The organism is Bacillus cereus group sp. RP37 (assembly GCF_040459695.1).
In the GTDB taxonomy this organism is placed as follows: domain Bacteria; phylum Bacillota; class Bacilli; order Bacillales; family Bacillaceae_G; genus Bacillus_A.
Genome location: NZ_JARVHP010000001.1, coordinates 5,305,001 through 5,355,000, shown reverse-complemented (window position 1 = coordinate 5,355,000; position 50,000 = coordinate 5,305,001). Strand labels below are relative to the sequence as shown.

The window sequence follows — 50,000 nt, the reverse complement described above, 5'->3', positions numbered from 1 at the left end:
GACGGAAAGACCCCGTGGAGCTTTACTGTAGCCTGATATTGAATTTTGGTACAGTTTGTACAGGATAGGCGGGAGCCATTGAAACCGGAGCGCTAGCTTCGGTGGAGGCGCTGGTGGGATACCGCCCTGACTGTATTGAAATTCTAACCTACGGGTCTTATCGACCCGGGAGACAGTGTCAGGTGGGCAGTTTGACTGGGGCGGTCGCCTCCTAAAGTGTAACGGAGGCGCCCAAAGGTTCCCTCAGAATGGTTGGAAATCATTCGTAGAGTGCAAAGGCATAAGGGAGCTTGACTGCGAGACCTACAAGTCGAGCAGGGACGAAAGTCGGGCTTAGTGATCCGGTGGTTCCGCATGGAAGGGCCATCGCTCAACGGATAAAAGCTACCCCGGGGATAACAGGCTTATCTCCCCCAAGAGTCCACATCGACGGGGAGGTTTGGCACCTCGATGTCGGCTCATCGCATCCTGGGGCTGTAGTCGGTCCCAAGGGTTGGGCTGTTCGCCCATTAAAGCGGTACGCGAGCTGGGTTCAGAACGTCGTGAGACAGTTCGGTCCCTATCCGTCGTGGGCGTAGGAAATTTGAGAGGAGCTGTCCTTAGTACGAGAGGACCGGGATGGACGCACCGCTGGTGTACCAGTTGTTCTGCCAAGGGCATAGCTGGGTAGCTATGTGCGGAAGGGATAAGTGCTGAAAGCATCTAAGCATGAAGCCCCCCTCAAGATGAGATTTCCCATAGCGTAAGCTAGTAAGATCCCTGAAAGATGATCAGGTTGATAGGTTCGAGGTGGAAGCATGGTGACATGTGGAGCTGACGAATACTAATAGATCGAGGACTTAACCATATAATATGAAGCAAATGTTATCTAGTTTTGAAGGAATATGCCTTCATAGTTTGGTGATGATGGCAGAGAGGTCACACCCGTTCCCATACCGAACACGGAAGTTAAGCTCTCTAGCGCCGATGGTAGTTGGGACCTTGTCCCTGTGAGAGTAGGACGTCGCCAAGCAAGCTAAAACACGAATCATTTGATTCGTGTTTTTTTGTGTTTTCAAAAAGTACGTAAAAAGAAGTAATGGTAATACAAACACGTTGCCCAAGGGTTAATCATATTATATAAGAGATTGATGTATATTTTTCTGTAAATTGTTAAGGAATAGAAGTATAAAAGATGTCCATTTAAATAGGGAGGGAAGGTTATGAAATCACAAAATGAAGTTTGTATTGTTTGTGAGACAGAAAGAAAAGAAGGGATATATGTTTATAATAATTTAATATGCTATGAATGTGAAAAGGATATGGTGAATACGGAGACAGATGATCCGAAGTATATATATTATTTAAAACAGCTTCGGAAATTAGAAGTATCATATTTTTAAATAGGCATATGCCTATTATTTTTTTTGTTCTGTATAATAGATAAAGAATGAAATAATAAGGAAGAGATATAGATGAATCAAAATCGCATACCTTTATATGAGGCATTAATAGAGTTTAAAGAAAGGGCACCGTTATCCTTTCATGTTCCAGGGCATAAAAACGGTTTAAACTTCCCTCAGGAGGCAGTAGGGGAGTTTAAAGATATACTATCTATCGATGTAACTGAGTTGTCAGGGTTAGATGATTTACATAGTCCGTTTGAATGTATAGATGAGGCACAACAATTATTAGCTGATGTATATGGAGTGAAAAAAAGTTATTTTTTAATTAATGGTTCAACAGTAGGGAACCTAGCAATGATTTTGTCTTGTTGCGGGGAACATGATATTGTTCTTGTACAAAGAAATTGTCATAAATCAATTATTAATGGTTTAAAATTAGCAGGAGCAAATCCAATTTTTTTAGATCCATGGATTGATGAAGCTTATAACGTACCAGTGGGAATTCATGGTGAAATTATTAAGGAAGCAATTGAAAAATATCCAAATGCTAAAGCACTCATTTTAACGCATCCTAATTATTATGGTATGGGGATGGATCTAGAGGCAAGCGTCGCTTATGCACATGCACATAAAATCCCTGTTTTAGTAGATGAAGCACATGGAGCCCATTTTTGTTTAGGAGGGGCATTTCCAAAGTCAGCGTTAGCATATGGTGCAGATATTGTAGTTCACTCTGCACATAAAACATTACCAGCGATGACGATGGGATCCTATTTACATATAAATAGTAACTTAGTGAAAGCAGAAAAGGTTTCTACTTATTTAAGTATGCTACAATCTAGTAGTCCATCGTATCCAATTATGACTTCTCTTGATATTGCACGCTTTACAATAGCGCGTATAAAAGAAGAGGGACATGATGAAATTGTCGAGTTTTTACGGGAATTTAAAGAAGAATTATCTTCTATTCCACAAATAGCTATTTTACAATATCCATTACAAGACGAGTTAAAGTTTACCATACAGACCCGTTGTCAGCTGTCAGGATACGAATTACAGTCTGTATTTGAAAAGGTCGGGATATATACAGAAATGGCGGATCCATATAATGTCCTATTTATTTTGCCCTTGCAAGTAAATAAGGAGTATATGAAGGCTATAGAGATGATCCGAGGGGCATTGCAATATTATGAGGTGAAAGACAAGAAGAAATCTATTCGTTATACTTATAAAGGAGAGTTTTCTCCTTTACCGTATACATATAAACAACTGGAAGGATATGAAACAAAAGTAGTATCTGTAGAAGAAGCAGTTGGGATGATAGCGGCGGAAATGGTAATTCCGTACCCACCTGGAATTCCATTGATTATGTATGGGGAAAGAATTACTTCAGAACATAAAGAGCAAATTATGTATTTAGAGAAATCAGGTGCTCGTTTTCAAGGTAGCACGAAATATATGAAAGTGTATGATATGGAAAGTAGGTTTTAGAATGAAGGGATTATTTGTAACAATTGAAGGTCCAGAAGGTTCGGGTAAAACAACATTAATTCAAAGTTTATTGCCATACTTTGAACAAAAAGAACAAAAGGTGATGGCGACGAGGGAACCAGGTGGTATTGCAATTTCTGAGGATATTAGAACGATTTTACATAAACAAGAATATACGATGATGGAAGCACGTACAGAGGCGCTTCTGTATGCTGCTGCACGTAGGCAACATTTGGTGGAAAAGGTTATGCCGGCGCTTAACGAGGACTACCTTGTACTATGTGATCGTTTTATAGATAGCTCTTTAGCGTATCAAGGATATGCAAGAGGATTAGGTATGGATAAAGTATTTGAAATAAATCGCTTCGCAACAGAAGACTGTATGCCTAGTTTAACAATTTATTTAGATATTGAACCAGAGGTAGGTTTAGCTCGAATTGAAAAAGATGCAGGACGTGAAGTGAATCGATTAGATATGGAAGATATCTCTTTCCATAAACGCGTGCGTGAAGGATATTTACAAGTTGTAGAACGTTTCTCAGATCGTATTGTATCGGTAAATGCTGATCAACCAATGGAAAAACTTATAAAAGAAGTTGTTCAGATTATAGAAGATAAATTGTTATAATAGAAGGAAAGAATGAAATAAGTGAGGTATGCATTATGACGAAGACGTGGGAGCAGCTTTCTGCTATACAACCCATCGGTGTAAAAATGTTGATGAATAGCATTGCAAAAGAGCGTATATCCCACGCTTACTTGTTAGAGGGAGGGAAAGGGACAGGAAAATTTGCGACAGCAATTCAAATGGCAAAGAGTTTCCTCTGTTCTCAGCGGAATGGGGTAGAACCTTGTCATGTATGTACAAATTGTAAGCGAATTGATTCAGGTAACCACCCTAACTTACATATTGTAAAACCAGACGGATTATCTATTAAGAAGCAGCAAATTCATGATTTACAAGAAGAGTTTTCAAAAACAGGATTAGAAGCAAATAAAAAAGTATATATTATTGAGCACGCAGACCGTATGACAGCAAACGCAGCGAATACACTCTTGAAATTTTTAGAAGAACCAAGTAGTGATACAACAGCTATTTTACTTACTGAACAAAGTCATCAAATTTTAAATACGATCTTATCTCGCTGTCAAGTTGTTACATTTAGACCGTTACCTACGGAATCTTTAATTAAAAGATTACAGGATGAAGGTATTACGGCAGCTTTATCGACACTTGCTGCGCAGCTCACGAATAGTTTTGATGAAGCTTTAGCTTTATGTAGTGATGAATGGTTTGCACAAGCACGAGCTTTAGTGATAAAATTATGTGAAGCGCTCGAAAAAGACAAAGCCTCTATTTTTTTTGTTCAAGAAAAATGGGGAAAGCACTTTAGAGAGAAAGAACAATTACAGCAAGGTTTAGATATGTTACTCCTTATTTATAAGGATTTATTATATGTTCAACTTGGAGAAGAAGATCGTCTTGTTTTTCATGAGCAGAAAGAGATATTTGAATCTTTCTCCTATGCTCAGAAGCGCATTGTATCAGCTCTCTTTAATATATTAGAGGCAAAAAATAGAATCAACGCTAATGTAAATGCGCAGCTTGTGTTCGAACAGTTAGTGTTGCGGTTGCAGGAGGGATGACCGTTTTGTATGATGTAGTAGGTGTTCGCTTTAAGAAGGCCGGAAAGGTGTATTACTTTGACCCGAATCAGTTCGATATCTCTGAAAATGAGTTTGTAATTGTAGAAACAGTAAGAGGTATTGAATACGGAAAAGTAGTTATTACCAAAAAGCAAGTTGATGAAAACGACGTTGTATTACCGCTAAAAAAGGTTATTCGTATTGCTAATGAAAACGATCGTACCATTGTTGAAGAGAACAAACATGCTGCGAAAGAAGCATATCAAGTTTGTCAGCAAAAGGTAGTAGAACATAATCTTGATATGAAACTTGTAGATGTAGAGTATACGTTCGATCGCAATAAGATTATTTTCTATTTTACTGCGGATGGTCGAATTGATTTCCGCGAACTAGTGAAGGACTTAGCAGCAATTTTTAGGACAAGAATTGAACTAAGACAAATTGGTGTTCGTGATGAAGCAAAGATGCTTGGTGGTATTGGTCCATGTGGTCGTATGCTTTGTTGTTCTACTTTTTTAGGAGATTTTGAACCTGTATCCATTAAGATGGCAAAGGATCAAAATTTATCATTAAATCCTGCAAAAATCTCTGGTTTATGTGGTCGCTTAATGTGTTGCTTAAAATATGAGAATGATGAATATGAGGCAGCAAAGGAACAACTTCCTGATTTAGATCAACGTATACAAACCCCGCATGGTACTGGCCGTGTTATCGGATTAAATATTTTAGAAAGATTAATTCAAGTGGAACTAGTAGACAAGGAACGGATAGTAGAATATACGTTAGATGAGTTAGTGAATAAAGGGGTCGTTTCGAGTCAAACCACAGATTAATGAGGTGGGTGCTTGTGGAGAAAAAAGATATTTTTGCATCGGTTTCTAGTATGGAAGAGCAAATTGGACATTTATACAAACAGTTGGGAGAATTAAAACAACATCTTGCAGAGCTGTTGGAAGAAAACCAACATATAAAAATGGAAAATGAAAATTTGCGACACCGCTTTGAAGAAGTGCAGATTAAGGAAAAACAAAAAGCTCAAAAACGTAAAGAAGTGAAGCCGAAGACAGATATTGGTGAAGGCTACGATAATTTAGCAAGACTATATCAAGAAGGTTTTCATATTTGTAATCTGCATTATGGAAGTGTACGTAAAGAGGGAGATTGTTTATTCTGCCTGTCATTTTTAAATAAAAAGTGAAATTACCTTTCCAATAATAATTGGAAAGGTAATTTTTTATACATGAGAGTAGAATGAAATATGTTTTTTTATTAGTAGAAGATGAAATAGGGTAGGTTAAGTGTAAGAAAAGGAGTAACATATGAATTTATATGAAGATGAACGTTTAGATTACTTATTAGCGCAAGATATGAAAATCGTACAAAGCCCATCAGTATTTAATTTTTCTTTAGATGCTGTTTTACTTGCAGACTTTGCCTGGGTACCAATTCAAAAAGGTAATTTACTTGATTTGTGCACAGGTAATGCAGTTGTGCCCCTTCTATTAAGTACAAGAACAAAAGGGAACATTACAGGTGTGGAAATTCAAGAACGTTTATATGATATGGGAATCAGAAGCGTTCAATACAATAAGTTAGAAGAAAGAATTCACTTAATACATGGAGATTTGAAAGATATGCCGGAGAAACTTGGACGTCATCAATATGATGTTGTCACATGTAATCCGCCTTATTTTCAAACACCTGCAACTTCTGAGAAAAATATGAATGAACATTTAGCGATAGCTCGTCATGAAATTATGTGTACATTAGAGGATGTTGTATCTGCAAGTAGTCAGCTAGTAAAGCAAGGCGGGAAAGTAGCATTTGTACATCGCCCGGGTCGTTTACTAGATATTGTTACATTAATGCGTAAATACAAAATTGAACCAAAACGGGTACGATTTGTTTATCCTAAGGCAGGTAAAGAAGCGAATACATTGTTAATTGAAGGAATTAAGGACGGAAACGCAGATTTAAAAATATTGCCACCTCTTTTTGTATATGAAGAAAATAATGAATACACAAAGGAGATTCGTTCAATTTTATATGGAGAAGAATAAGCATTGTTTTTATGTAGTAGAGTGCTCTGATGGAAGTTATTATGCTGGATATACAAATCATATAGAGAAGCGGATTCAGACCCATAATAATGGAAAAGGGGCTAGGTATACGCGTGCTAGACTTCCTGTTGTTTTAAAATACGTAGAATTTCATGAAGATAAACGTACAGCTATGCAAGCAGAGTATTATTTTAAGCAATTAAATAGAAAACAAAAAGAAGAATATATGCAAAAAGGAGAACGCTATGTGGCAACAAAAAAGCTTTCAACAAAATGAAAAGGGAGTTTTATATTTAGTACCAACTCCTATTGGAAATTTAGAAGATATGACATTTCGTGCAATCCGAATTTTAAAAGAAGCTGATTTAATTGCTGCTGAAGATACGAGACAAACGAAAAAACTTTGTAATTATTTTGAAATTGAAACCCATGTTATGAGTTACCATGAGCATAATAAGGAAGTAAGTGGGAAAAAAATATTAGAGAAGTTAGACGAAGGAAAGACTGTAGCACTTGTTAGTGATGCTGGTATGCCGTGTATTTCCGATCCAGGTTACGATATTGTTGTAGAGGCTGTAGCGGAACAGTATCATGTTATCCCGCTTCCTGGGGCAAATGCGGCCCTTACAGCATTAATTGCATCAGGTCTTGAAACAAAACAGTTTTATTTCTATGGATTTTTACAAAGAAATAAAAAAGAAAGAAAAATGGAGTTAGAGAAGCTTCGTTATGTACAAACTACAATGATGTTTTATGAAGCGCCTCACCGTTTAGATGATACTTTAATCTCAATGCAAGAAGTGTTGGGAAATAGAGAAATTGTATTATGTCGAGAGTTAACGAAAAAATTCGAGGAATTTATTCGAGGAACAGTTGAAGAAGCAATTGAGTGGACGAAACAAAATGAAGTTCGTGGTGAGTTTTGTATTTTAGTAGCTGGTTCAACGGAAGAACCTGCCCCAGAAGAACAATGGTGGGAAGCTATTTCAGTATATGATCATATTGAACATTATATAAACGAAAAAGGTATGAATTCAAAAGAGGCGATAAAAACAGTCGCTAAAGATCGAGATTTGTCGAAACGCGATGTATATCAAATCTATCATGTCGATAAAAAATAAGCTTCTCATAATTGAGAAGCTTATTTTGCTGTTTCGATATAATCTTGAAGTTCGTTTAAGATTTGCTCAGCGCCTTCTTTGCTTAAGATAATTTTACCTTCAGCTAAAGATAGGTTACCATCAGATACTTCACCAGTTACTTGGCAAGTCATGTTTGGTTTATATTTTTTTAAGATGATTTTCTCGTCATCAACGTAGATTTCAAGAGCATCCTTTTCTGCAATACCTAAAGTACGGCGTAATTCGATTGGAATTACTACACGACCTAATTCATCAACTTTACGAACGATACCAGTAGATTTCATAATTCTTTTCCTCCTAAAGAAATAGTTTATAAGTTTCGAGTCTATTTTTAGATTCGTCATTTTTCGACAAAATACCCTATGGACATATGATACCAATCATTTACATTTCCGTCAATTCTTTAATTCTATATTTTTTAAAAAGATTTATAGATTTCTTACTTCTTATATATAATAGAATGGGAGTAATTTCTACTATTATTTCACTTTATTTTCAGAAAAATTTACGAATTGTAAGTTAGGGTTGTATATTTTCTTGAAATATGAGTAATAGATGATAAAGATACTAGGCATTAACTCGTTTTTATCTCTCATTAACAAGTGGTAAGATTCCAAATTCAAAATTTGGCTGGAGCAAAGAAGTTAAGTGGGAGTCGGGCTGTTCGTAAAAGCCCGATTGGTGCAGGCTAATAATTAGCAGGGATGAACAACCCCACAGATTAAAGTTTCACTTTATATATAAGTTTTTGATATACTATTTATAAATACATATGAGGTTATTCGGGAGGTCCAAAACAATGACAGAGGAAAAAAAATCCTTTTATATTACTACCCCAATTTATTATCCAAGTGGAAAATTACACATTGGACATGCTTATACAACAGTAGCAGGAGATGCGATGGCACGATATAAGCGTATGCAAGGATATAATGTTCATTATTTAACAGGAACTGATGAGCATGGACAAAAGATCCAAAAGAAAGCAGAAGAATTAAACGTTACACCACAAGCATATGTGGATAACATCGTTGCAGGAATTAAAGAACTTTGGGAGAAGATGGATATCTCTTATGATGATTTTATTCGTACAACTGAAGATCGTCATAAAGATGTTGTTGAAAAAATCTTCAAGCAATTAGTAGATCAAGGCGATATTTATCTTGATGAATATGAAGGTTGGTATTCTGTACAAGATGAGACATTCTATACAGAGCATCAATTAGTAGATCCAATTATGGAAGGTGACAAAGTAGTTGGAGGAAAAAGCCCAGATAGTGGTCATGATGTAGAACTTGTTCGTGAAGAATCGTATTTCTTTAGAATGGGTAAATATGTCGACAGACTATTAAAATTCTATGAAGAGAATCCACATTTCATTCAGCCAGAGTCTCGTAAGAATGAAATGATTAATAACTTCATTAAACCAGGCTTAGAAGATTTAGCAGTTTCTCGTACTTCATTTGACTGGGGAGTTCGTGTTCCAGGTAACCCGAAACACGTTATTTACGTATGGGTTGACGCATTATCTAACTACATTACAGCATTAGGTTATGGAACAGAAAATGAAGAGATGTATAAGAAATTCTGGCCGGCAGACGTGCATTTAGTTGGAAAAGAAATCGTTCGTTTCCATACAATTTATTGGCCAATCATTTTAATGGCATTAGACTTACCTCTTCCGAAAAAGGTCTTTGCTCATGGTTGGATTTTAATGAAGGATGGAAAGATGAGTAAGTCAAAAGGAAACGTAGTAGATCCAGTTACATTAATCGACCGTTATGGATTAGATGCATTACGTTATTACTTACTTCGTGAAGTTCCATTCGGATCTGATGGCGTATTCACACCAGAAGGATTTGTGGAGCGTATTAATTTCGACTTAGCAAATGACTTAGGTAACTTATTAAATCGTACAGTAGCTATGATTGATAAGTACTTTAACGGGGAAATCCCTGCATTTAAAGCAAATGTAACGGAATTCGATGAAACGTTAGTAACGTTTGCACAGGATACATTGAAAAAAGTAGAAGAGGCAATGGAGAATATGGAATTCTCTGTAGCGCTAAGCTCAATTTGGCAATTGGTTAGTCGTACGAATAAATATATTGATGAAACACAACCGTGGGTATTAGCGAAAGATGAGAATGATCGTGAAAAGTTAGCTTCTGTAATGGCTCATTTAGCAGAAGTACTTCGTCAAACAGGTATTATGCTTATGCCATTCTTAACAGTAGCACCAAGCAAGATGTTTGCTCAGCTTGGCCTTACTAATGAAGCACATAAATCTTGGGAAAGCCTATCTACAATTGGTTGCATTCCAGCTGGAACAAAAGTAGAAAAAGGAAACCCGATTTTCCCTCGTTTAGAAATGGAAGTGGAAGTAGAGTACATTAAAGAACAAATGAAAAGCTCTGCTCCTAAAGTAGAAGAGAAAAAAGAAGAAGAACCGAAGGCAGAAGAAATTACAATTGATGATTTCTTTAAAGTAGAATTACGCGTAGCTGAAGTACTATCTGCTGAACCTGTGAAAAAAGCAGACAAGTTGTTAAAAATCCAACTAGACTTAGGCACAGAAAAGCGTCAAGTTGTTTCTGGAATTGCAAAATTCTATTCGCCAGAAGACCTAAAAGGTAAAAAGGTTATTTGTGTAACAAACTTAAAACCTGTAAAATTACGCGGTGAATTATCGCAAGGTATGATTTTAGCAGGTGAAGAGAATGGCGTATTGTCATTAGCATCGATTGACCAAAATCTACCAAATGGTACAAAAATCAAGTAATTAAGACAAGAAAAGAGATGTTTCACGTGTAACATGTGTGAAGCGTCTTTTTTCTTTTTACACTCTCTATTTTTGCATTAAGATTGTAGTATTGTTATCGTTAAGTTATTAAAGAACTTATTTTTGTAGAATAAACTTGATTTCAATATAAAAGGAGTTATGTATTATGTTGTTTGATACACATTCACATTTGAATGCAGAGCAATTTGAAGAAGATTTGCAAGAAGTTATTGCACGAATGAAAGAAGCGGGAGTTACTTATACAGTTGTTGTTGGTTTTGATGAAGTAACGATAAAAAAGGCGATTGAATTAGCTGAAGCCTATGATTTTATTTACGCTGCGGTTGGATGGCATCCAGTTGATGCAATCGACATGACAGAAGAACATTTAGCTTGGTTAGAAGAACTTGCTTCTCATCCTAAAGTCGTTGCACTTGGAGAAATGGGCTTAGATTATCACTGGGATAAGTCTCCAAAAGAAATACAGAAGGAAGTATTCCGTAAACAAATTGCATTAGCCAAAAGGGTAAAATTGCCGATTATTATACATAACCGCGATGCAACTCAAGATATTGTTGATATTTTAGAGGAAGAGAATGCAGCTGAAGTGGGAGGCATTATGCATTGCTTTAGCGGCAGCGTAGAAGTAGCAGAGCGATGTGTTGATATGAACTTTTTAATTTCGTTAGGCGGACCAGTTACATTTAAAAATGCTAAGAAACCGAAAGAAGTTGCCACGGAGATTCCATTAGAGAAATTGTTAATAGAGACGGATTGTCCATATTTAACACCACATCCATTTCGAGGGAAACGAAATGAACCGAGTTATGTAAAACTCGTAGCAGAAGAGATTGCGAACTTAAAAGGAATTTCTTATGAGGAAGTAGCAGAAATAACAACAAAAAATGCAAAAGCTTTATTTGGTGTTGAATAAAAAGGAGTGGGAGAACCCATTCTTTTTTATTTTTGTGAAAAAATAAGGGCGAATGAGGAAGTGTTACAATAAGGAGAGAGAACAAAGTTTTGGACATTCTATTTTTTAAAATGTAAGAATGGGGAAAATAATAATGGAAAAGTCGTCATTTTTTTGTTTTACTAAGTAGAGACGAAACGAGTGTGGAGGCAAGCATGAAAATTAAAGAGATTATCGTTGTAGAAGGTAAAGATGATACAGTTGCGATTAAGCGTGCTGTTGATGCGGATACAATTGAAACGAACGGTTCAGCAATCGGTGATCACGTTATTGAGCAAGTTAAATTAGCGCTGCAAAAACGAGGCGTTATTATTTTCACAGATCCGGATTATCCTGGAGAGCGTATTCGAAAAATTATTTCTGATAAGGTGCCTGGATGTAAACATGCTTTTTTACCGAAGGAAGAAGCACTTGCTAAAAGGAAAAAAGGCGTTGGAATTGAACATGCTTCTAATGAATCAATTCGCCGTGCTTTAGAAAATATACATGAAGAAATGGAAGCTTACACAAGTGAAATTAGTTGGAACGATCTAGTCGATGCAGGTTTAGTGGGCGGAGAAATGGCAAAGAGTCGCAGAGAAAGAATGGGTAAGCTATTAAAGATTGGTTATACAAACGCAAAACAGTTACATAAACGTTTACAAATGTTTCAAGTTTCAAAAGAAACATTTGCAGAAGCTTATAAGCAAGTCATACAGGAGGAAAGAAAATGAAGGATATCGCAACGCCAAATCGTACGAAAGACATTGTTGAAAAGTACGGATTTTCATTCAAAAAAAGTTTAGGACAAAATTTTTTAATTGATACGAATGTATTAAATCGTATTGTCGATCACGCTGAAATCGGTTCAGAAAGTGGTGCAATTGAAATTGGACCAGGTATCGGTGCGTTAACAGAACAATTAGCGAAGCGTGCTAAAAAAGTAGTGGCTTTTGAAATTGATCAGAGATTATTACCGATTTTAGATGAGACGTTAGCTCCATATAGCAACGTTACAGTTATAAATAAAGATGTATTAAAAGCAGATGTACATGAGGTGTTTAGTGAGCAATTTGAGGAAGGGCAAGATGTAATGGTAGTAGCTAACTTACCATACTATATTACAACGCCAATTTTATTTAAATTGCTGGAAGAGAAATTACCGGTTCGTGGATTTGTTGTTATGATGCAAAAAGAAGTTGGAGATCGTTTAGCTGCTAAACCTGGAACGAAAGAGTATGGTTCTTTATCAATTGCTATTCAGTATTATACAGAGGTAGAAACAGTTATGACTGTACCGCGTACAGTGTTTGTGCCACAACCAAATGTTGATTCTGCGATTATTCGTCTCCTAAAGCGCCCGAAACCAGTTGTAGAAGTAACAGATGAGACATTCTTCTTTGAGGTAGTACGAGCAAGTTTTGCACAGCGTCGTAAAACGTTAATGAATAATTTATCAAATAATTTAAATGGTTTCCCGAAAGATAAAGAGCTGTTGGATCGAATTTTAACAGAAGTAGGGATTGATCCAAAACGAAGAGGCGAAACGCTATCTATTGAGGAGTTTGCAACATTAAGTAATGCATTAGTTCTTCATAAATTGTCATAAGAATATAAAAGGGACAGTTCAACTTGAACTGTCCCTTTTGTCACCTTTCTCCTCCCAAATTCATACTTTAAAAACAGGTAAGATGGCCTAACGAGTTTGGAGGTAGGAGAATGGCTTTACATGTTGGAGAATTAGTGGAACGATATTCTCATAATAGGGATATTCTTTTTCGTGTTATAGAAATAAAAGGCGAGATAGCTATATTGTTTGGAGAGGAAATTAGACTGGTGGCGGATGCGCCACTTGAAGATTTAATTAGTATAGATCAACGAGAACATAAAAAAAGAGCGAAGCGTGAGAAAGAAACAATGGAGCGTACGTATCGTTTGTTTCAACAAGATTATGTATTAATGAAACAAAGGCATGAACACACTTCAACTGGTGGATATACAAGTGAGGTGAATTATTTTCAAATGCCAGGACGTGTATTGCATATAGATGGAGACCCGTTATATTTGCGCAAGTGTCTAGACTTATATAATAAAATTGGTGTTCCTGTACAAGGTATTCATTGTAAGGAAACAGAGATGCATGAAAAGGTAGTAGATTTAATAGATCATTTTCGTCCGGACATTTTAGTTATTACCGGGCACGATGCATATACAAAATCAAAAGGGGTAAAGGGAGATTTAGCAGCATATAGGCATTCAAGGCATTTTGTACAGGCTGTTCGAGAAGTGAGAAAAAAATATCCATCATTGGATCAACTCGTTATTTTTGCTGGAGCATGCCAATCTCACTTTGAAGCATTAATTCGAGCAGGAGCTAATTTTGCTAGTTCACCATCTAGAATTAATATTCACGCACTAGATCCTGTATATGTAGTTGGTAAAATTAGTTTTACGTCATTTATGGAGAGAGTAAATGTATGGGATGTTGTACGTAATACGATTACCGGCGAAAAGGGACTTGGCGGGATTGAGACGAGAGGGATTTTACGAACTGGATTACCCTTTCAACATTATGAAGAATAAGCAAGGTACATACGTATCTTGCTTTTTTTGTATGGAAAGGATTTAAATCAGCTTGGATAAAAAGAGACAAGAACGCACAGACTACATAATGATACTTTTACAATATAGTATTTCTTCTATCTATTCGAACGCATGATGCTTTTATAATGATATTGTCTGTGAGTTGCGGTTAATAATTGGGATAGATATATCGTATTTTAAGTGTTCAATCTAAATTACAGCGAGGTGTAGCAAGGGATATGTCAAAACGTTTAGATGATATTAAAAACGAATTAGATCACCATCTTGGACAGAGACTGATGTTAAAGGCGAATAGTGGGAGAAGAAAAACAGTAGAACAATCAGGTGTACTTGCAGAAACGTACCGTTCTGTTTTTGTTGTACAATTGGATCAGCAAGAAGATGCGTTGCAACGTGTATCATATAGCTATGCGGATGTTTTAACAGAGACAGTAGAATTAACATTTTATGGTGAACCTCATAATGAAGTGATTTTATAATTCATGTATCGTTACATAAATTCCCACAAATGAAAAGCTATATTATTTTGCATACTAATTATACCGTAGCAAAATAAGGAGGGACTCTGCATTGAGTAGACGAAGAGGTGTCATGTCAAATCAATTTAAAGAAGAGCTTGCAAAAGAGCTAGGCTTTTATGATGTTGTTCAGAAAGAAGGATGGGGCGGAATTCGTGCGAAAGATGCTGGTAACATGGTGAAACGTGCTATAGAAATTGCAGAACAGCAATTAATGAAACAAAACCAGTAGTTGTAAGATACTTTCTATGCTACGGTAGCCGAGGAGTGATTCCTCGGCTTTTTGTACTCGAAAAGGTGCCATCATTTTACATAAGTAGTTTCATTCTGAATGCTTTTCGTTATAATTAGGGAAGTGTCATCGTCTTACTATAAATTTATGGTAAAATAAACGATAAAAGATTGAGTACATAGAGTGGGTGAATAGATTGAAGCTACTAGTGAAAGCACCAGCAAAGATTAATCTGTCGTTAGATGTACTGGGAAAAAGACAAGACGGATATCATGAAGTGAAAATGATTATGACAACAATTGATTTAGCGGATCGTTTAGAACTAATGGAATTAGCAGAAGACCGTATTGAAATTTTATCCCATAATCGGTATGTCCCAGACGACCAAAGAAATTTAGCTTATCAAGCAGCGAAATTATTAAAAGAGAAGTTTAATGTGAAAAAAGGCGTATCTATTACTATTGAAAAAACGATTCCAGTAGCAGCTGGATTAGCAGGTGGAAGTAGTGATGCAGCAGCGACATTACGTGGCCTTAATAAATTATGGAATTTAGGGCTTACAATTGATCAGTTAGCAGAGCTTGGCGCAGAAATCGGATCAGATGTATCGTTTTGTGTATATGGTGGGACAGCAATTGCCACTGGAAGAGGAGAGCAAATAGAGCATATAAAAACTCCACCTTCTTGTTGGGTTATTTTAGCAAAACCACATATTGGTGTATCTACTGCTGATGTGTATGGAAATTTAAAGTTAAATCGAGTTACACATCCAAATGTAGATAAAATGGTTAATGTCATAAATGCTGGGGACTACAAAGGGATTTGTGATACTGTTGGTAATGTTTTAGAAGAGGTAACGTTTGCGATGCATCCTGAAGTTGCACGTATTAAGTCACAGATGAAGCGATTTGGAGCAGATGCCGTATTAATGAGTGGAAGTGGTCCAACCGTATTTGGTCTTGTGCACCATGATTCGCGAATGCATCGTATATATAACGGATTAAAAGGATTTTGTGAACAAGTATACGCAGTACGTTTATTAGGAGAGCGAGAAACGCTTGAATAAAGACGTATAATACGTTATGATTTGTTTAGAATATTCGTGATTTGAGGTGAGAGTATGAAAATTAGACGAAGTACAAGATTAGTCGATATGACGTATTACTTGTTACAAAACCCTCGTCAGCTAGTTTCTCTCACTTTTTTTGCTGAAAGGTATCAATCAGCTAAGTCTTCCATTAGTGAAGATTTAGTTATTATTAAGCAAACGTTTGAACAACAAGGGGTCGGCACATTGCAAACGGTACCAGGAGCAGCAGGAGGAGTGAAATATATACCATATATAAGTGAGGAAGAGGCAGATTTAATTATTGGTGAGCTTTGTAGCTTATTTGAAAATCCAGATCGTATTTTGCCTGGTGGTTACTTATATATGACAGATCTTTTAAGTAATCCTCGCCATATTAATGGCGCAGGTCGTTTGTTTGCTTCTGTTTTTGCTAGACAACCAATTGATGCGGTTATGACGGTGGCAACGAAGGGGATTCCACTAGCTTATGCAGTGGCAAATTACTTAGATGTACCGGTAGTAATTGCAAGGAAAGATAATAAGGTAACAGAAGGACCAACTGTTAGTATTAACTATGTATCAGGTTCTTCTAAGCGAATTCAAACAATGACGTTAGCAAAGCGTAGCCTTCCAGAAGGATCAAATGTTTTAATTATTGATGACTTCATGAAAGCTGGCGGGACAATTCAAGGTATGATGAGTATGTTAGAAGAGTTTAAGGCTAATGTTGTTGGTATTGGTGTATTAGTAGAATCCACGGACATTGAAGAAAGATTAATTAATAATTTTGTATCATTAATTCGTCTTTCAGAAGTTGATGTGAAGGAAAAAGCGATTCAAGTGGAAAAGGGAAACTATTCACTGGCACCATTTGATGAAGGGCTTGTAGAGGCTGAGTAAAAAGGTAAAGCAGATAGCTTTATCTTTTTTTTTATTCTATTTATAAATTATAAAATAGATGGACAAACTGCTTTTCGTGCACTATTTTTAAAGAGTAAAAATAAATAATAAAAGGGTGGAAAAACATGAAAGTTGTTCAAACAAACAATGCACCACAAGCAATTGGACCATATTCACAAGGGATTATTGTAAATAATATGTTTTACAGTTCAGGACAAATTCCGTTAACTGCAAGTGGAGATCTTGTAGCAGGAGACGTAACAGTACAAACAGAGCAAGTATTTCAAAATTTACAAGCAGTATTAGAAGAAGCTGGGGCTTCATTTGATACAGTAGTAAAAACAACAGTATTCTTAAAAGATATGGATGATTTTAATGCTGTTAATGAAGTATACGGCTCTTATTTCTCTACTCATAAGCCAGCTCGTTCTTGTGTACAAGTAGCAAAATTACCGAAAGATGTTTCAGTTGAAATCGAAGTAATTGCCCTAGTTAAGTAATTCTTTGTAAGCGATAACCTCTACTAATCTCTATATTCAATTACATTAAAAATTTTTATCTTAAAAATTTTTAAAAAATTAAAGGGAAAATAGAAATTTTGTGGAATTTATACAAATATATCGCTTATTTAGAAAAGGGTGGTGAACACAAGATGGAAGTGACTGACGTAAGATTACGCCGCGTAAACACAGAAGGCCGCATGAGAGCAATCGCCTCTATTACTCTAGACCATGAATTTGTTGTTCATGATATTCGTGTAATTGATGGTAATAATGGATTATTTGTAGCAATGCCAAGTAAACGTACTCCAGATGGAGAGTTCCGTGACATTGCACATCCAATTAATTCTAATACACGCTCTAAAATTCAAGATGCGGTTTTAACAGAGTATCACCGTTTAGGCGAGTTAGAAGAGGTTGAGTTTGAAGAAGCAGGCGCTTCGTAAAATTCGAATGAAAAGGGCTTTTTAAAGAAATCCCTATAATTTTGTAGCAAACCCCTGTAAGCATTTACAGGGGTTTGTTTTTTTATGGTTTTATATTGCATTACATCCAGAAAATTCGAAATTCATTAAGGTGAAGAGAAAAAACTTCTAATTTTTTCAAAATCATTTTAAATAGTATAGCTTATTTCTTAAAAAAGATACTAAAGAGTAAAACATCTTATAAGAATTATGGTAAAATTTAATAGTTAAAATGTGTTTCTTGAAATATATGCTGATTTAGGATAATATCGTTAATGGATAAATAGGTTGCGATGGAGGGTCTATATGTCAAACAGATTTGCAGTGATTCTAGCTGCAGGTAAAGGCACACGTATGAAGTCTAAGCTATACAAAGTGCTTCATCCTGTATGTGGAAAACCTATGGTACAACATGTTGTCGATCAAGTATCTCAATTAGGCTTGCAGAAACTTGTAACAGTCGTAGGACATGGTGCTGAAATGGTACAAGAACAGCTAGGAAACGTAAGTGAGTTTGCATTACAAGCAGAACAACTTGGTACAGCACATGCTGTAGATCAAGCTGCAAGTGTACTTGCAAATGAAGAAGGAACAACTTTAGTTATTTGTGGTGATACGCCGCTAATAACTGCTGAAACGATGGAAGCATTGCTTCAGCAACATAAAGAGGCAGGGGCAATGGCAACGGTGCTAACAGCTTACATAGAAGAACCTGCTGGATATGGTCGTATCGTTCGTAATGAGAACGGTCATGTTGAAAAGATTGTTGAGCATAAGGATGCAAATGAGAAAGAATTAGCTATTAAAGAAATCAATACAGGTACGTATTGTTTTGATAATAAAGCTTTATTCGCTTCACTTTCTAAAGTTTCAAATGATAACGTACAAGGTGAATATTACCTGCCAGATGTTATCGAGATTTTAAAAAATGAAGGTCATATCGTATCAGCTTATCAAACAGAGCACTTCGATGAAACGTTAGGTGTTAACGACAGAGTCGCTCTATCGCAAGCGGAAATTATTATGAAAAACCGTATCAACCGAAAGAACATGGTAAATGGTGTTACAATTATTGATCCAAGTAACACTTATATTTCTGCTGATGCAATTATCGGTAGTGATACAGTTCTTCATCCAGGAACAATTATTGAGGGTAATACTGTAATTGGTTCTGATTGTGAAATTGGACCGCACACAGTAATTCGCGATAGTGAAATTGGAGATCGTACGACAATTCGTCAATCTACTGTACATGATAGTAAACTTGGTACAGAAGTATCGGTTGGTCCATTTGCACACATTCGCCCAGATTCAGTTATTGGAGATGAAGTGCGCGTTGGAAACTTCGTGGAAATCAAAAAAACTGTTTTTGGTAATAGAAGTAAAGCTTCACACTTAAGTTATATCGGGGATGCGCAAGTTGGAGAAGACGTGAATCTTGGTTGTGGTTCAATTACGGTGAACTATGATGGCAAGAATAAATTCAAAACTGTGATTGGTAACGGGGTATTTATTGGATGCAATTCAAATCTTGTTGCGCCAGTAACAGTTGAAGATGGTGCTTATGTGGCAGCGGGCTCTACAATTACAGAGAATGTTCCATCAAAAGCATTATCAGTAGCACGTGCACGTCAAGTTAACAAAGAAGACTATGTTGATCAATTGCTGAATAAGAAAAAATCATAATGTGGAGGGTTAATCTAGATGTCGACTCAATATCTAAATTCTAATTTGAAAGTATTCTCTTTAAACTCTAATAAGGAACTTGCTGAGCAAATTGCAAAGCACATTGGAGTAGGACTAGGAAAATGTTCTGTTGATCGTTTTAGTGATGGAGAAGTTCAAATTAACATTGAAGAAAGTATCCGTGGTTGCGATGTATTCATTATTCAATCTACAAGCTTCCCAGTAAACGAACATATCATGGAATTACTTATTATGATCGATGCATTAAAGCGTGCATCTGCAAAAACAATTAATATTGTTATTCCTTACTATGGTTATGCGCGCCAAGACCGTAAAGCGCGTTCTCGTGAACCAATTACATCGAAACTTGTAGCAAACTTGCTTGAAACAGCAGGTGCAACTCGTGTAATCACTCTAGATTTACATGCTCCACAAATTCAAGGGTTCTTTGATATCCCAATCGACCACTTAATGGGTGTACCGATTCTTTCAGATTACTTTGAAACAAAAGGTCTTAAAGATATCGTAATCGTGTCACCTGACCACGGTGGGGTAACTCGTGCTCGAAAAATGGCAGATCGCCTAAAAGCACCAATCGCTATTATTGATAAGCGTCGTCCTCGTCCGAACGTATCAGAGGTAATGAACATTATCGGTAATATCGAAGGTAAAACAGCAATTTTAATTGATGACATCATTGATACAGCTGGTACAATTACATTAGCAGCAAACGCTCTTGTTGAGAACGGTGCTTCTGAAGTATATGCTTGCTGTACACACCCAGTATTATCTGGTCCAGCAATTGAGCGTATCCAAAACTCAAATATTAAAGAGTTAGTTGTAACGAACTCTATCGTATTACCAGAAGAGAAGAAAATCGACAAAGTACATGAACTTTCAGTTGCTCCACTAATCGGAGAAGCAATCATTCGTGTATACGAAGAAGAATCTGTAAGTGTATTATTCAATTAATTGGATAGAATGAGACGTAACCAAGATTGGTTACGTCTTTTCGTATCGAAAAGAGAAAGTAGTGGTACAAGAATGAAATTGATAGTAGGACTTGGGAACCCGGGTAGAGAATATGAATTAACAAGGCATAATATTGGATTTATGGCGATTGATGAACTTGCAAAGCGTTGGAACATTTCTTTAAACGAACAAAAATTTAAAGGAGTATTTGGTGCAGGATTTGTTAATGGAGAAAAAGTAATCTTATTAAAGCCACTTACATATATGAATTTATCTGGGGAAAGTATTCGTCCGCTCATGGATTACTATAAAATTGATGTAGAGGACTTCGTTGTTCTGTACGATGATTTAGACATCCCTGTAGGTAAATTACGCCTTCGTATGAAAGGTAGCGCGGGTGGACATAATGGTGTGAAGTCAACAATTTCACATTTAGGAACACAAGAGTTTCAACGTATCCGCATGGGAATTGATCGTCCGAAAAATGGAATGAAGGTAGTAGATTACGTATTGGGACGTTTTACATCAGAAGAAATTCCGGATGTCGATCATTCTATTGAAAAAGCAGCGGATGCATGTGAAGAATGGTTAAATAAACCTTTTCTTCAAATCATGAATACTTTCAATAGTTAAGGATATGATTAGGAATATTTTGTTTTATTTTTACCCATACTAGTAGTAATTGGATATTTAGGAGGCTAGTATGGAAGGGTATTATTATTGCAGACATTGCGGGAGTGATGTAGGCTCCGTTACTGCAGAAAAAGTATATAGCGACGTTTTATTTCAACTAACAGAGCAAGAAGTAGTAGAGATGATTCATTTTCATGAGAATGGAAATATATATATAAAAACGATTTGTGAATCGTGTCAAGAAACGCTCGCATCTTATCCTGAGTATTATGAATATGAAAAATTTCTGCAATAAAATGTTGTCGCTTTGGCATGTCCAAAGCATTTTTCTGTTTTCTTTTTCCGAAATATTTGCATAAAATATAATGGCTTGCTCTTTATGTTGAGAGGAGTTTTGAAAATGATAGGTTTATTAGAGCAATTTTATAAAAATGAAGAGATCCAATCTGTTATTAATGGATTAGAAGATGGTTTAAAAGAGCAACTTGTATCAGGTATGGCAACCTCTTCTCGTTCGTTATTAATGGCGGCTTTATATAAAAAAACAAAAAAATCACAACTTATTGTGACGCATAATTTATATCAAGCACAAAAAGTGCATGAAGATTTAGTGGCGTTACTTGGTGAAAAAGATGTATGGCTATACCCAGTGAATGAATTGATAGCATCAGAACTTGGTGTTGCAAGCCCAGAATTAAAGGCACAACGTATTGAAGTATTAAATCGTTTAGCTGCAGGAGAGAGTGGGGTTATTGTAGCACCAGTTGCAGGACTACGCAGATTTTTACCAATGAAAGAATTGTGGAAGCAAAGGCAAATCGAAATCAATCTAGGGCAAGAGATTGATTTAGATACATTCTTGCACACTTTACATCATATTGGTTATGAGCGTAAGTCGATGGTAGAAGCTCCAGGGGAATTCAGTTTGCGCGGGGGAATATTAGATATTTATCCATTAACTGAAGAATTACCATTTCGTATTGAATTTTTCGACACAGAAGTCGATTCTATTCGATTATTTGATGTGGATGAACAGCGCTCTCAAGATAAAAAAGAACGTGTTAGATTTGGTCCAGCAACAGAGTTTTTATTTTCACAGGAAGAATTGAAATCGGGAATTAAGCATCTTGAGGAAGGCTTGACTAAGACGATGCAAAAACTTTCCGACGATAAATTGAAGACTACAGTGCTTGAGACGGTAAGTCATGAAATTGAGATGTTAAAAAACGGGCAAAGTATAGAACAGATGTTTAAATATTTATCTATTTTCTATAATGAACCTGCTAGTCTGATAGATTATTTACCAGAAGATGGTATTGTGATTTTGGATGAGATTTCTCGTATTCAAGAAACAGCATCACATCTTGAAACAGAAGAGGCGGAATGGTATATATCACTTCTTGGTGAAGGAACAATTATTCAAGATTTATCTTTCTCTCACTCGTTTGAAGAATTTCTTCATAATAAAAAAAGAAGTTTTGTATATTTAACTTTATTCTTGCGTCATATAGCACATACACATCCGCAAAACATTGTGAATGTGACATGTAAAACAATGCAAGATTTCCATGGACAGATGCAGTTGTTGAAAACTGAAATTGATAGATGGAACGAAGGGCATTTTACGACTGTTGTGCTCGGCACAGATGATGAACGTGTAAAAAAACTACAACATATTTTAAGTGATTATGATATTGAGGCAGATATTGTAGAGGGCACAGATATATTATTGCCTGGAAGGTTACAAATTGCTGTAGGTGATTTACATGCAGGATTTGAAATGCCGATGCAAAAGCTTGTTGTCATTACTGAAAAAGAGCTTTTCCATAAGAAAGTTAAAAAATCACAACGTAAGCAAAAGTTATCTAATGCTGAACGTATTAAAAGTTATTCGGAATTAAAAGTTGGAGATTATGTAGTTCATGTAAATCATGGTATAGGTAAATTCTTAGGTATCGAGACATTAGAGATTAATGGCGTTCATAAAGATTATTTGAATATTAAATATCAAGGCAATGATAAGTTATACGTTCCAATTGAACAAATTGACCAAGTGCAAAAATATGTAGGATCTGAAGGTAAGGATCCAAAAGTTTATAAATTAGGCGGAAATGATTGGAAGAAGGTCAAAACGAAAGTTGAAAAATCTGTACAAGACATTGCGGATGACCTAATTAAACTATATGCTGAGCGTGAAGCTTCAAAGGGTTATGCATATACACCAGATACAGCAGAACAACAAGAATTTGAATCTTCTTTCCCATATCAAGAGACGGAGGATCAATTACGTTCTATTGAAGAGATTAAAAAAGATATGGAACGCGGACGTCCGATGGATAGGCTTCTTTGTGGTGATGTAGGATATGGAAAGACAGAAGTAGCTATTCGTGCGGCATTTAAGGCAATTATGGATGAAAAACAAGTTGCAATTTTAGTGCCGACAACAATCCTTGCACAACAACACTATGAAACAATTCGAGAGCGTTTTCAAGATTATCCAATCAATATAGGATTATTAAGTAGATTCCGTACGAGAAAACAGCAAAATGAAACAATTAAGGGCTTGAAAGATGGTACGGTAGATATTGTAATCGGAACACATCGTATTTTATCTAAAGATGTTACTTATAAAGATTTAGGGCTTCTTATTATTGATGAAGAACAAAGATTCGGTGTAACGCATAAAGAAAAAATTAAACAATTAAAAGCAAATGTTGACGTATTAACATTAACGGCAACCCCGATTCCGCGTACACTTCATATGTCTATGTTGGGTGTGCGTGACTTATCTGTTATTGAGACACCACCAGAAAATCGTTTCCCAGTCCAAACGTATGTAGTAGAGTATAATCCAGCGTTAATGCGAGAAGCGATAGAACGAGAGCTTGCAAGAGGTGGGCAAATTTACTTCTTATATAATCGTGTGGAGGATATCGAACGAAAAGCAGATGAAATTTCGATGTTAGTTCCAGATGCGCGTGTAACATATGCACATGGGAAAATGAACGAAAGTGAATTAGAGTCTGTTATGCTATCGTTTTTAGAAGGGCAGCATGATGTTCTTGTAAGTACAACAATTATTGAGACGGGTGTAGATATTCCGAATGTAAATACGTTAATTGTATTTGATGCAGATCGTATGGGATTATCACAGTTGTATCAGCTTCGTGGGCGTGTTGGGCGTTCTAATCGTGTTGCATATGCCTACTTTGCATACAAACGTGATAAAGTGTTATCGGAAGTTGCAGAGAAGCGTCTGCAAGCGATTAAAGAATTCACAGAGCTTGGGTCTGGTTTCAAAATCGCAATGAGAGATTTATCAATTCGTGGTGCAGGTAACTTGTTAGGAGCCGAACAACATGGATTTATTGATTCTGTCGGATTTGATCTGTATTCTCAAATGTTAAAAGATGCAATTGAACAGCGTAGAGGAACAGATGGAGTTGAAAATACAGTTAATGTTGAAATTGATTTAGAAGTAGATGCATATTTACCAGATGCTTATATTTCAGATAGTAAACAAAAAATTATGATGTATAAACAATTTAGAGGTGTTTCTGCAATTGAGGATATTGAAGAGTTGCAGGAAGAGATGATAGATAGATTTGGTGATTACCCGCAAGAAGTTGGTTATTTATTACAAATTGCAAATATTAAAGTATTAGCAATGAAAGAACAAATTGAATTAATTAAGCAAAATAAATTTGAAGTAACAATCTTGTTCTCAGAACAAGCAAGCCAAAATATCGATGGTGGAAAATTATTCATGCTTGGAAATAGCTTCGGTCGTATGATCGGTCTTGGAATGGAAGGATCACAATTGAAGATTGTTATGAAAACGAATGGTTTAGAGACATCAAAATGGTTAACAATTGCTGAAAATTTATTAAAAGGCTTACCAGATGTAAAAAAAGAAGTAATAAATGCCTAATATAAGATAAAAAATACAATTCGACGTGCATAGAAGAACTAATGTGTAAAATACTATGTCTAACAGTTGGTGATTTTTACATGAACAGGTAAATTCACCACTTTGATCATCAGTAGAAAGTGAGGCAGCATTAGAATGAAAGCAACTGGAATCGTACGTCGAATTGATGATTTAGGTAGGGTAGTAATCCCGAAGGAAATTCGTAGAACTTTACGTATTCGAGAAGGAGACCCACTAGAAATATTTGTTGATCGCGATGGAGAAGTGATTTTGAAAAAATATTCTCCAATTAGTGAACTAGGTAATTTCGCAAAGGAATATACGGAAGCTTTATACGATAGCTTAGGACATAATGTGCTTGTATGCGATCGTGATTCTATTATCGCAGTAGCAGGCGTATCTAAAAAAGAATACTTAAATAAAAGCGTTGGCGATTTAATTGAGAAGACAATGGAAGAGCGTAAGTCTGTAATTATGACAGATGAAAGCGAAATTTCAATTATTGATGGAGTAACAGAAAAAGTGAGTTCCTATACAATTGGCCCGATTGTTGCGAATGGGGATCCAATTGGAGCTGTTGTTATCTTCTCTAAAGAGGCTATTATAAGTGAAGTAGAGCATAAGTCAGTAAATACAGCTGCAAGCTTTTTAGCGAAACAAATGGAGCAGTAAGGCTATATCGAATTTTAGAAGTAGCAATCTTTCCTAATTATGATATTTCTTCTTGAGAAATCAAATATTTGGAGATATATGTATATTGAATGAAGGTAGCGCTTTGCTACCTTTTTTCGTTGAACATTTCTATCGTTGCGTGAACGTATTATTACTCGTGTAGGCAAGGAAGCTTGTCCTTTTCTTTATGATATAATACGAGGGGTGAGAATAGAAAAAGGAGTTTTCTTGTATGGAATCGAGGAAGTATCAAGCCTTTTGGCGTGGGGCTATTATATTAACAATCGCAAGTTTTGTTACAAAGGTATTAAGCGCTTTTTACCGTATTCCATATCAAAATATAGCGGGTGATATTGGTTTTTATATTTACCAACAAATTTATCCGTTTTATGGATTTTGTTTAATTTTAGCTACTTATGGGTTCCCCATTATAATTTCAAAAATGGTTGCGGAACGATTAGAGCGAGGGAAAAAACAAGAAGCAGAAGAAATTATTTGTGTATCTTTTTGGTTTTTATTAGGGATTGGTTTCATAGGCTTTTTTACATTGTTCTTTGGTGCCGAAGCAATTGCAACAGCCATGGGCGATATACACTTAGATAAGCTATTACGTGTTATTTCCTTTTCATTCATATTGATGCCGTTTTTATCTGTAGCAAGAGGGTATTTTCAGGGGTTTAATAATATGGTGCCAACAGCTGTTTCGCAAGTGATAGAACAAACAATTCGCGTTTCTATTATTGTATTTTTATCTCTATTCCTCATTGCTCACGGATTTGATTTATATACAGTCGGTGCAGGTGCTATGTTAGGCTCAATCGCAGGCGGATTGATTGGGATTATCGTACTTGTACTTTATATGCGTCATGACTTTCGTTCCATATTCTTTAAAAGTGTAAAGAGAATTAGAGGGAAAAAGAGGATTATTAAGATCCTGTTTTGGCAAGGACTGGCGATTTGTGTTAGTAACTTAGTGCTTATTTTTATACAAATGGCCGATTCTGTTTCCTTCTATTCTTTACTTATTGGGGCAGGAGAGCAAGCTGAAAGTGCAAAGGTATTAAAAGGTGTGTATGACAGAAGTATCCCACTTATGCAATTAGGTACTGTTGTGACAACTTCTTTCTCGTTGTCACTTATTCCAATTATTACAGCGGCGAAGGAAAGAGGAGATCTTACCTTTATTCGAGAAAAGGTAAAGTTAGCAATGAAAATAACATTTGTTATCGGATTTGCAGCGGCCATTGGATTAACTTGTATTATTCAGCCTACGAATATTATGTTGTTTGAAAATAATAATGGGTCAGATGTTTTATCCATTTTATCTTTATCTATTTTATTTAGTTCATTGTCGATTACAACTGCTTCTATTTTGCAAGGGTTAGGACAAATATTAAAACCAGCGATATTCGTTATATTTGGAGGTTGTTTAAAGTTAGCTTTAAACTATATGTTAATGCCGTATTTTGGTGTGAAGGGAGCTGCAATTGCAACACTAGTTGCGTTAATTGTAATTTCTTTGCTAAATAGTGCATTACTTATGCGAGCTGTATCAGAGTCGCTTATCGATAAACGGAATATGTTAGGTGTAGTTATTAGTGGTATCGGTATGGGATTTGTATTAATAATGTTTATGCGTGTATTGAAAATGTCTGGATTAGTAATTGATACGGAACATAGAGGAATTGCGACACTTGAGGCGTTGTTAGGTGTAGCTATCGGTGGATTAACATATGTGTTTTTAATTTTAAAATTACGTGTATTTACAAAAACGGAAATAGGAACCGTTATGAAAAAAGAGAAAAAAGAAGGTTCATTGAAGAAGAGTGGATAGAGGTGGCAGGTTGTGAGTGGAATCATTACTATTTTAGGATTAGGTGCTGGTGAGTTAGATCAGTTAACGATGGGTGTATATCGGAAAATAAAAGAAGCAGATCATATGTTTGTTAGAACGAAGGAACATCCCGTTATAGAAGAGTTGGAGAAAGAAGGTATACAATATACAGCCTTTGACAATATATATGAAGCACATGATACATTTGAAATTGTATATGAAACAATTGCGAATACATTGCTAGAACAAGCTGAAGGCACAGAAATCATCTATGCCGTTCCAGGACACCCGCTTGTAGCGGAAAGAACGGTTCAGCTACTGTTGGAAAAAGGTGAAGCAGCGAATGTTGAGGTGCGAATTGAAGGTGGACAAAGTTTCCTTGATCCGATGTTTGCAAGTCTAAAGATTGATCCGATTGAAGGATTCCAATTAATTGACGCCACATCATTTGAAAGAGGACAATTAGAATTACGTCAACATTTAATCTTTTGCCAAGTTTATGACGCATTCGTTGCATCAGATGTGAAATTAACATTAATGGAGATGCTACCAGATGATTACGAAGTGTATATCGTAACAGCTGCAGGGACTTCATTTGAACAAGTTAAAAAGGTACCATTGTACATGTTAGATCATGAAACCGAGTTGAATAATTTAACGAGTGTGTACGTACCACCAGTTCAGGAACGTGCGTCCTTGTATCAACAGTTTGATGTGCTTAGAGAAATTATTGCAGACCTTCGTGGACCGAATGGTTGTCCGTGGGATAAAAAGCAAACACATCAATCTTTAAAGAAGTATTTAATTGAGGAAGCTTATGAAGTGTTGGAAGCAATTGATGAAGAGGATGATGATCACTTAGTAGAAGAACTGGGTGATATATTATTACAGGTTATGTTACATGCCCAAATCGGAGAGGACGAAGGTTGGTTCTCTATAGATGATATTATTCGAACTTTATCTGAGAAAATGGTTCGTCGCCATCCGCATGTATTTGGGAATACGGATGTAAATAATGCCGATGAAGTAATTGCTAATTGGGAAGAAATTAAAAAACAAGAAAAAGGATTCGTGAAAGAATCTGTTTTAAATGGAGTTCCAAAGAGCTTACCACAGTTACTACGTGCTTATGAAATTCAGAAAAAAGCTGGTAAGGTTGGTTTCGATTGGGTTGATGTACAACCGATGATAGAGAAAGCCTTAGAAGAATGGCAAGAGTTCCAACAAGAAGTTATAAACATGGATGAGGCGAAGATGTTAGGTGAATTTGGCGATTTACTATTTGCGTTTGTTAATATAGCTCGTCATTATAAAATAGATCCAGAAGAGGCGTTACGTTCAACTAATGAGAAATTCGTTGGTCGTTTCTTATACATGGAAGCAAAGGTAGCTGAAATGAATAAAGAAATGCAAGATTTATCATTAGAGCAGTTAGATGTTTTATGGGAAGAGGCAAAACAAACAGAGCGTTAATAGGGGGATTTCATATGCGTCTAGATAAGTTTTTAAAAGTATCACGTTTAATTAAAAGAAGAACATTAGCGAAAGAAGTAGCTGATCAAGGAAGAATATCAATTAATGGTCAAGTGGCAAAAGCGAGTTCAGATGTGAAAGTAGCTGATGAATTAACAATTCGTTTTGGGCAAAAAATAGTAACTGTAAAAATAAACGAATTGAAAGAAACGACAAAAAAAGAAGATGCAGCAAATATGTATAGCTTAGTTCGTGAAGAAAAAGTAAAGGCTGAAGAAGGCTTGTTCTAAAATCAATTATTCCTTCATACATTACTATTAGCTAGTATAAATGTATGGGGGGATTTACGTGAATAATGGTTACTCACCTATGTCTTCTAATCAACAAAATGTTTCTGTAGAGCATGATATTATTATGCGTGGCAGGCGTGTAATTGATATTACCGGTGTAAAGCAGGTAGAGAGTTTTGATAGCGAAGAGTTTTTACTTGAGACCGTAATGGGCTTTTTAACAATTCGTGGTCAAAATTTGCAAATGAAGAATTTAGATGTAGAAAAAGGTGTTGTATCGATTAAAGGGAAAGTTCATGAGATGCTGTATATTGATGAGAATCAAGGGGAGAAAACTAAAGGTTTCTTTAGTAAGTTGTTTAAATGAGTCTAACAATTCAGTTGTATACGATGCTCTCAATGATTGGAATGGGTGCTTGGATTGGGGCATCTTTAGATACATACCAACGATTTTTAAAGCGTCAGGAACGCAAACGTTGGCTTGTATTTATACATGATATACTATTTTGGATTGTCCAAGCATTATTCGTTTTTTATGTATTGCTGCTCGTAAATGAAGCTGAATTACGTATATATGTATTTTTGGCATTATTATGTGGTTTTGCGGCGTATCAAAGCTTATTGAAAGCACTATACATGAAACTGTTAAATTTTCTCATCTATATTTTTATGCAAACAACACATTTTTTTGTTCAAATTATAAAGCTACTCATGATAAAACCTGTTATTATTATAGCGCAGCTATTTATTGCATTTATATTATTCTTATTTCGTATACTGCTTTCAATTGGACATGTGTTATGGAAAATGGTGATTTGGATATTACTTTTCATATGGAAAGTTTTTTTCTGGCCTGTTCGATTTATTGCTTCGCTCATATGGAAACTTCTCCCTAATCGTGTTAAACTTTTTATAATGAAACATGTAGGGTTCCTGCAATATATAGCAAAATTGAAGGGACACATCTTCCAATTATGGGAGCGTATAAAAAAGAAGTTAGGGGGACCTCGAAAATGAGGGAACTGAGACAAAGAACAATCGAAAAACAGAGTCCAAATCCTGTTAAAAAGCATATAATACAAACGGATGAGAACAGGAAGCGACTTTATCGCCGTTTAGCGGTTTTTCTTGTCTTTGCTTTTACAATTATTGCGAGTATTAGTGTAACGTTTTATCAACAAAACAGTTCCATTAGAGCAAAAGAAGCAAAAGTTAAGGACATGAAAAAAGAACTGGATTCATTAACGAATAAAGAAAAAAGTCTAAAAGACGAAGTTCAAAAGTTAAATGATGAAGAGTACGTATTAAAGATTGCTAGAAGGGATTATTTCTTCTCTGGAAAAGGGGAGATAATTTTTCCTGTTTCTAAGTAGAGTATGTCTTATTGACACTATATTTTAGGATTATATATAATAAAGTAAAATTTGACTTTTTAACCACTAAGGAGGAGCATTTTTTTTATGTCAATCGAGGTAGGCAGCAAGTTACAGGGTAAAGTAACAGGTATTACAAATTTTGGGGCTTTTGTGGAGCTGCCAGAAGGCTTAACGGGTCTGGTTCATATTAGTGAAGTTGCTGATAATTATGTGAAAGATATTAACGATCACTTAAAAGTAGGCGACCAAGTAGAAGTAAAAGTTATTAACGTTGAAAAAGATGGTAAGATCGGTCTATCTATTAAAAAAGCGAAAGAGCGTGAAAAAACAGAAGGAGATCGTCCACGTGGTGAATACCAACGCGGTGGCGATCAACAACGTTCTGGACGTCCACAACGTAATCGTTCTTTCAACAGAGATAACCGTGGCGGCGGTAACGAACGAGCACCAAAAGAAACATTCGAGCAAAAGATGGCACGTTTCTTAAAGGATAGCGAAGATCGTTTAACTTCTTTAAAGCGTAACACAGAATCTAAACGTGGTGGCCGTGGCGCACGTCGCGGATAATCAGAACGTTTAATTCTTAGTATATAGAGAGGTGCCCAGGGCGATTGCTCGGGGTACTTTTTTATATGTGAAAATATATTTTTAAAAAAGTTTTCGAGATGTGTTGACTTTAAATTATATCTGAGGTAAGATACTAATTGTCCGTTAAATAAGACGACATGGCGGTGTAGCTCAGCTGGCTAGAGCGTACGGTTCATACCCGTGAGGTCGGGGGTTCGATCCCCTCCGCCGCTATATTTAATTTAACGGCCCGTTGGTCAAGTGGTTAAGACACCGCCCTTTCACGGCGGTAACACGGGTTCGAATCCCGTACGGGTCATCTAAAAAGATCATGCAAATTTGCATGATCTTTTTTTGTTAAATAAATTAAGACATACAACACTTCTACAAAATCACCCTATATTTTCTGAATGTTCTATTAAATTACTAAGAATAAATTACATACCGTGTATATATGTAGAGTTATTTCGAATAAAAAGTCGAACGATTATAAAAGTGAAAACTGTTGTTTTGACAAAAATCCCAATAATCATCTTTTATAATGACAGTAATTAAACTATGCAGGTGGTGTTAAAAATATGCCTAAAGCAGGAAGGAATACTATGAATACAAGTGCATTGGCAATGAATGAGAGTCAGCTTGGAGCAGTAAAGTGGACGAGTAAGTTGCGAATGAAGTTTGAGCAAGTTTTCTTTAGATGGGGATTTATTATTGTTGTTATTGGTTTTCTTTTGGGACGAGCATATATATTAACAAACATTTTACCGTTTGCACTGCCGTTTTTTGCTGCTGTTTATGTTATGAAGCGGGATAAAATGCCGCTCGCGTTCTTGGCTCTGATGGGGGGCGCACTTTCAGTTTCGATAGATAATTTATTCTTTACCTTTGCATCTATTTTTACTTTCTTCATTTATAATATCTTCTTTAGTCGGTTTACACGTAAAACTGTTGGACTTGTTCCGTTCCAAGTATTTATCTCCGCATTAACCGCACATTTAGTTGTTGTATATTTTGCGCAACAAACTGTCACCATGTACGATTTACTCGTTAGTACGATTGAGGCAGGGCTTAGCTTCGTATTAACTATGATATTTTTACAAAGTGTTCCGCTTTTAGTAGAAAGAAAGGGTAAACAACAAGCGCTAGAGACAGAAGAAATTGTTTGTTTAATTATATTACTAGCATCTGTTTTAACAGGTACAACAGATTGGTTTGTATATGACGCGTCTATTCAACATATTTTTACTAGGTACTTAGTGCTCGTGTTTGCATTTATCGCGGGGGCTGCTACAGGATCTACAGTGGGGGTCGTCACTGGATTAATATTAAGTTTAGCAAATGTCTCCAGTTTGTCTCAACTTAGTCTGCTTGCTTTTTCTGGGTTGCTTGGTGGTTTGTTAAAAGAAGGGAAGCGTTTAGGTGTTAGTTTAGGTTTATTGATTGGGACAAGCTTGATTACGCTATATGTAGACAAGCAAACAAACATTGTGACAACTTTAATTGAATCTGGTGTAGCAATTGCTTTCTTCTTATTAACACCGAAACTTGTTATGGATCGTATTGCTAAATTTATGCCAGGCACACAGGAACATTCACAAGATCAACAACAGTATTTAAGAAGGATGCGTGATGTTACAGCAAATAAAATCAATCAATTTGCCAATGTATTTGCTGCTTTATCTAATAGCTTTTCTGTATATGGATATGTGGAGGAAGAAGATAAAGAGACAGAAGCAGATTTATTCTTAAGCACAATTACTGCAAAAACATGTCAAACATGCTTTAAAAAGGACCAATGCTGGGTAGTTAATTTCGACAAAACGTACGATTATATGAAACAAATAATGAGTGAAACGGAAGAGGGGACGTTGCAACATAATCGCAAGTTAGTTCGTGAGTGGGACAAGCATTGTGTGAGAGGGAAGAAAGTGACGGATTTAGTAGCAGGTGAATTAGATCACTTCTATGAGGGGCAAAAATTACGAAAACAAATGAAAGAAAATCGTAGAATAGTAGCGGAGCAACTATTAGGTGTATCAAAAGTTATGGAGGATTTTGCTAAGGAGATACAAAGAGAGCGAGAAAATCATCAAGTGCAGGAAGAACAGATTCTGCAAGCGTTTCGTGATTTTGGTGTAGAAGTAGAGCATGTTGATATTTATTGTTTAGATAGAGGAAGTATTGATATTGAAATGTTGATTCCAGTTGCATCTAATGAACATGGAGAGTGTGAAAAGCTAGTTGCGCCGATGCTTTCTGATATTCTAAAGGAAAATATTGTTGTTAAACATGAAGAGAAATCTTCTTATCCGAACGGCCACAGCTTAATATCATTTGGCTCAGCAAAAACGTATTCTCTTGATACAGGGTTGGCCACAGCTGCAAAAGGCGGTGGGTTTGTTTCAGGTGATTCTTATGCGATGATGGATTTAAGTGTTGGTAAATATGCGCTTGCAATTAGTGATGGTATGGGTAATGGGCAAAGAGCTCATATGGAGAGTAAAGAAACGGTAAAATTATTACAAAAAATACTTCAATCAGGCATTGATGAGGAAATCGCGATTAAGTCTATCAATTCTATTCTTTCTTTAAGAACAACAGAAGAGATGTTTACGACGTTAGATTTAGCTATGGTAGATTTGCGAGATGCAAGTGCGAAATTTTTAAAGATTGGCTCGACGCCGAGTTTTGTTAAACGTGCAAATAATATTTTGAAAATTGAGGCAAGTAATTTGCCAATGGGAATTATTGAGGATGTTGAAGTTGATGTAGTGGGTGAACAATTAAAAACGGGCGATATTCTTATTATGATGAGCGATGGAATTTTTGAGGGAGCACAACATGTGGAGAATCATGAACTATGGATGAAGCGGAAAATTAAAGAGTTACAAACCGAAGATCCGCAAGAAATTGCTGATATCATTATGGAAGAAGTGATTCGCTCTGGTGATGGTTATATAAATGACGATATGACTATTGTTGTGGCGAAAGTGAAGAAAAATATGCCGAAGTGGGCTACAATTCCAATTGTAGGAATGCAGGCGCAATAAAGTGAAACTTTAATAAGTGGGGGCTTCATCCCCCGCTGATTATCAGCCCGCACCAATCGGGCTTTTACGGGCAGTTGATTCCCCCTAACTAACTTCTTTGCTTTCGCTGAATTTTGAGGTGGGGGTCTTACTACACGTTAATGCGGGATAAAGATTAAGAGTGATGTTTCCCTATCGCTGTTTTATTCTAAAAACCTAGGTAAATGCCTAGGTTTTTTTGCTTTAAAAGATAATGTTATTATTTTTGTGAATATGTACGGATGATGTAAGATAAAAATGTAATTTTTGTATATCTTTTTTTTGCACAATGTTTGTAAAAGTTGTACCATTATAAACAAGGTAACTAACGTTGCTGTTCTTGTTTAATGAAAGGTGATTACGAAGTTGAAAGATACATTTGTTGAAAAGGTAGATGACTTTGTAAAGCAGCATGATGTATTAAAGGAACGTTCAACAATTGTTGTAGGGGTTTCTGGTGGTCCTGACTCTTTGGCTCTTCTATATTATTTGTTAGAAAAAAGAGCAGCAAAACAGTTTAAAATTGTAGTGGCACATGTGGATCATATGTTTAGAGGTGATGAATCTCATGGGGACCTACAGTTTGTGCAGGACCTTTGTAAAGGGCTGGGAGTTATTTGCGAAACGATAAGGATTAATGTGTCGCAATATCAACAGCAACACGGAATGAATGCACAGGTTGCTGCTAGAGAATGCAGATATGCATTTTTGGAAAGAATAATGAAGAAATATGATGCGAGATATGTAGCTCTTGGACATCATGGTGATGATCAAGTAGAGACGATTTTAATGCGCCTTGTACGAGGGAGTACTCCGAAAGGATATGCAGGAATTGCAGTGAAGCGTCCTTTTCATAATGGATATTTAATTAGGCCGTTACTTGGAGTAACGAAGGAAGAGATTGTTGATTACTGTAATAAGCTAAAAATAATTCCCCGTATAGATCCAAGTAATAAAAAGGAAGTATATACAAGGAATCGATTACGTAAATATGTTCTTCCTCATTTGAAAGAAGAAAATTCACAAGTGCATGAGAAATTCCAAAAATTTAGCATGCAAATGCAAGAGGATGAGGCGTATTTGCAGGAATTAGCTTTTGAGAAAATGAATAAAGTAATTACAAAAAAAAGTGATAAACAAATTAGCTTATCAATTCCTGCCTTTGAATCCATGTCTATGTCTTTACAAAGAAGAGGGATTCAACTAATATTAAACTATCTTTATGAATATAAGATTCCATCTTCTCTTTCCTCTGTACATATTGACAAAGTGATTGAGTTTTTTAAGCGGACACAACCTTCGGGTTCACTTGATTTTCCAGGTGATTTAAAAATTGTTCGCGCATACGAAGAGTGCAGCTTTGGATTTAAACAAGGAATTGTTTCTCCTTTTTTACAAGATTTATCAGTGCCCGGGACAATTACGCTATCGAACGGGGATAAGCTTGTAACAGAGGTGAGCGAAGACATACCAAGTAACATGAATGAAACAGTATTTGTTGCTAAGTATAATGATATATCATATCCACTTCGTATTCGTTCTAGAGAAAATGGAGATCGCATGTCAATACAAGGTATGAATGGCACAAAAAAGATAAAAGCTATCTTTATCGAAGCGAAAGTACCAAGAGAAAAAAGAGAAGAATGGCCGGTCGTTTGTGATGCAAGTGGGAATATTATTTGGGTACCCTTGTTGAAGCGATCTGCATTTGCTATCTCGAAAGAGACGGCAAAGAAGGATAAATATATGATTATTCACTACAAAAGCAAGGAGTCTTCCGGGAGGATAATGAAATGATGAATCAAGATATCGAAAAAGTATTAATTTCTGAAGAACAAATACAAGAAAAGGTGCTCGAATTAGGCGCAATTATTGCAGAGGATTATAAAAACACAGTACCTCTTGCGATTGGCGTATTAAAGGGCGCGATGCCATTCATGGCAGATTTATTAAAGAGAACAGATACATATCTTGAAATGGACTTTATGGCTGTATCTAGTTATGGTCACTCTACCGTTTCAACAGGCGAAGTGAAAATTTTAAAAGACCTTGATACTTCTGTAGAAGGTCGCGATATTTTAATCGTTGAAGATATTATTGATAGCGGTCTTACGCTAAGTTACTTAGTAGACCTATTTAAATATCGTAAAGCGAAGTCTGTAAAAATTGTTACGTTATTAGATAAGCCGACAGGCCGCAAGGTAGATTTGAAAGCGGATTATGTTGGATTTACTGTTCCGCATGAATTTGTTGTAGGATATGGATTAGATTATAAAGAGCAGTACCGTAATCTTCCTTATGTAGGAGTATTAAAACCAAGCGTTTACTCAAATTAATTAAATACAGGCGTTACAATTGTATAGGAAAGTTTTTCTATGTTACGATTTACAATAGTGTTTATGCCGTGAGAGGAGGTTAGGAATGAATCGTATCTTCCGTAATACCATCTTTTATTTACTGATATTCCTAGTAGTAATTGGAATCGTGAGCTATTTTAATGGTTCGACGCAAAAAACGACATCAGTTAGCTACGATAAATTCATTACTAAACTAGAAAAAGGTGAAGTGCGTAATGTGCAACTTCAACCGAAAAATGGTGTATTTGAGGTAAAAGGACAATTTAACAACTCTAGCCAAGGAGAACAATTTGTTACTTATGCACCAAATACTGAGGAATTACAAAAGAAAATTAATGACAAAGCGCAAGGTGCTGAAGTTAAGTATCAACCAGCAGAAGAAACAAGTGCTTGGGTAACGTTCTTTACTTCTATCATTCCGTTTGTCATTATCTTCATTTTATTCTTCTTCTTATTAAACCAGGCTCAGGGCGGCGGTAGCCGTGTTATGAACTTCGGGAAAAGTAAGGCGAAGTTATATAATGACGAAAAGAAAAAAGTTCGTTTCAGAGATGTTGCTGGAGCGGATGAAGAGAAACAAGAGCTTGTTGAGGTAGTTGAATTCTTGAAAGATCCTCGTAAGTTCGCTGAAGTTGGTGCCCGTATTCCGAAGGGTGTTCTATTAGTAGGACCTCCAGGTACAGGTAAAACTTTACTAGCGCGTGCCGTTGCAGGTGAGGCTGGCGTTCCATTCTTCTCTATCAGTGGTTCTGATTTCGTAGAGATGTTCGTTGGTGTCGGTGCATCACGTGTACGTGATTTATTCGAAAATGCAAAGAAAAATGCTCCTTGTATCATTTTCATTGATGAAATTGATGCAGTAGGACGTCAACGTGGCGCAGGTCTTGGTGGTGGCCATGATGAGCGTGAGCAAACGTTGAACCAATTACTTGTTGAAATGGATGGATTCGGTGCAAACGAAGGTATTATTATCATTGCTGCAACAAACCGTCCTGATATTCTTGATCCAGCGTTATTACGTCCAGGTCGTTTTGACCGTCAAATTACAGTAGATCGTCCAGATGTAAATGGCCGTGAAGCTGTACTGAAAGTACATGCTCGTAATAAACCGCTTGATGATCATATCAACTTAAGAGCAATTGCAACTCGTACACCAGGGTTCTCTGGTGCTGATCTTGAAAACTTATTAAACGAAGCTGCTTTAGTAGCTGCGCGTCAAGATAAGAAGAAAATTGATATGAGTGACATTGATGAAGCAACGGATCGTGTTATTGCAGGTCCTGCTAAGAAAAGTCGTGTTATCTCTGAAAAAGAACGTAATATCGTTGCATTCCATGAAGCGGGCCATACTGTAATTGGTGTTGTCCTTGATGAAGCAGATATCGTTCATAAAGTAACAATTGTCCCTCGTGGTCAAGCTGGTGGATATGCAGTAATGCTTCCGAAAGAAGATCGTTACTTCATGACAAAACCAGAGTTACTTGATAAAATCACTGGTTTACTTGGTGGTCGAGTAGCTGAAGAGATTGTGTTTGGTGAAGCAAGCACAGGTGCTCACAACGACTTCCAACGTGCGACTGGTATTGCAAGACGTATGGTTACGGAATTCGGTATGAGTGATAAGCTTGGACCGATGCAATTCGGTAGCTCACAAGGTGGTCAAGTGTTCTTAGGAAGAGACTTCCATTCAGAACAAAACTACAGTGATGCAATTGCACATGAAATCGATGTGGAAATGCAAACTATTATAAAAGAATGTTATGCTCGCGCGCACCAAATTCTTACTGAAAAACGTGATAAGCTAGATATTATTGCGAAAACGTTACTTGAAGTAGAAACGTTAGATGCAGAGCAAATCAATCATTTATATGATTACGGCAGATTGCCAGAGCGTCCAACATCTTCAGATGATGTGAAAGTAAACATCAATATGAAGAAGGACGATGAAGAATCAGAAGATAAGTAAGAGATGAAGGAGTGACGATGGTCACTCCTTTTTTTATTTGTGGAACGAAATGAAGTAGAAAAAGAATTTAAATAAATTGGGTATTAAAAATTGAAATAGAGCGTAATCTTTTTGTAAAATGATGAGGATAGAAAAGCTGATTATATAAGTATGTGTGATATGATGTTTTTATAAGTTTTATACATACTGCACAAATATAGATTAAATAAGATAAGTGGTGAGAATATGATTTTTGTATTGGATGTAGGGAACACAAATGCTGTACTAGGCGTGTTTGAAGAGGGGGAACTTCGTCAACATTGGCGCATGGAAACAGATCGCCATAAGACAGAAGATGAATATGGAATGCTTGTAAAGCAGTTGCTTGAGCATGAAGGTCTTTCGTTTGAAGATGTGAAAGGTATTATCGTGTCTTCAGTCGTACCACCAATTATGTTTGCTTTAGAGCGCATGTGTGAAAAGTATTTTAAAATTAAACCGCTTGTAGTAGGTCCTGGAATAAAAACAGGGCTAAATATTAAATATGAAAATCCACGTGAAGTAGGCGCGGACCGAATTGTAAATGCAGTAGCAGGAATCCACTTATATGGAAGTCCGCTTATTATTGTCGATTTCGGTACGGCTACTACATATTGTTATATTAACGAAGAAAAGCATTATATGGGTGGAGTTATTACGCCAGGAATTATGATTTCAGCAGAGGCTTTATATAGTAGAGCGGCAAAACTTCCTCGTATTGAAATTACAAAACCAAGCAGTGTTGTTGGAAAGAATACGGTAAGTGCGATGCAATCTGGTATTCTTTATGGTTATGTTGGACAAGTGGAAGGTATTGTTAAGCGTATGAAAGAGGAAGCTAAACAAGAACCGAAAGTTATTGCAACAGGTGGATTGGCGAAATTAATTTCAGAAGAATCGAATGTAATTGATGTTGTAGATCCATTCTTAACATTAAAAGGTTTGTATATGTTATATGAGCGTAATGCAAATTTACAGCATGAGAAAGGTGAATAAATAAGTATGAAAGATTATTTAGTAAAAGCGTTAGCGTTTGATGGAGAAGTGCGTGCATATAGTGTGCGTACTACAAATACAGTAAGTGAGGCGCAAAGACGTCATGATACATGGAGAACAGCTTCAGCGGCACTTGGTCGTTCTTTAACTGCAGGTACAATGATGGGCGCAATGTTAAAAGGTGACCAAAAGTTAACGATTAAGGTAGAAGGTAATGGCCCGATTGGTCCCATCTTAGTAGATGCTCATGCAAATGGGGATGTACGTGGTTATGTAACGAATCCACATGTTGACTTTGAAGGAACGGAACAAGGGAAATTACGTGTATATCAAGCGGTAGGTACTGAAGGATTTGTAACAGTAATTAAAGATATTGGTATGCGTGAGCCGTTTATTGGTCAATCTCCAATTGTTTCAGGAGAATTAGGGGAAGACTTCACGTATTATTTTGCAGTTTCTGAGCAAACACCTTCTTCTGTAGGAGTCGGCGTACTTGTAAATGGAGATGACAGCGTATTAGCGGCAGGTGGATTTATCCTTCAAATTATGCCAGGTGCACAGGAAGAAACAATTTCGTTCATTGAAGATCGTTTACAGAAGATTCCTCCTGTATCAACATTGATCGAACAAGGGCTTTCTCCAGAGGAGTTACTGTATACAGTTCTTGGAGAAGATAAGGTAAAAGTATTAGAAGTGATGGATGTTCAATTTAATTGCACATGCTCACGTGAACGTATTGAGAGTGTGTTAATTAGTTTAGGTAAAACAGAGTTAGAGCAAGTTCGTGAAGAAGAAGAAGAGACAGAAGTTCATTGTCATTTCTGTAATGAGCGATACAAGTTCTCTAAAGAAGATATTACAAATTTAATTGAGAGTTTGTAATAAGGGGAGAGAGGGAATCCATCCTCTAAATAGATTGACAAACAGGGAATTTTCTGACAAAATATAAATATAGATAAAACCAATAAAAATACTCGGTGTTAGGAGTGACAGGAATGCGAGTGGCACAATCAGTTTCAGAATTAATCGGGAAAACGCCGATCGTTAAGTTGAACCGCATCGTAGAATCAGACAGCGCAGATATATATTTAAAATTAGAATTTATGAATCCAGGGAGCAGCGTTAAAGATCGTATTGCATTAGCTATGATTGAAGATGCTGAAAAAAAAGGATTATTAAAAGAAGGCGATACAATTATTGAGCCAACAAGTGGTAACACGGGAATTGGTTTAGCGATGGTAGCGGCTGCTAAAGGATATAAGGCAATTTTAGTAATGCCAGAAACAATGAGTATTGAGCGTCGTAATTTATTACGTGCTTACGGTGCTGAATTAGTATTGACTCCAGGGCCTGAAGGAATGGGTGGAGCAATTCGTCAAGCGACTGAATTAGCAAAAGAACACGGCTACTTTATACCGCAACAGTTCAAAAATCAATCGAATCCAGAAATTCATCGTTTAACAACAGGGCCAGAAATTGTTGAACAAATGGGTGACCAATTAGATGCGTTTATTGCAGGTATTGGTACAGGTGGAACGATTACTGGTGCTGGTGAAGTACTGAAGGAAGCGTATAAAGATATTAAAATTTATGCAGTAGAACCTGCGGATTCACCAGTGTTATCTGGTGGGAAACCGGGTCCACATAAAATCCAAGGAATTGGGGCGGGATTCATCCCAGAGACATTGGATGTAGAAGTATATGATGAAATTGTTCAAGTAAAAACAGAACAAGCATTTGAATATGCAAGAAGAGTGGCTAAAGAGGAAGGTATTTTAGTGGGTATCTCTTCTGGAGCAGTTATTTATGCAGCAACAGAAATTGCGAAAAAATTAGGTAAAGGGAAAAAGGTACTTGTTATTATCCCAAGTAACGGTGAACGTTATTTAAGTACACCACTTTATCAATTTGAATCTTAATTATATGTGATTGAAAAAGCATCCTTGAAAAAGGATGCTTTTTCTTTTTGGATTGGAAATAGGAAAAGAGTGAATGACTAGAAAACTTCATGTAAAATAAGAGGTAGTATAATTAATTTATTTTCACTAGCCTTCGAGTATAACCACTTTATATACATAACGAATGTAGTTTGAGGTGGTTAATCTAAGAGGGTGGGATAAAAGAAGACGGGGTGTTGATATGCAACGAAGAAAATCTTTAGCGCTTTCTATTCCATATCAGTTAGATTTCTTTAAGCAATATAAATTTCTTTCTAAGGATAAACCGCAACATATTTTGTTAGAGAGTGGACGTGGCGGTCGTTATAACATTGTGGGGTTGAACCCAGTAGCGGTAATCCGAGGGAAGGGTGAAACGTTACATATAAGCGAAAGTGGTAAGGAAACAATAAAACAAGGAAACCCATTAGATTTAATGCAGGAATATATGGAGCGATGGAAAACGGACTATAATCCGGAATACCCTCCATTTCAAGGTGGTGCAATTGGTTACTTTAGTTATGATTGCATCCGTTATATTGAAAAACTCCCTTCCCTTGCGGAAGATGACATTAATATACCTGATATATTCTTTTTATTATTTGATGATGTGTTTGTTTATGATCAAAAAGAAAAAGTATTATGGATTATTACACATTATGTAGATAAGCATGAAGAGGCAAAAGAGCGATTAAATGAATGGAAGATTCTTTGGGCGACAGAAGCGCCAGAAGTGAATATACCTTTTGCGTGCCCTGAAGAGAAAAGTGAAACAGTTGCTTTTACAGAAGAAAGCTTTATGAAGGCGGTTGAATGTATTCAAGAATATATTGGAGCTGGTGATGTGTTTCAAGTAAACTTGTCGACAAGGCAAGAAAGAACGTTACAAACACACCCACTCGAAATTTATACAAGTCTTCGTGAAATTAATCCATCTCCATATATGGGTTACTTGGAGCTCGGGGATTTTCAAATTGTTAGTGGATCGCCAGAGTTGCTAATTAAGAAAGAGGGAACCGAAGTAAGTACAAGACCGATTGCTGGAACGAGATCTAGAGGGGCGAATGAGCAAGAGGATGAAGAATTAGCAAAAGAATTAATTGAGAACGAAAAAGAAAGAGCAGAGCACGTTATGCTTGTGGATTTAGAACGAAATGATTTAGGGCGTGTTTGTAAATATGGCACTGTAGAAGTAGATGAATTTATGGTAATTGAGAAATACTCACATGTTATGCATATTGTTTCTAATGTGCGTGGTGAGGTGGAAGAAGATAAAGATGCTTTTGATTTAGTGAAGGCTGTATTTCCTGGGGGAACAATTACTGGTGCCCCGAAAATACGTACGATGGAAATTATTGAAGAATTAGAACCTGTTCGCCGAGGGATTTATACAGGTTCAATCGGGTGGATCGGTTATTCTGGAGATACAGAATTGAATATTGTAATTAGAACACTGCTTGCTAAAGATGGAAAAGCACATGTACAAGCAGGAGCGGGAATTGTAATTGATTCAAATCCGGAAAATGAATATAATGAGTCGTTAAAAAAGGCGATTGCTTTATGGCGTGCAAAAGAACGTAGCGAAGAAACGGTTAGGTGAGAGAAATGATATTAATGATTGATAATTATGATTCTTTTACATTTAATTTAGTGCAGTTTCTTGGAGAACTTGGACAAGAGCTTGTTGTTAAACGTAACGATGAAGTGACTATTTCAGATATTGAGAATATGAAACCAGACTTCTTAATGATTTCGCCAGGTCCGTGTAGTCCTAATGAAGCGGGTATTAGTATGGAGGTTATTCAATACTTTGCTGGAAAGATTCCGATTTTTGGGGTTTGTCTTGGACATCAATCCATTGCACAAGTGTTTGGCGGAGAGGTTATACGTGCGGAGCGCTTAATGCATGGGAAAACGTCGCTTATGCATCATGACGGAAAGACGATTTTTTCGGATATCCCTAATCCGTTTACTGCGACACGTTATCATTCCCTTATCGTTAAGAAAGAGACGTTACCTGATTGCTTAGAGGTAACATCTTGGACAGAAGAAGGGGAAATTATGGCGCTCCGTCATACAACATTACCGATTGAAGGTGTACAGTTCCATCCGGAATCAATTATGACTTCCCACGGAAAAGAGTTGTTGCAGAATTTCATTCGTAAATACAGTCCAAGTGTGACATCATGTTAATTTACTTAAATGGTGAGTATGTAGAAGCAAGTGAAGCGAGAATTTCTCCTTATGATCATGGTTATTTATATGGTCTTGGAGTTTTTGAGACGTTTCGTATTTATAATGGTCATCCTTTCTTATTGGATGATCATTATGACCGTTTAACAGATGCGCTGGATACATTGCAAATTAAATGGACAATGACGAAAGATGAAGTACTGCTTATTTTGAAGGATCTACTCGTTAAGAATGAATTAGAGCATGCATATGTACGTTTTAATGTATCAGCGGGTATAGATGAAATTGGATTACAAACGGAAATGTATGAAGAGCCATCTGTTATTGTTTTTATAAAACCTTTAGCAGTCCCGGGAGATGTAGTGGAAAAAGAAGGGGTTGTTTTAAAGCAAGTGCGAAACACACCAGAGGGTGCATCTCGTTTGAAGTCTCATCATTATTTAAATAACATTTTAGGAAAGCGTGAAATTGGAAATGTTGTGAATAAGGAAGGTATTTTCCTTACTGAAACAGGTTATGTTGCAGAGGGTATTGTTTCGAATCTCTTTTTTGTGAAAGATGATATTTTGTATACAGCTTCGCTGAAAACAGGGATTTTAAATGGTATCACTCGTGCGTTTATTATAAAGGTTGCTGAAGAGCTGGGTATAGAAGTAAAGGAAGGTTTCTTTACAAAAGATGAATTACTTTCAGCTGATGAAGTCTTCGTAACAAACTCGATTCAAGAAATTGTTCCGCTTTATCATATAGAGGGACGAGATTTCCCGGGTAAAGTAGGTATGGTTACAAAAAGATTTATGAGTCTTTATGAAATGCAGAGAGAGAAATTGTGGAGCAGAAATGAATTACGAATAGGAGATGTGTAGTTTGAAGTGGGATTATGATTTGCGCTGCGGCGAATATACATTGAACTTAAATGAAAAAACGTTAATTATGGGGATTTTAAATGTAACACCAGATTCGTTTTCTGATGGTGGGAGTTACAACGAGGTAGAGGCTGCGGTGCGCCATGCGAAAGAAATGCGAGATGAAGGTGCTCATATTATTGATATCGGCGGTGAATCTACTCGCCCGGGTTTCGCTAAAGTATCAGTAGAAGAAGAAATAAAGCGAGTTGTTCCGATGATTCAGGCGGTTTCAAAAGAAGTAAAATTGCCTATTTCCATCGACACGTATAAAGCTGAAGTTGCAAAACAAGCAATCGAAGCTGGTGCTCATATTATTAATGACGTTTGGGGAGCGAAGGCGGAACCAAAGATCGCTGAAGTTGCAGCTCATTACGATGTACCTATTATCTTAATGCATAATCGCGATAACATGAATTATCGTAATTTAATGGCTGATATGATTGCTGATTTATATGACAGTATTAAAATTGCTAAAGAGGCTGGCGTGCGAGATGAGAATATCATTTTAGATCCAGGCATCGGTTTTGCTAAAACACCTGAACAAAATTTAGAAGCGATGCGTAATTTAGAGCAGTTAAATGTACTAGGTTATCCAGTTCTTTTAGGTACTTCAAGAAAGTCCTTTATTGGACATGTGCTAGATTTACCGGTGGAGGAACGTCTTGAGGGAACTGGAGCTACCGTTTGTCTTGGTATTGAAAAGGGCTGTGAATTTGTCCGTGTTCATGATGTGAAGGAAATGGCGCGTATGGCTAAAATGATGGATGCGATGATTGGTAAGGGGGCAAAGTAATTGGATAAAATTTATATCCATGATATGGAGTTTTACGGTTATCATGGTGTATTCCCAGAGGAAAATAAATTAGGTCAAAGATTTAAAGTCGATTTAACGGTAGAATTGGATTTGAAACAGGCAGGAGAAAGTGATGACTTAGAGCATTCGGTCAATTATGGAGAGCTTTTCGAACTATGTAGAAAAGTTGTTGAGGATAGAACGTATAAGCTTGTAGAGAGTATCGCTGAAAATATTGCCACAGATATATTGAAACAATATGAGAGTATTTCACGATGTACAATTAAGGTGATTAAACCGGATCCACCGATACCGGGGCACTATCGTGCTGTAGCAGTGGAAATTACGAGAGAACGTCCATGAATAATATAGCTTACATTGCATTAGGTTCCAATATTGGAGAACGTTATACGTATTTAACTGAAGCGATTCAGTTTTTGAACAAAAACCCGTATATCCAAGTTAACGATATTTCATCTGTATATGAAACAGAACCAGTTGGCTATACTGACCAAAGCTGCTTTTTAAATTTAGTTATAAAAATTTCTACCAATTTATCACCGCAAGAGTTATTGAAAGTTACACAAAGAGTAGAGAATAATTTAGGAAGAAAAAGGGAAATTAGATGGGGTCCGAGGACTATCGACCTTGACATTTTACTATATAATCAAGAAAATATTGAAGCAGAGAATCTTATTGTTCCGCATCCGCGGATGTTCGAAAGAGCTTTTGTTATCGTTCCGTTGTTAGAGATTAATCAAGATATAAAACAAAACATTTCACGTTCACAAGTAGAAGAAATGAAAAGGCGAGAGGGAGTAACGGTATGGAAGCAGAAAAATGGGGAAGACGCATTCGTGCTTTTCGAAAGCTAAAAGGTTATACGCAAGAAGGTTTTGCAAAAGAATTAGGGGTATCTGTATCTGTTTTAGGTGAAGTTGAGAGAGGGAATCGATCGCCTTCCCAAGATTTTGTAGTGGAAGTTGCTAAAGCGTTAAAGGTCTCGATAGATGAGTTAATGCCGAAGTGACTATGAAGGAAGGAGTAAATCGAGTGTTAAAAATCGCAAATATTGAGATGAAAAATCCGGTTGTATTAGCACCGATGGCGGGAGTGTGTAACTCTGCATTCCGTTTGACAGTAAAAGAATTCGGTGCAGGTCTAGTTTGTGCTGAAATGGTAAGTGATAAGGCAATACTACTGAACAATAAAAGAACATTAGATATGTTATATATCGATGAGAGAGAAAAGCCGTTAAGTTTACAAATTTTTGGCGGAGAGAAAGAAACTCTTGTAGATGCTGCGAAATACGTAGATAAATATACGACAGCAGACATCATTGATATTAATATGGGTTGCCCAGTACCCAAAATCATTAAGTGTGATGCGGGAGCAAAGTGGCTTTTAGACCCAAATAAAATATATGAAATGGTAGCGGCAGTTGTAGACGCTGTAGAAAAACCAGTTACAGTTAAAATGCGTATTGGTTGGGATGCGGATCATATTTTCGCAATCGAGAATGCAAAAGCTGTTGAGCGTGCTGGTGGACAAGCGGTAGCGGTTCATGGTCGTACACGAGTACAAATGTATGAAGGAAAAGCGGATTGGGATATTATTAAACAAGTAAAGCAAGCTGTAAATATCCCGGTTATCGGAAATGGTGATGTCGAAACGCCACAAGACGCAAAGCGTATGCTTGATGAAATTGGTGTAGATGGTGTTATGATTGGTCGCGCTGCCCTTGGAGACCCGTGGATGATTTATCGCACGGTAAAGTATTTAGAGACAGGTGAATTAATGCCGGAACCGACAGTGCGTGAGAAAATTGACGTATGTATGTTGCATCTTGATCGTCTTATTGATTTAAAGAACGAAAATGTCGCTGTAAGAGAGATGAGAAAGCATGCAGCTTGGTATTTAAAGGGTGTTCGTGGTAATGCAACTGTACGTAATGGTATCAATGCTTGTAATACGCGTGAAGACCTTGCGGATGTATTAGGTGCATTTGTAGAAGAAGTAGAAGCAAAACAACAAACAATTCACGTTGGTTAATAATAGATAGGGAAGATTGACATTCTTCTATACACTTCCTATAATTACGTGAAAGAAAGAGGAACTGCCAGTTAGTTGCTGGCAGTTTTTCTAGTTGAGTAGAAAATGCTATACTGTATATATTGTAAAAATTAATAGAGCTGGAGTGATATCAATACCATGGATAACATGAACCACGAAGAATTAAACGACCAATTGCTTGTTCGTCGTGAAAAGCTACATAACTTACGTGAGCAAGGAATCGATCCGTTCGGTAAACGATTTGAACGTACAAATGCAACAAATGACTTATTAAGCTTATATGGAGAGTTCTCTAAAGAAGAATTAGAAGAGAAGGAAATCTCTGTTTCTATCGCTGGCCGTATTATGACAAAACGCGGTAAAGGAAAAGCTGGATTTGCACATATTCAAGATTTACATGGACAAGTTCAAATTTATGTTCGTAAAGATGCTGTTGGAGATGAAGAGTACGAGTTATTTAAAACAGCAGATTTAGGTGACTTAGTAGGTATTGAAGGTAAGGTATTCAAAACGAACGTTGGAGAACTTTCAGTGAAAGCAACGGGCTTTACACTATTAACGAAATCTCTTCGTCCATTACCGGATAAATATCATGGATTAAAAGATGTTGAACAACGCTACCGTCAACGTTACTTAGACTTAATTACAAGTATGGAAAGCCGTGAAACATTCGTTACTCGCAGTAAAATCATTCGTGAAATGAGAAGGTACTTAGATGACAACGGTTATCTTGAAGTGGAAACACCTATGATGCATGCAATCGCAGGTGGAGCTTCGGCACGTCCTTTCATTACGCACCATAATGCGTTAGATATGGAATTATATATGCGTATCGCAATTGAACTTCATTTAAAACGCCTTATCGTGGGTGGATTAGAAAAAGTTTATGAAATTGGTCGTGTATTCCGTAATGAGGGTGTATCAACTCGTCATAATCCTGAGTTTACGATGATTGAATTATATGAGGCGTATGCTGATTATAAAGATATTATGAAACTAACAGAAAATATGGTTGCTCATATTGCGAAGCAAGTACTAGGTACAACAACAATCCAATATGGTGATTATGAAATTAATCTAGAACCAGAATGGACACGTCTTCATATGGTAGATGCAATTAAGGAACATTCTGGAGCAGATTTCTGGAATCCAATGAGTGTAGAAGAAGCGCGTGAACTTGCAAAAGAACATAATGTGGCTATTAAGGATACAATGGAAGTTGGTCATATTATAAATGAATTCTTCGAACAAAAAGTAGAAGATAAATTAATCCAACCAACATTTATTTACGGTCATCCGGTAGAAATTTCGCCACTTGCGAAAAAGAATGACGAAGATCCACGATTCACAGATCGTTTCGAATTATTTATCGTTGCACGTGAACATGCAAATGCATTCACTGAGTTAAATGATCCAATCGATCAAAAAGAACGTTTTGAAGCGCAATTAAAAGAGCGTGAACAAGGTAATGATGAAGCTCACATGATGGATGATGATTATATTGAAGCTCTTGAGTACGGTATGCCTCCTACAGGTGGACTAGGAATTGGTATTGATCGTCTTGTTATGTTATTAACGAATGCACCATCTATTCGTGATGTATTATTATTCCCTGCTATGCGTCATAAACAAGACTAAGCTTTGGAGATTTCTCCAAAGCTTTTTTATTTGAGTATGAGCTGCGTGAGGATAGTAGATCGTGATGGTGCGAGAAATTATACTTATATAGAAGAAATGCGCTGTTTTTATGCTTTTTTACTAAGTTTAAAATTTTATTAGAAAAACTATTGCATTTTAATAATCAAACTGGTATATTTATATTCGTTGCCACGAAAGGTAACAAGCAAAACAAACGAAAAACAACTTATTGAAAAAAGTTGTTGACGAAAATATAACGAAATGTTATATTAATAAAGTCGCTTCTGAGCGACGAAGTAGTTCTTTGAAAACTGAACGAAACAAACAACGTGAAACGTCAATTTTTATTTTTAGATGCTAGACAAACTAACTTTATTGGAGAGTTTGATCCTGGCTCAGGATGAACGCTGGCGGCGTGCCTAATACATGCAAGTCGAGCGAATGGATTAAGAGCTTGCTCTTATGAAATTAGCGGCGGACGGGTGAGTAACACGTGGGTAACCTGCCCATAAGACTGGGATAACTCCGGGAAACCGGGGCTAATACCGGATAACATTTTGAACTGCATGGTTCGAAATTGAAAGGCGGCTTCGGCTGTCACTTATGGATGGACCCGCGTCGCATTAGCTAGTTGGTGAGGTAACGGCTCACCAAGGCGACGATGCGTAGCCGACCTGAGAGGGTGATCGGCCACACTGGGACTGAGACACGGCCCAGACTCCTACGGGAGGCAGCAGTAGGGAATCTTCCGCAATGGACGAAAGTCTGACGGAGCAACGCCGCGTGAGTGATGAAGGCTTTCGGGTCGTAAAACTCTGTTGTTAGGGAAGAACAAGTGCTAGTTGAATAAGCTGGCACCTTGACGGTACCTAA

General features: G+C 36.6%; 50 protein-coding genes, 2 tRNA genes and 3 rRNA genes (2 of these 55 running past the window's edge). 54 read left to right on the top strand and 1 reads right to left on the bottom strand.

Annotation, left to right across the window (positions count from 1 at the left end):
• The 11 genes from QCI44_RS28185 to rsmI form a co-directional block, all read left to right on the top strand.
• Nucleotides 1-847 (top strand): 23S ribosomal RNA (locus tag QCI44_RS28185); it begins 2,075 nt to the left of the window's first position.
• Nucleotides 848-896: 49 nt separating this feature from the next.
• Nucleotides 897-1,012: ribosomal RNA gene (rrf, locus tag QCI44_RS28180) — 5S ribosomal RNA — on the top strand.
• Between the two features lie 190 nt (nt 1,013-1,202).
• Nucleotides 1,203-1,382 carry a sigma factor G inhibitor Gin gene (locus QCI44_RS28175; protein WP_000842027.1) on the top strand — a complete coding sequence of 60 codons (180 nt, stop codon included), beginning with the start codon at nt 1,203-1,205 and terminating at the stop codon, nt 1,380-1,382.
• A 72-nt stretch (nt 1,383-1,454) separates the two neighbouring features.
• Nucleotides 1,455-2,876, top strand: coding sequence for an aminotransferase class I/II-fold pyridoxal phosphate-dependent enzyme (locus QCI44_RS28170; protein ID WP_016085320.1), 1,422 nt, complete (start codon nt 1,455-1,457; stop codon nt 2,874-2,876).
• A 1-nt stretch (nt 2,877) separates the two neighbouring features.
• Nucleotides 2,878-3,504, top strand: coding sequence for a dTMP kinase (gene tmk, locus QCI44_RS28165; protein WP_098485745.1), 627 nt, complete (start codon nt 2,878-2,880; stop codon nt 3,502-3,504).
• A 35-nt stretch (nt 3,505-3,539) separates the two neighbouring features.
• Nucleotides 3,540-4,523: a DNA polymerase III subunit delta' gene (gene holB / locus QCI44_RS28160; protein ID WP_088083146.1), complete on the top strand. Its 984-nt coding sequence runs from the start codon at nt 3,540-3,542 to the stop codon at nt 4,521-4,523.
• Nucleotides 4,524-4,528: 5 nt separating this feature from the next.
• Nucleotides 4,529-5,356, top strand: coding sequence for a PSP1 domain-containing protein (locus QCI44_RS28155; protein ID WP_000272429.1), 828 nt, complete (start codon nt 4,529-4,531; stop codon nt 5,354-5,356).
• 14 nt (nt 5,357-5,370) lie between these two features.
• Nucleotides 5,371-5,721, top strand: coding sequence for a DNA replication initiation control protein YabA (gene yabA, locus QCI44_RS28150; RefSeq protein WP_000412054.1), 351 nt, complete (start codon nt 5,371-5,373; stop codon nt 5,719-5,721).
• A 121-nt stretch (nt 5,722-5,842) separates the two neighbouring features.
• On the top strand, nt 5,843-6,583 hold the full coding sequence (locus tag QCI44_RS28145) for a tRNA1(Val) (adenine(37)-N6)-methyltransferase (protein WP_061678923.1): 741 nt from the start codon (nt 5,843-5,845) through the stop codon (nt 6,581-6,583).
• Nucleotides 6,570-6,860 carry a GIY-YIG nuclease family protein gene (locus tag QCI44_RS28140; protein WP_016085316.1) on the top strand — a complete coding sequence of 97 codons (291 nt, stop codon included), beginning with the start codon at nt 6,570-6,572 and terminating at the stop codon, nt 6,858-6,860. The genes QCI44_RS28145 and QCI44_RS28140 overlap by 14 nt, the downstream gene beginning before the upstream one ends.
• Nucleotides 6,829-7,704 (top strand): 16S rRNA (cytidine(1402)-2'-O)-methyltransferase, encoded by an 876-nt coding sequence (gene rsmI / locus QCI44_RS28135; protein ID WP_098485744.1) that lies wholly within the window; start codon nt 6,829-6,831, stop codon nt 7,702-7,704. Before QCI44_RS28140 ends, rsmI begins: the two co-directional genes overlap by 32 nt.
• Nucleotides 7,705-7,724: 20 nt before the next feature.
• On the opposite strand, the gene QCI44_RS28130 is transcribed toward rsmI, so the two are convergent.
• Nucleotides 7,725-8,009 carry a transition state genes transcriptional regulator AbrB gene (locus tag QCI44_RS28130; RefSeq protein ID WP_000843036.1) on the bottom strand — a complete coding sequence of 95 codons (285 nt, stop codon included), beginning with the start codon at nt 8,007-8,009 and terminating at the stop codon, nt 7,725-7,727.
• Between the two features lie 515 nt (nt 8,010-8,524).
• On the opposite strand from QCI44_RS28130, the gene metG reads away from it, so the two are divergent.
• The 43 genes from metG to QCI44_RS27915 form a co-directional block, all read left to right on the top strand.
• Complete coding sequence (gene metG, locus QCI44_RS28125; RefSeq protein ID WP_016085314.1) at nt 8,525-10,507, top strand: methionine--tRNA ligase; 1,983 nt, start codon at nt 8,525-8,527, stop codon at nt 10,505-10,507.
• A 166-nt stretch (nt 10,508-10,673) separates the two neighbouring features.
• Nucleotides 10,674-11,441: a TatD family hydrolase gene (locus QCI44_RS28120; protein WP_098485743.1), complete on the top strand. Its 768-nt coding sequence runs from the start codon at nt 10,674-10,676 to the stop codon at nt 11,439-11,441.
• A gap of 194 nt (nt 11,442-11,635) precedes the next feature.
• Entirely contained in the window at nt 11,636-12,193 is a 558-nt protein-coding gene (gene rnmV, locus QCI44_RS28115; RefSeq protein WP_353811516.1) for a ribonuclease M5, read from the top strand.
• Nucleotides 12,190-13,068: a 16S rRNA (adenine(1518)-N(6)/adenine(1519)-N(6))-dimethyltransferase RsmA gene (gene rsmA, locus QCI44_RS28110; RefSeq protein ID WP_000651555.1), complete on the top strand. Its 879-nt coding sequence runs from the start codon at nt 12,190-12,192 to the stop codon at nt 13,066-13,068. The genes rnmV and rsmA overlap by 4 nt, the downstream gene beginning before the upstream one ends.
• A gap of 110 nt (nt 13,069-13,178) precedes the next feature.
• Complete coding sequence (yabG, locus tag QCI44_RS28105; protein ID WP_016085311.1) at nt 13,179-14,042, top strand: sporulation peptidase YabG; 864 nt, start codon at nt 13,179-13,181, stop codon at nt 14,040-14,042.
• Between the two features lie 239 nt (nt 14,043-14,281).
• Nucleotides 14,282-14,542, top strand: a complete 261-nt coding sequence (veg, locus tag QCI44_RS28100; protein WP_016085310.1) for a biofilm formation stimulator Veg — start codon at nt 14,282-14,284, stop codon at nt 14,540-14,542.
• A 91-nt stretch (nt 14,543-14,633) separates the two neighbouring features.
• Nucleotides 14,634-14,813, top strand: a complete 180-nt coding sequence (gene sspF / locus QCI44_RS28095; RefSeq protein WP_001985066.1) for an acid-soluble spore protein SspF — start codon at nt 14,634-14,636, stop codon at nt 14,811-14,813.
• 196 nt (nt 14,814-15,009) lie between these two features.
• Entirely contained in the window at nt 15,010-15,879 is an 870-nt protein-coding gene (ispE, locus tag QCI44_RS28090) for a 4-(cytidine 5'-diphospho)-2-C-methyl-D-erythritol kinase (RefSeq protein ID WP_033659608.1), read from the top strand.
• Nucleotides 15,880-15,933: 54 nt separating this feature from the next.
• A complete protein-coding gene (gene purR, locus QCI44_RS28085) occupies nt 15,934-16,782 on the top strand; it encodes a pur operon repressor (RefSeq protein WP_000702481.1) in 849 nt (282 codons plus the stop codon).
• Nucleotides 16,783-16,907: 125 nt separating this feature from the next.
• On the top strand, nt 16,908-17,282 hold the full coding sequence (locus QCI44_RS28080) for a RidA family protein (protein ID WP_016085308.1): 375 nt from the start codon (nt 16,908-16,910) through the stop codon (nt 17,280-17,282).
• Nucleotides 17,283-17,434: 152 nt separating this feature from the next.
• Nucleotides 17,435-17,728, top strand: coding sequence for a septation regulator SpoVG (spoVG, locus tag QCI44_RS28075; protein ID WP_000454042.1), 294 nt, complete (start codon nt 17,435-17,437; stop codon nt 17,726-17,728).
• Between the two features lie 324 nt (nt 17,729-18,052).
• Nucleotides 18,053-19,432 (top strand): bifunctional UDP-N-acetylglucosamine diphosphorylase/glucosamine-1-phosphate N-acetyltransferase GlmU, encoded by a 1,380-nt coding sequence (glmU, locus tag QCI44_RS28070; RefSeq protein WP_000071036.1) that lies wholly within the window; start codon nt 18,053-18,055, stop codon nt 19,430-19,432.
• Nucleotides 19,433-19,450: 18 nt separating this feature from the next.
• Nucleotides 19,451-20,404: a ribose-phosphate diphosphokinase gene (locus tag QCI44_RS28065; protein WP_000107420.1), complete on the top strand. Its 954-nt coding sequence runs from the start codon at nt 19,451-19,453 to the stop codon at nt 20,402-20,404.
• Nucleotides 20,405-20,476: 72 nt separating this feature from the next.
• On the top strand, nt 20,477-21,037 hold the full coding sequence (pth, locus tag QCI44_RS28060; RefSeq protein WP_080118137.1) for an aminoacyl-tRNA hydrolase: 561 nt from the start codon (nt 20,477-20,479) through the stop codon (nt 21,035-21,037).
• Nucleotides 21,038-21,107: 70 nt separating this feature from the next.
• A complete protein-coding gene (locus tag QCI44_RS28055; RefSeq protein WP_016085305.1) occupies nt 21,108-21,332 on the top strand; it encodes an anti-sigma-F factor Fin in 225 nt (74 codons plus the stop codon).
• Nucleotides 21,333-21,437: 105 nt separating this feature from the next.
• Entirely contained in the window at nt 21,438-24,968 is a 3,531-nt protein-coding gene (gene mfd / locus QCI44_RS28050) for a transcription-repair coupling factor (protein WP_016133440.1), read from the top strand.
• 135 nt (nt 24,969-25,103) lie between these two features.
• On the top strand, nt 25,104-25,640 hold the full coding sequence (gene spoVT / locus QCI44_RS28045) for a stage V sporulation protein T (protein ID WP_000648312.1): 537 nt from the start codon (nt 25,104-25,106) through the stop codon (nt 25,638-25,640).
• Nucleotides 25,641-25,872: 232 nt separating this feature from the next.
• Nucleotides 25,873-27,474 (top strand): putative polysaccharide biosynthesis protein, encoded by a 1,602-nt coding sequence (locus QCI44_RS28040; protein WP_353811515.1) that lies wholly within the window; start codon nt 25,873-25,875, stop codon nt 27,472-27,474.
• Between the two features lie 12 nt (nt 27,475-27,486).
• The gene (gene yabN / locus QCI44_RS28035; protein ID WP_016085302.1) at nt 27,487-28,947 is read left to right on the top strand and encodes a bifunctional methyltransferase/pyrophosphohydrolase YabN; all 1,461 of its coding nucleotides are present in this window, start codon (nt 27,487-27,489) and stop codon (nt 28,945-28,947) included.
• Between the two features lie 14 nt (nt 28,948-28,961).
• Nucleotides 28,962-29,237, top strand: a complete 276-nt coding sequence (locus tag QCI44_RS28030) for an RNA-binding S4 domain-containing protein (RefSeq protein ID WP_001234876.1) — start codon at nt 28,962-28,964, stop codon at nt 29,235-29,237.
• A 58-nt stretch (nt 29,238-29,295) separates the two neighbouring features.
• Nucleotides 29,296-29,604: a sporulation protein YabP gene (gene yabP / locus QCI44_RS28025; RefSeq protein ID WP_001059101.1), complete on the top strand. Its 309-nt coding sequence runs from the start codon at nt 29,296-29,298 to the stop codon at nt 29,602-29,604.
• Nucleotides 29,601-30,254, top strand: a complete 654-nt coding sequence (gene yabQ / locus QCI44_RS28020; RefSeq protein WP_016085301.1) for a spore cortex biosynthesis protein YabQ — start codon at nt 29,601-29,603, stop codon at nt 30,252-30,254. The genes yabP and yabQ overlap by 4 nt, the downstream gene beginning before the upstream one ends.
• Nucleotides 30,251-30,610: a cell division protein DivIC gene (gene divIC, locus QCI44_RS28015; protein ID WP_016085300.1), complete on the top strand. Its 360-nt coding sequence runs from the start codon at nt 30,251-30,253 to the stop codon at nt 30,608-30,610. The genes yabQ and divIC overlap by 4 nt, the downstream gene beginning before the upstream one ends.
• Nucleotides 30,611-30,697: 87 nt before the next feature.
• A complete protein-coding gene (locus QCI44_RS28010; RefSeq protein ID WP_016085299.1) occupies nt 30,698-31,180 on the top strand; it encodes a S1 domain-containing RNA-binding protein in 483 nt (160 codons plus the stop codon).
• Nucleotides 31,181-31,340: 160 nt separating this feature from the next.
• Nucleotides 31,341-31,414: transfer RNA gene (locus tag QCI44_RS28005), tRNA-Met, on the top strand.
• Between the two features lie 13 nt (nt 31,415-31,427).
• Nucleotides 31,428-31,499, top strand: a tRNA-Glu gene (locus QCI44_RS28000).
• Between the two features lie 259 nt (nt 31,500-31,758).
• Nucleotides 31,759-34,230 (top strand): stage II sporulation protein E, encoded by a 2,472-nt coding sequence (gene spoIIE, locus QCI44_RS27995; protein ID WP_016085298.1) that lies wholly within the window; start codon nt 31,759-31,761, stop codon nt 34,228-34,230.
• A 384-nt stretch (nt 34,231-34,614) separates the two neighbouring features.
• Nucleotides 34,615-36,045 (top strand): tRNA lysidine(34) synthetase TilS, encoded by a 1,431-nt coding sequence (gene tilS, locus QCI44_RS27990; protein ID WP_016085297.1) that lies wholly within the window; start codon nt 34,615-34,617, stop codon nt 36,043-36,045.
• Entirely contained in the window at nt 36,042-36,584 is a 543-nt protein-coding gene (gene hpt / locus QCI44_RS27985) for a hypoxanthine phosphoribosyltransferase (RefSeq protein ID WP_000981838.1), read from the top strand. The genes tilS and hpt overlap by 4 nt, the downstream gene beginning before the upstream one ends.
• Nucleotides 36,585-36,669: 85 nt before the next feature.
• Nucleotides 36,670-38,571: an ATP-dependent zinc metalloprotease FtsH gene (ftsH, locus tag QCI44_RS27980; protein WP_016085296.1), complete on the top strand. Its 1,902-nt coding sequence runs from the start codon at nt 36,670-36,672 to the stop codon at nt 38,569-38,571.
• A 225-nt stretch (nt 38,572-38,796) separates the two neighbouring features.
• On the top strand, nt 38,797-39,585 hold the full coding sequence (locus QCI44_RS27975; protein WP_000578367.1) for a type III pantothenate kinase: 789 nt from the start codon (nt 38,797-38,799) through the stop codon (nt 39,583-39,585).
• A 6-nt stretch (nt 39,586-39,591) separates the two neighbouring features.
• Nucleotides 39,592-40,467 carry a redox-regulated molecular chaperone HslO gene (gene hslO / locus QCI44_RS27970; protein WP_016085295.1) on the top strand — a complete coding sequence of 292 codons (876 nt, stop codon included), beginning with the start codon at nt 39,592-39,594 and terminating at the stop codon, nt 40,465-40,467.
• Nucleotides 40,468-40,580: 113 nt separating this feature from the next.
• Nucleotides 40,581-41,504, top strand: a complete 924-nt coding sequence (gene cysK, locus QCI44_RS27965) for a cysteine synthase A (protein ID WP_001261702.1) — start codon at nt 40,581-40,583, stop codon at nt 41,502-41,504.
• A 220-nt stretch (nt 41,505-41,724) separates the two neighbouring features.
• Nucleotides 41,725-43,122: an aminodeoxychorismate synthase component I gene (gene pabB / locus QCI44_RS27960; protein ID WP_016085294.1), complete on the top strand. Its 1,398-nt coding sequence runs from the start codon at nt 41,725-41,727 to the stop codon at nt 43,120-43,122.
• Between the two features lie 5 nt (nt 43,123-43,127).
• Nucleotides 43,128-43,715: an aminodeoxychorismate/anthranilate synthase component II gene (gene pabA, locus QCI44_RS27955; protein WP_000602298.1), complete on the top strand. Its 588-nt coding sequence runs from the start codon at nt 43,128-43,130 to the stop codon at nt 43,713-43,715.
• Nucleotides 43,709-44,581: an aminodeoxychorismate lyase gene (pabC, locus tag QCI44_RS27950; RefSeq protein WP_016085293.1), complete on the top strand. Its 873-nt coding sequence runs from the start codon at nt 43,709-43,711 to the stop codon at nt 44,579-44,581. Before pabA ends, pabC begins: the two co-directional genes overlap by 7 nt.
• On the top strand, nt 44,574-45,416 hold the full coding sequence (gene folP, locus QCI44_RS27945) for a dihydropteroate synthase (RefSeq protein ID WP_080117784.1): 843 nt from the start codon (nt 44,574-44,576) through the stop codon (nt 45,414-45,416). Before pabC ends, folP begins: the two co-directional genes overlap by 8 nt.
• Entirely contained in the window at nt 45,417-45,779 is a 363-nt protein-coding gene (folB, locus tag QCI44_RS27940) for a dihydroneopterin aldolase (RefSeq protein ID WP_000358059.1), read from the top strand.
• The gene (gene folK, locus QCI44_RS27935) at nt 45,776-46,291 is read left to right on the top strand and encodes a 2-amino-4-hydroxy-6-hydroxymethyldihydropteridine diphosphokinase (RefSeq protein WP_016085291.1); all 516 of its coding nucleotides are present in this window, start codon (nt 45,776-45,778) and stop codon (nt 46,289-46,291) included. Before folB ends, folK begins: the two co-directional genes overlap by 4 nt.
• Nucleotides 46,243-46,446, top strand: coding sequence for a helix-turn-helix domain-containing protein (locus tag QCI44_RS27930; RefSeq protein WP_000387027.1), 204 nt, complete (start codon nt 46,243-46,245; stop codon nt 46,444-46,446). Before folK ends, QCI44_RS27930 begins: the two co-directional genes overlap by 49 nt.
• A gap of 23 nt (nt 46,447-46,469) precedes the next feature.
• Complete coding sequence (gene dusB / locus QCI44_RS27925; protein ID WP_016085290.1) at nt 46,470-47,468, top strand: tRNA dihydrouridine synthase DusB; 999 nt, start codon at nt 46,470-46,472, stop codon at nt 47,466-47,468.
• A 159-nt stretch (nt 47,469-47,627) separates the two neighbouring features.
• On the top strand, nt 47,628-49,127 hold the full coding sequence (gene lysS / locus QCI44_RS27920; RefSeq protein ID WP_016085289.1) for a lysine--tRNA ligase: 1,500 nt from the start codon (nt 47,628-47,630) through the stop codon (nt 49,125-49,127).
• A gap of 372 nt (nt 49,128-49,499) precedes the next feature.
• Nucleotides 49,500-50,000: ribosomal RNA gene (locus QCI44_RS27915) — 16S ribosomal RNA — on the top strand (it continues 1,051 nt past the right edge of the window).

Excerpts from the sequence above, each read along its gene's own strand:
- QCI44_RS28175 (WP_000842027.1), top strand. The coding sequence starts at position 1,203 with ATGAAATCACAAAATGAAGTTTGTATTGTTTGTGAGACAGAAAGAAAA.
- QCI44_RS28170 (WP_016085320.1), top strand. The coding sequence starts at position 1,455 with ATGAATCAAAATCGCATACCTTTATATGAGGCATTAATAGAGTTTAAA.
- tmk (WP_098485745.1), top strand. The coding sequence starts at position 2,878 with ATGAAGGGATTATTTGTAACAATTGAAGGTCCAGAAGGTTCGGGTAAA.
- holB (WP_088083146.1), top strand. The coding sequence starts at position 3,540 with ATGACGAAGACGTGGGAGCAGCTTTCTGCTATACAACCCATCGGTGTA.
- QCI44_RS28145 (WP_061678923.1), top strand. The coding sequence starts at position 5,843 with ATGAATTTATATGAAGATGAACGTTTAGATTACTTATTAGCGCAAGAT.
- QCI44_RS28140 (WP_016085316.1), top strand. The coding sequence starts at position 6,570 with ATGGAGAAGAATAAGCATTGTTTTTATGTAGTAGAGTGCTCTGATGGA.
- rsmI (WP_098485744.1), top strand. The coding sequence starts at position 6,829 with ATGTGGCAACAAAAAAGCTTTCAACAAAATGAAAAGGGAGTTTTATAT.
- QCI44_RS28130 (WP_000843036.1), bottom strand. The coding sequence starts at position 8,009 with ATGAAATCTACTGGTATCGTTCGTAAAGTTGATGAATTAGGTCGTGTA.
- metG (WP_016085314.1), top strand. The coding sequence starts at position 8,525 with ATGACAGAGGAAAAAAAATCCTTTTATATTACTACCCCAATTTATTAT.
- QCI44_RS28120 (WP_098485743.1), top strand. The coding sequence starts at position 10,674 with ATGTTGTTTGATACACATTCACATTTGAATGCAGAGCAATTTGAAGAA.
- rnmV (WP_353811516.1), top strand. The coding sequence starts at position 11,636 with ATGAAAATTAAAGAGATTATCGTTGTAGAAGGTAAAGATGATACAGTT.
- rsmA (WP_000651555.1), top strand. The coding sequence starts at position 12,190 with ATGAAGGATATCGCAACGCCAAATCGTACGAAAGACATTGTTGAAAAG.
- yabG (WP_016085311.1), top strand. The coding sequence starts at position 13,179 with ATGGCTTTACATGTTGGAGAATTAGTGGAACGATATTCTCATAATAGG.
- veg (WP_016085310.1), top strand. The coding sequence starts at position 14,282 with ATGTCAAAACGTTTAGATGATATTAAAAACGAATTAGATCACCATCTT.
- purR (WP_000702481.1), top strand. The coding sequence starts at position 15,934 with ATGAAAATTAGACGAAGTACAAGATTAGTCGATATGACGTATTACTTG.
- QCI44_RS28080 (WP_016085308.1), top strand. The coding sequence starts at position 16,908 with ATGAAAGTTGTTCAAACAAACAATGCACCACAAGCAATTGGACCATAT.
- spoVG (WP_000454042.1), top strand. The coding sequence starts at position 17,435 with ATGGAAGTGACTGACGTAAGATTACGCCGCGTAAACACAGAAGGCCGC.
- glmU (WP_000071036.1), top strand. The coding sequence starts at position 18,053 with ATGTCAAACAGATTTGCAGTGATTCTAGCTGCAGGTAAAGGCACACGT.
- QCI44_RS28065 (WP_000107420.1), top strand. The coding sequence starts at position 19,451 with ATGTCGACTCAATATCTAAATTCTAATTTGAAAGTATTCTCTTTAAAC.
- pth (WP_080118137.1), top strand. The coding sequence starts at position 20,477 with ATGAAATTGATAGTAGGACTTGGGAACCCGGGTAGAGAATATGAATTA.
- QCI44_RS28055 (WP_016085305.1), top strand. The coding sequence starts at position 21,108 with ATGGAAGGGTATTATTATTGCAGACATTGCGGGAGTGATGTAGGCTCC.
- mfd (WP_016133440.1), top strand. The coding sequence starts at position 21,438 with ATGATAGGTTTATTAGAGCAATTTTATAAAAATGAAGAGATCCAATCT.
- spoVT (WP_000648312.1), top strand. The coding sequence starts at position 25,104 with ATGAAAGCAACTGGAATCGTACGTCGAATTGATGATTTAGGTAGGGTA.
- QCI44_RS28040 (WP_353811515.1), top strand. The coding sequence starts at position 25,873 with ATGGAATCGAGGAAGTATCAAGCCTTTTGGCGTGGGGCTATTATATTA.
- QCI44_RS28030 (WP_001234876.1), top strand. The coding sequence starts at position 28,962 with ATGCGTCTAGATAAGTTTTTAAAAGTATCACGTTTAATTAAAAGAAGA.
- yabQ (WP_016085301.1), top strand. The coding sequence starts at position 29,601 with ATGAGTCTAACAATTCAGTTGTATACGATGCTCTCAATGATTGGAATG.
- divIC (WP_016085300.1), top strand. The coding sequence starts at position 30,251 with ATGAGGGAACTGAGACAAAGAACAATCGAAAAACAGAGTCCAAATCCT.
- QCI44_RS28010 (WP_016085299.1), top strand. The coding sequence starts at position 30,698 with ATGTCAATCGAGGTAGGCAGCAAGTTACAGGGTAAAGTAACAGGTATT.
- spoIIE (WP_016085298.1), top strand. The coding sequence starts at position 31,759 with ATGCCTAAAGCAGGAAGGAATACTATGAATACAAGTGCATTGGCAATG.
- hpt (WP_000981838.1), top strand. The coding sequence starts at position 36,042 with ATGATGAATCAAGATATCGAAAAAGTATTAATTTCTGAAGAACAAATA.
- ftsH (WP_016085296.1), top strand. The coding sequence starts at position 36,670 with ATGAATCGTATCTTCCGTAATACCATCTTTTATTTACTGATATTCCTA.
- QCI44_RS27975 (WP_000578367.1), top strand. The coding sequence starts at position 38,797 with ATGATTTTTGTATTGGATGTAGGGAACACAAATGCTGTACTAGGCGTG.
- hslO (WP_016085295.1), top strand. The coding sequence starts at position 39,592 with ATGAAAGATTATTTAGTAAAAGCGTTAGCGTTTGATGGAGAAGTGCGT.
- cysK (WP_001261702.1), top strand. The coding sequence starts at position 40,581 with ATGCGAGTGGCACAATCAGTTTCAGAATTAATCGGGAAAACGCCGATC.
- pabB (WP_016085294.1), top strand. The coding sequence starts at position 41,725 with ATGCAACGAAGAAAATCTTTAGCGCTTTCTATTCCATATCAGTTAGAT.
- pabA (WP_000602298.1), top strand. The coding sequence starts at position 43,128 with ATGATATTAATGATTGATAATTATGATTCTTTTACATTTAATTTAGTG.
- pabC (WP_016085293.1), top strand. The coding sequence starts at position 43,709 with ATGTTAATTTACTTAAATGGTGAGTATGTAGAAGCAAGTGAAGCGAGA.
- folP (WP_080117784.1), top strand. The coding sequence starts at position 44,574 with ATGTGTAGTTTGAAGTGGGATTATGATTTGCGCTGCGGCGAATATACA.
- folK (WP_016085291.1), top strand. The coding sequence starts at position 45,776 with ATGAATAATATAGCTTACATTGCATTAGGTTCCAATATTGGAGAACGT.
- QCI44_RS27930 (WP_000387027.1), top strand. The coding sequence starts at position 46,243 with ATGGAAGCAGAAAAATGGGGAAGACGCATTCGTGCTTTTCGAAAGCTA.
- lysS (WP_016085289.1), top strand. The coding sequence starts at position 47,628 with ATGGATAACATGAACCACGAAGAATTAAACGACCAATTGCTTGTTCGT.